This is a genomic window from Propylenella binzhouense, from assembly GCF_009866965.1.
Taxonomy (GTDB): Bacteria; Pseudomonadota; Alphaproteobacteria; order Rhizobiales; family Afifellaceae; genus Propylenella; species Propylenella binzhouense.
Map to the genome: position 1 here is coordinate 1 of NZ_SPKJ01000029.1, position 42,181 is coordinate 42,181.

Annotated in this window: 47 protein-coding genes and 1 other RNA gene; 27 read left to right on the plus strand and 21 right to left on the minus strand. The window is 69.3% G+C overall.

What is annotated here, in order from left to right:
• Positions 1-23: 23 nt before the first annotated feature.
• The 5 genes from E4O86_RS10310 to tkt form a co-directional block, all read right to left on the minus strand.
• Entirely contained in the window at positions 24-674 is a 651-nt protein-coding gene (locus E4O86_RS10310; protein ID WP_161140454.1) for a thiamine phosphate synthase, read from the minus strand.
• 90 nt (positions 675-764) lie between these two features.
• Entirely contained in the window at positions 765-1,796 is a 1,032-nt protein-coding gene (locus E4O86_RS10315; RefSeq protein ID WP_161140455.1) for a class I fructose-bisphosphate aldolase, read from the minus strand.
• 102 nt (positions 1,797-1,898) lie between these two features.
• On the minus strand, positions 1,899-3,104 hold the full coding sequence (locus E4O86_RS10320) for a phosphoglycerate kinase (protein ID WP_161140456.1): 1,206 nt from the start codon (positions 3,102-3,104) through the stop codon (positions 1,899-1,901).
• Between the two features lie 10 nt (positions 3,105-3,114).
• Positions 3,115-4,122 (minus strand): type I glyceraldehyde-3-phosphate dehydrogenase, encoded by a 1,008-nt coding sequence (gene gap / locus E4O86_RS10325; RefSeq protein WP_161140457.1) that lies wholly within the window; start codon positions 4,120-4,122, stop codon positions 3,115-3,117.
• 10 nt (positions 4,123-4,132) lie between these two features.
• On the minus strand, positions 4,133-6,133 hold the full coding sequence (tkt, locus tag E4O86_RS10330; RefSeq protein WP_161140458.1) for a transketolase: 2,001 nt from the start codon (positions 6,131-6,133) through the stop codon (positions 4,133-4,135).
• Between the two features lie 278 nt (positions 6,134-6,411).
• Between tkt and E4O86_RS10335 the strand changes: the two genes are divergently transcribed.
• From E4O86_RS10335 to E4O86_RS10345, 3 genes are read left to right on the plus strand one after another with little or no spacing between them, the layout of a single operon-like run.
• Positions 6,412-6,693 carry a DUF4164 family protein gene (locus E4O86_RS10335; protein ID WP_161140459.1) on the plus strand — a complete coding sequence of 94 codons (282 nt, stop codon included), beginning with the start codon at positions 6,412-6,414 and terminating at the stop codon, positions 6,691-6,693.
• Between the two features lie 5 nt (positions 6,694-6,698).
• Positions 6,699-7,079 (plus strand): cell division protein ZapA, encoded by a 381-nt coding sequence (locus E4O86_RS10340; protein ID WP_161140460.1) that lies wholly within the window; start codon positions 6,699-6,701, stop codon positions 7,077-7,079.
• Positions 7,080-7,089: 10 nt separating this feature from the next.
• Positions 7,090-7,848, plus strand: coding sequence for a sulfite exporter TauE/SafE family protein (locus tag E4O86_RS10345; RefSeq protein WP_161140461.1), 759 nt, complete (start codon positions 7,090-7,092; stop codon positions 7,846-7,848).
• 92 nt (positions 7,849-7,940) lie between these two features.
• On the opposite strand, the gene E4O86_RS10350 is transcribed toward E4O86_RS10345, so the two are convergent.
• A complete protein-coding gene (locus tag E4O86_RS10350) occupies positions 7,941-8,117 on the minus strand; it encodes a YdcH family protein (protein WP_161140462.1) in 177 nt (58 codons plus the stop codon).
• A 213-nt stretch (positions 8,118-8,330) separates the two neighbouring features.
• Here E4O86_RS10350 and E4O86_RS10355 point away from each other — a divergent pair, with 213 nt between their 5' ends.
• The 6 genes from E4O86_RS10355 (at position 8,331) to E4O86_RS10380 (ending at position 13,323) form a co-directional block, all read left to right on the plus strand.
• Entirely contained in the window at positions 8,331-8,555 is a 225-nt protein-coding gene (locus E4O86_RS10355) for a YdcH family protein (protein ID WP_161140463.1), read from the plus strand.
• Between the two features lie 108 nt (positions 8,556-8,663).
• The gene (gene purE / locus E4O86_RS10360) at positions 8,664-9,131 is read left to right on the plus strand and encodes a 5-(carboxyamino)imidazole ribonucleotide mutase (protein WP_161140499.1); all 468 of its coding nucleotides are present in this window, start codon (positions 8,664-8,666) and stop codon (positions 9,129-9,131) included.
• Positions 9,118-10,233 (plus strand): 5-(carboxyamino)imidazole ribonucleotide synthase, encoded by a 1,116-nt coding sequence (locus E4O86_RS10365; protein WP_161140464.1) that lies wholly within the window; start codon positions 9,118-9,120, stop codon positions 10,231-10,233. Before purE ends, E4O86_RS10365 begins: the two co-directional genes overlap by 14 nt.
• Positions 10,234-10,376: 143 nt before the next feature.
• Positions 10,377-11,162, plus strand: a complete 786-nt coding sequence (locus E4O86_RS10370) for an inositol monophosphatase family protein (RefSeq protein ID WP_161140465.1) — start codon at positions 10,377-10,379, stop codon at positions 11,160-11,162.
• 40 nt (positions 11,163-11,202) lie between these two features.
• Positions 11,203-12,288, plus strand: coding sequence for a MotA/TolQ/ExbB proton channel family protein (locus E4O86_RS10375; protein ID WP_425500120.1), 1,086 nt, complete (start codon positions 11,203-11,205; stop codon positions 12,286-12,288).
• Between the two features lie 3 nt (positions 12,289-12,291).
• Positions 12,292-13,323, plus strand: a complete 1,032-nt coding sequence (locus E4O86_RS10380) for a peptidoglycan -binding protein (RefSeq protein WP_161140467.1) — start codon at positions 12,292-12,294, stop codon at positions 13,321-13,323.
• On the opposite strand, the gene E4O86_RS10385 is transcribed toward E4O86_RS10380, so the two are convergent.
• Entirely contained in the window at positions 13,310-15,133 is a 1,824-nt protein-coding gene (locus E4O86_RS10385) for an ABC transporter transmembrane domain-containing protein (RefSeq protein ID WP_161140468.1), read from the minus strand. The two genes, E4O86_RS10380 and E4O86_RS10385, sit on opposite strands and share 14 nt — an antisense overlap.
• Positions 15,134-15,315: 182 nt before the next feature.
• On the opposite strand from E4O86_RS10385, the gene rpmE reads away from it, so the two are divergent.
• Positions 15,316-15,540, plus strand: coding sequence for a 50S ribosomal protein L31 (rpmE, locus tag E4O86_RS10390; protein ID WP_161140469.1), 225 nt, complete (start codon positions 15,316-15,318; stop codon positions 15,538-15,540).
• Between the two features lie 71 nt (positions 15,541-15,611).
• Here rpmE and rcdA read toward each other — a convergent pair whose 3' ends face one another.
• Positions 15,612-16,121, minus strand: coding sequence for a protease adaptor protein RcdA (rcdA, locus tag E4O86_RS10395; RefSeq protein WP_161140470.1), 510 nt, complete (start codon positions 16,119-16,121; stop codon positions 15,612-15,614).
• Positions 16,122-16,376: 255 nt separating this feature from the next.
• Entirely contained in the window at positions 16,377-16,583 is a 207-nt protein-coding gene (locus tag E4O86_RS10400; RefSeq protein ID WP_161140471.1) for a DUF1192 domain-containing protein, read from the minus strand.
• Between the two features lie 102 nt (positions 16,584-16,685).
• On the opposite strand from E4O86_RS10400, the gene E4O86_RS10405 reads away from it, so the two are divergent.
• Both E4O86_RS10405 and ybgC read left to right on the plus strand, forming a co-directional pair.
• The gene (locus E4O86_RS10405; protein WP_246206333.1) at positions 16,686-17,693 is read left to right on the plus strand and encodes an NAD(P)H-quinone oxidoreductase; all 1,008 of its coding nucleotides are present in this window, start codon (positions 16,686-16,688) and stop codon (positions 17,691-17,693) included.
• Between the two features lie 14 nt (positions 17,694-17,707).
• A complete protein-coding gene (gene ybgC, locus E4O86_RS10410) occupies positions 17,708-18,196 on the plus strand; it encodes a tol-pal system-associated acyl-CoA thioesterase (protein WP_161140472.1) in 489 nt (162 codons plus the stop codon).
• On the opposite strand, the gene E4O86_RS10415 is transcribed toward ybgC, so the two are convergent.
• The gene (locus E4O86_RS10415) at positions 18,174-18,314 is read right to left on the minus strand and encodes a hypothetical protein (RefSeq protein ID WP_161140473.1); all 141 of its coding nucleotides are present in this window, start codon (positions 18,312-18,314) and stop codon (positions 18,174-18,176) included. The two genes, ybgC and E4O86_RS10415, sit on opposite strands and share 23 nt — an antisense overlap.
• Positions 18,315-18,544: 230 nt before the next feature.
• Here E4O86_RS10415 and tolQ point away from each other — a divergent pair, with 230 nt between their 5' ends.
• The 4 genes from tolQ to tolB are packed head-to-tail and all read left to right on the plus strand — an operon-like array spanning position 18,545 to position 22,152.
• A complete protein-coding gene (gene tolQ / locus E4O86_RS10420) occupies positions 18,545-19,261 on the plus strand; it encodes a protein TolQ (RefSeq protein WP_161140474.1) in 717 nt (238 codons plus the stop codon).
• Positions 19,261-19,710, plus strand: a complete 450-nt coding sequence (gene tolR, locus E4O86_RS10425; protein ID WP_161140475.1) for a protein TolR — start codon at positions 19,261-19,263, stop codon at positions 19,708-19,710. The genes tolQ and tolR overlap by 1 nt, the downstream gene beginning before the upstream one ends.
• A gap of 3 nt (positions 19,711-19,713) precedes the next feature.
• Positions 19,714-20,805 carry a TonB C-terminal domain-containing protein gene (locus tag E4O86_RS10430; protein ID WP_161140476.1) on the plus strand — a complete coding sequence of 364 codons (1,092 nt, stop codon included), beginning with the start codon at positions 19,714-19,716 and terminating at the stop codon, positions 20,803-20,805.
• 18 nt (positions 20,806-20,823) lie between these two features.
• On the plus strand, positions 20,824-22,152 hold the full coding sequence (tolB, locus tag E4O86_RS10435; protein WP_161140477.1) for a Tol-Pal system beta propeller repeat protein TolB: 1,329 nt from the start codon (positions 20,824-20,826) through the stop codon (positions 22,150-22,152).
• Between the two features lie 88 nt (positions 22,153-22,240).
• On the opposite strand, the gene E4O86_RS10440 is transcribed toward tolB, so the two are convergent.
• From E4O86_RS10440 to E4O86_RS10475, 8 genes are all read right to left on the minus strand, one after another.
• Positions 22,241-22,936 carry a DUF1013 domain-containing protein gene (locus E4O86_RS10440; RefSeq protein ID WP_161140478.1) on the minus strand — a complete coding sequence of 232 codons (696 nt, stop codon included), beginning with the start codon at positions 22,934-22,936 and terminating at the stop codon, positions 22,241-22,243.
• A gap of 202 nt (positions 22,937-23,138) precedes the next feature.
• Positions 23,139-24,185 (minus strand): Holliday junction branch migration DNA helicase RuvB, encoded by a 1,047-nt coding sequence (ruvB, locus tag E4O86_RS10445; protein WP_161140479.1) that lies wholly within the window; start codon positions 24,183-24,185, stop codon positions 23,139-23,141.
• On the minus strand, positions 24,182-24,796 hold the full coding sequence (gene ruvA, locus E4O86_RS10450; RefSeq protein WP_161140480.1) for a Holliday junction branch migration protein RuvA: 615 nt from the start codon (positions 24,794-24,796) through the stop codon (positions 24,182-24,184). Before ruvA ends, ruvB begins: the two co-directional genes overlap by 4 nt.
• Positions 24,793-25,203, minus strand: coding sequence for a type II toxin-antitoxin system VapC family toxin (locus E4O86_RS10455; protein WP_161140481.1), 411 nt, complete (start codon positions 25,201-25,203; stop codon positions 24,793-24,795). The genes ruvA and E4O86_RS10455 overlap by 4 nt, the downstream gene beginning before the upstream one ends.
• Positions 25,187-25,456, minus strand: a complete 270-nt coding sequence (locus E4O86_RS10460) for an AbrB/MazE/SpoVT family DNA-binding domain-containing protein (protein ID WP_161140482.1) — start codon at positions 25,454-25,456, stop codon at positions 25,187-25,189. Before E4O86_RS10460 ends, E4O86_RS10455 begins: the two co-directional genes overlap by 17 nt.
• Positions 25,457-25,510: 54 nt before the next feature.
• Positions 25,511-26,014: a crossover junction endodeoxyribonuclease RuvC gene (gene ruvC, locus E4O86_RS10465; RefSeq protein ID WP_161140483.1), complete on the minus strand. Its 504-nt coding sequence runs from the start codon at positions 26,012-26,014 to the stop codon at positions 25,511-25,513.
• A 45-nt stretch (positions 26,015-26,059) separates the two neighbouring features.
• Positions 26,060-26,848, minus strand: coding sequence for an SDR family NAD(P)-dependent oxidoreductase (locus E4O86_RS10470; protein WP_161140484.1), 789 nt, complete (start codon positions 26,846-26,848; stop codon positions 26,060-26,062).
• Between the two features lie 54 nt (positions 26,849-26,902).
• Complete coding sequence (locus E4O86_RS10475; protein WP_161140485.1) at positions 26,903-28,816, minus strand: propionyl-CoA synthetase; 1,914 nt, start codon at positions 28,814-28,816, stop codon at positions 26,903-26,905.
• A 130-nt stretch (positions 28,817-28,946) separates the two neighbouring features.
• On the opposite strand from E4O86_RS10475, the gene ssrS reads away from it, so the two are divergent.
• The 11 genes from ssrS (at position 28,947) to E4O86_RS10530 (ending at position 38,934) form a co-directional block, all read left to right on the plus strand.
• A non-coding RNA gene (gene ssrS, locus E4O86_RS10480) (6S RNA) lies at positions 28,947-29,102 on the plus strand.
• A 34-nt stretch (positions 29,103-29,136) separates the two neighbouring features.
• Complete coding sequence (locus tag E4O86_RS10485; RefSeq protein ID WP_161140486.1) at positions 29,137-29,712, plus strand: 5-formyltetrahydrofolate cyclo-ligase; 576 nt, start codon at positions 29,137-29,139, stop codon at positions 29,710-29,712.
• Complete coding sequence (locus E4O86_RS10490) at positions 29,709-30,536, plus strand: TIGR00282 family metallophosphoesterase (protein WP_161140487.1); 828 nt, start codon at positions 29,709-29,711, stop codon at positions 30,534-30,536. The genes E4O86_RS10485 and E4O86_RS10490 overlap by 4 nt, the downstream gene beginning before the upstream one ends.
• Entirely contained in the window at positions 30,533-30,943 is a 411-nt protein-coding gene (locus tag E4O86_RS10495; RefSeq protein ID WP_161140488.1) for a GFA family protein, read from the plus strand. The genes E4O86_RS10490 and E4O86_RS10495 overlap by 4 nt, the downstream gene beginning before the upstream one ends.
• 80 nt (positions 30,944-31,023) lie before the next feature.
• The gene (locus E4O86_RS10500) at positions 31,024-31,773 is read left to right on the plus strand and encodes a YebC/PmpR family DNA-binding transcriptional regulator (RefSeq protein WP_161140489.1); all 750 of its coding nucleotides are present in this window, start codon (positions 31,024-31,026) and stop codon (positions 31,771-31,773) included.
• Between the two features lie 161 nt (positions 31,774-31,934).
• A complete protein-coding gene (gene pal / locus E4O86_RS10505; RefSeq protein WP_161140490.1) occupies positions 31,935-32,447 on the plus strand; it encodes a peptidoglycan-associated lipoprotein Pal in 513 nt (170 codons plus the stop codon).
• A 101-nt stretch (positions 32,448-32,548) separates the two neighbouring features.
• Positions 32,549-33,496 (plus strand): tol-pal system protein YbgF, encoded by a 948-nt coding sequence (gene ybgF, locus E4O86_RS10510; protein ID WP_161140491.1) that lies wholly within the window; start codon positions 32,549-32,551, stop codon positions 33,494-33,496.
• Positions 33,468-34,766 (plus strand): tRNA lysidine(34) synthetase TilS, encoded by a 1,299-nt coding sequence (tilS, locus tag E4O86_RS10515; RefSeq protein ID WP_161140492.1) that lies wholly within the window; start codon positions 33,468-33,470, stop codon positions 34,764-34,766. The genes ybgF and tilS overlap by 29 nt, the downstream gene beginning before the upstream one ends.
• Before the next feature lie 167 nt (positions 34,767-34,933).
• Positions 34,934-36,856, plus strand: coding sequence for an ATP-dependent zinc metalloprotease FtsH (gene ftsH, locus E4O86_RS10520; protein ID WP_161140493.1), 1,923 nt, complete (start codon positions 34,934-34,936; stop codon positions 36,854-36,856).
• Between the two features lie 160 nt (positions 36,857-37,016).
• Positions 37,017-38,357, plus strand: coding sequence for a phosphoglucosamine mutase (gene glmM / locus E4O86_RS10525; protein WP_161140494.1), 1,341 nt, complete (start codon positions 37,017-37,019; stop codon positions 38,355-38,357).
• Between the two features lie 46 nt (positions 38,358-38,403).
• Complete coding sequence (locus E4O86_RS10530) at positions 38,404-38,934, plus strand: flavin reductase family protein (RefSeq protein WP_161140495.1); 531 nt, start codon at positions 38,404-38,406, stop codon at positions 38,932-38,934.
• A 93-nt stretch (positions 38,935-39,027) separates the two neighbouring features.
• Here the strand turns inward: E4O86_RS10530 and E4O86_RS10535 are convergent, their stop codons facing one another.
• The 3 genes from E4O86_RS10535 to E4O86_RS10545 form a co-directional block, all read right to left on the minus strand.
• The gene (locus E4O86_RS10535) at positions 39,028-41,349 is read right to left on the minus strand and encodes a molybdopterin guanine dinucleotide-containing S/N-oxide reductase (protein ID WP_161140496.1); all 2,322 of its coding nucleotides are present in this window, start codon (positions 41,347-41,349) and stop codon (positions 39,028-39,030) included.
• Positions 41,336-41,548, minus strand: coding sequence for a tautomerase family protein (locus E4O86_RS10540; protein ID WP_161140497.1), 213 nt, complete (start codon positions 41,546-41,548; stop codon positions 41,336-41,338). Before E4O86_RS10540 ends, E4O86_RS10535 begins: the two co-directional genes overlap by 14 nt.
• 13 nt (positions 41,549-41,561) lie before the next feature.
• Positions 41,562-42,181 (minus strand): SDR family NAD(P)-dependent oxidoreductase (locus E4O86_RS10545; protein ID WP_161140498.1); only part of this gene is annotated, 620 nt, incomplete at its 5' end.

The following is a 42,181-nucleotide window of genomic DNA, read 5'->3' on the forward strand; positions in this document are numbered from 1 at the left end:
GAGCCCGGCCGCGGCGGCGCGCCTCACGCGGCCGGCTCCGGGGCGCCCGAGAGGAGGGCATGCGCGATCCGGACCGCTTCCGCGGGCCCGGCCGGATGCTCCCAGACGGCGCGGTTGACGGCGACGAAGCCGGCGCCCGTCTCCGCGGCGGCGCGCACGCTGGCGAGCACGCTTCCCGCCATCATGACGGCGGGGATCTCCATCAGGTCCGACCACCATTCCGCGAGGTCGAGCGCCTTCGGGTGCGGCTCGGGCCGGATGTCGCCGTGCGGCTGGCCGAAGAACAGGTAGTCCGCGCCGGCTTCGCCGGCCTCCATGGCGGCGTGGCGCGTCTTCAGGTTCCCGGCCCCGACGATCCGGCGCGGGCGGAAGCGCTCGACGGCAGCGCCGAGGTCCGCCAAACCCGTGGAGACGTGCACGCCGTCTGCGTGGACCCGGCCGGCGACCCTCGTGTGCTCCGCGACGAGGCCGGCGGCCCCGTAGCGCTGCACCATGGGCAGCACGAGCTGCGCCTCCGCCTCCGCCGCCTCCTCGCCGAGGCCGATGCCCACCAGCACGGCGGCGATGGGTGCCGCCGCGAGCGCGGCCTCGAGCGCCGCCGGGAAGGCCGTGCGGTCGAAGCCGGAAGGCGTCACGAGATAGAGGAGCGGAGCGGATTCGTCCGGTTCGGTCATCGGTTTTGCGCGGTCTCCGAATGGAAAGAGGGAGGCGCGGAGCCTCCCTCTGTGCACGCGCCCAATCGGGCGATTTTCAGGCGCCGCGGCTCACGCCGCCTCGCGCTCCATCTCCGGCTTCCAGGAGCCGAGCGCCGCCAGGCTGTTCATGCGGGCGCGGTGCGCGAAGGCGCTCTGGCCGGCCTTCTCGTTCTCGACCTTGCCGCCCCAGGCCTTCAGCGCCGCGGCCTGCAGCGCGCGGCCGTACGAGAAGGTGAGCTTCCAGGGCAGGTCGAACATCGCGTTCATGGCCGCGAGATGGGCCGTCGCCTCCTCGTCGGACTGCCCGCCGGAAAGGAAGGCGATGCCCGGCACGGCGGGGGGAACGGTCGATTTCAGCACGCGCACGGTCTTCGCCGCGACCTCCTCCACGCTCGCGCTCGTGCCCGACTTCTGGCCCGGCACCACCATGTTCGGCTTCAGGATCATGCCTTCGAGCGCGACATTGGCGTCATAGAGCTGGTCGAACACGGTGTTCAGCGTCCACTCCGTCACCTCGTAGCAGCGGTCGATGTCGTGCACGGAATCCGGCCCGTCCATCAGCACCTCCGGCTCGACGATCGGCACGATGCCGTTCTCCTGGCAGAGCGCGGCGTAGCGGGCGAGCGCCTGGGCGTTGGCCTGGATGCAGTTCCAGCTCGGGCGGTCGCCGCCGATCGCGATCACCGCGCGCCATTTCGCGAAGCGCGCGCCGAGGCCGTAATAGTTCTTCAGGCGCTCGCGCAGGCCGTCGAGCCCCTCGGTGATCTGCTCGCCCGGGGCGAGCGCGAGCGGCTTGGCGCCGGCATCGACCTTGATCCCCGGAACCGCGCCCGCCGCCGCGATCAGCTCGGCGAGCGGTGTGCCGTCGCGCGCCGACTGCCGCAGCGTCTCGTCATAGAGGATGACGCCGGAAATGTAGTTCCGCATCGCGTCGTCGGCGCGGAACAGCATCTCGCGGTAGTTCCTGCGGCTCTCCTCGGTCGATTCCACGCCGATCGAATCGAAGCGCTTCTTGATCGTGCCGGAGCTCTCGTCGGCGGCAAGGATGCCCTTGCCCTCCACGACCATGCGGTTGGCGATGTCCTCAAGGCTTTCGCTCATGTGAATCCTCCGTGCGATCCCCTGCCAGATAGTCTTCCACGCAATCCGCGCATCCGCCAGCGCCGCCCGGACATTCGCCGGGGCGCGGCGGCCGTCGGGCCCTCAGGCCGCCTTCGTCCGGAGCGCCTCCACCCCCGGCAGCGCCTTGCCCTCCATCCATTCCAGGAAGGCGCCGCCTGCCGTCGAGACGTAGGTGAAGTCGTCCGCCACGCCGGCATGATTGAGCGCCGCGACGGTGTCGCCGCCCCCCGCCACCGAAAGCAGGCGGCCGGCGCGGGTGCGCTCGGCGGCGTGCCGCGCCGCGGCGATTGTCGCGCGGTCGAACGGCGCGATCTCGAAGGCGCCGAGCGGGCCGTTCCAGACGAGCGTCTTCGCCCGGTCGATCCAGGCGTTGACGGCGGCGATCGAGTCCGGCCCGACGTCGAGGATCATGCGGTCCGCCGGCACCGCCGAAACCGGCACCGTCTCGCAGGGCGCCCCCGCCTGGAACGCCGTCGCCGCCACCACGTCGGTCGGCAGCACGATCTCCGTGCCGGTCTTCTCCGCCTCGGCCATGATCCGGCGGGCGGTGTCGAGCAGGTCGGGCTCGTAGAGCGACTTGCCGATCTCCACGCCGTTCGCGGCAAGGAACGTGTTCGCCATGCCGCCGCCGATCACCAGCCCCTCGACCTTCCGCAGGAGGTTGCCGAGGAGCTCGAGCTTGGTGGAGACCTTGGCGCCGCCGACAATGGCGAGCACCGGCCGCTCCGGCGCGCCGAGCGCGCTCTCCAGCGCCTCCAGCTCCTCCTGCATCGCGCGTCCCGCATAGGCGGGCAGCAGGTGAGCGAGCCCCTCCGTCGAGGCATGGGCGCGGTGGGCGGCGGAAAAGGCGTCGTTCACGTAGATGTCGCCGATGCCGGCGAGCGCCTTCGCGAAGTCCGGGTCGTTCTTCTCCTCGCCGGGGTGGAAGCGCGTGTTCTCGAGAAGGACGATGCCGCCATTGCCGAGCGTGGCGATTGTGCGTTCCGCCTCCGGGCCGATGCAGTCGTCGGCGAAGCCGACGGGCAGGCCGACGATTTCCGCGACAGCCGGCGCGACGGGGGCGAGCGACATTTCCGGCACGCGCTTGCCCTTCGGCCGTTCGAAATGCGCGAGCAGAACCACCTTGGCGCCGCGCCGGGAGAGCTCCCCGATCGTGCCGGCGACGCGCTCGATCCGCGTCTTGTCGGTGACGACGCCGTCCTTCACCGGCACGTTGAGGTCAACGCGCAGCAGGACGCGCTTGCCGGAGAGGTCGCCGGCATCGTCGAGAGTACGGAATGCCCCCATCGCCGCGTCCTCAGAGCAGCTTGCCCATCGCCACGGCCGTGTCGCACATGCGGTTCGAGAAGCCCCACTCGTTGTCGTACCAGGAGAGCACCGAGACGAAGTTGCCTCCGATCACCTTGGTCTGGGGGAGCGCCACGGTCGAGGAATGCGGATCGTGGTTGAAGTCGACCGAGACGTTCGGGGCCGTCGTGACGTTGAGGATGCCCTTCAGTTCGCCCGCGGCGGCGGCCTTGAAGGCCTCGTTGACCTCCTCGGCCGTGGTGTCGCGCTTGGCGATGAACTTGAAGTCGACGAGCGAGACGTTGGGCGTCGGCACACGGATCGAGATGCCGTCGAGCTTGCCCTTGAGCTCGGGGATGACGAGACCGATGGCCTTGGCCGCGCCGGTCGAGGTCGGGATCTGGCTGAGCGCCGCGGCGCGGGCGCGGTAAAGGTCCTTGTGCAGCGTGTCGAGCGTCGGCTGATCGCCGGTATAGGAATGGATCGTCGTCATGTTGCCCTTCTCGATGCCGAGCTTGTTGTGCAGCACGTGGACGAGCGGGGCGAGGCAGTTGGTGGTGCAGGAGGCGTTGGAGACGACGACGTGGTCGCGCGTCAGCGCTGAATCGTTGACGCCGTAGACGACGGTGAGGTCGGCGCCGTCGGCAGGCGCCGAGACGATGACCTTCTTGGCGCCTGCCTGGAGGTGGGCGGAGGCCTTCTCCTTCGAGGTGAAGAACCCGGTGCACTCCATGACGATGTCGACGCCGAGGTCCCTGTGCGGGAGCTTCGCCGGGTCGCGCTCGGCCGTCACCTTGATCGGGCCGCGCCCGGCGTCGATCGTGTCGCCGTCGACCTTCACCTCGCCGGGGAAGCGGCCGTGGACGGAATCGTAGCGCAGCAGATGAGCGTTCGTCTCGACCGGGCCGAGATCGTTCACGGTGACCACTTCGATGTCGTCGCGGCCGGATTCCACGACGGCCCGCAGGATGTTCCTTCCGATCCGACCGAAACCGTTGATGGCAACACGTACAGCCATGAATCGTCTCCTAGCTAGACGGCTGCGGCGCAAGACGCGCGAGAGCCAGTTCCACGACCCGCTCCGGCGTGATGCCGAAATGGGAATAAAGCGCTTCATAGGGCGCACTCGCGCCGAAATCGTGCATCCCGACGAAGATGCCGTCGGTCCCGATGATGGCGTCCCAGCCCTGGCGGACGGCAGCCTCGATCCCGACCCGGACCGGCGCCGTGCCCAGGATCTCGCGCCGGTAGCTGCCGTTCTGGGCGGCGAAGCGCTCGAAGGACGGCACGGAGATCACCCGTGCCGGATGGCCGAGTTCGTCGAGCCGCTGCTTGGCGGCGAGGGCGATCGCCACTTCCGATCCGGTCGCGAAGAGGCTGACCGCCGCTTCGCCGCTGCTCGGCTCGACCACGTAGGCGCCGCGCGCGCAGCGGTTCTCGTCGCTCAGTTCGAGCGGAAGGGCGGGGAGGTCCTGCCGGGTGAGGGCGAGGAGGCTCGGCCGGTCCCGGTCGTGCAGCGCGAGCTGCCAGCATTCCGCCGTCTCGACGGCGTCCGCGGGGCGGTAGACCACGAGGTTCGGCATCGCGCGGAGTGCCGCGAGTTGCTCCACTGGCTGGTGCGTCGGCCCGTCCTCGCCGAGGCCGATCGAATCGTGCGTCATGACGTAGACGACGCGCTGCTTCATCAGGGCCGAGAGCCTGATCGCGGGGCGGCAATAGTCGGAGAAGGTCAGGAAGGTGCCGGAATAGGGGATCAGGCCGCCATGGAGCGCCATGCCGTTCATGGCCGCGGCCATGCCGTGCTCCCGGATGCCGTAATGGACGAACCGTCCGTCGTAATCGCCCGGCGCGACGGCGCGAAGGCCGCTGGTGCGGGTGTTGTTGGAGCCGGTCAGGTCGGCGGATCCCCCGATCGTGTCCGGGATGGCGGCATTCACGCGCTCGAGCGCGAGTTCCGAGGCCTTGCGCGTCGCGACCTTGGGACGGCTCCCGGCGAGTTCCTCCTTGAGGGCCCGGATCGCCTTGTCGAGCGCGACCGGGACCTCGCCGGTCAGGCGCCGCTCGAACTCGCCGCGGCGCTGCGCGTCGAGCTTGTCGAAGCGCGCCGACCATTCCTTGCGGGCGGCGCGGGAACGCAGGCCCGCGATCCGCCACGCGTCGAGGATGTCGGGCGGGATGTGGAAGGCTTCGTACGGCCAGTTGAGGCCGATCCGGGCGGCGGCGATCTCCTCGGCTCCGAGCGGAGAGCCGTGGCAGGCGGCCTTCCCGCATTTGTTGGGGGCGCCGTAGCCGATGATCGTGCGTGCCGCGATCAGCGTCGGCCGGTCGTTCCGGCGGGCGTCCGCCAGCGCTGCGTCGATCTGGTCCGGCGCGTGGCCGTCGATCCTGACCGCGTCCCAGCCCGAAGCCTCGAACCGCGCCACCTGATCGGTCGAATCCGAGAGCGCGATGTCGCCGTCGATCGTGATCCTGTTGTCGTCGAAGATGACGATCAGGCGGTTCAGCCGGAGGTGCCCCGCGAGCGCGATCGCCTCCTGGCTGATGCCCTCCATCAGGTCCCCGTCGGAGGCGAGCACATAGGTGTAGTGGTCGACGACGTCGTCGCCGAAACGGGCGTTGAGGACCCGCTCCGCGAGCGCCATCCCGACCGCCGTGGCGAGGCCCTGTCCGAGCGGGCCGGTGGTGGTCTCGATCCCGGCCGCGTAGCCGTATTCGGGATGGCCCGCCGTCCGCGAGCCGAGCTGCCGGAACTGCTTCAGCTGCTCGATGGTCATGTCCTCGTAGCCGAGGAGATAGAGCAGGGAATAGAGAAGCATCGAGCCGTGGCCGGCGGACAGCACGAAACGGTCGCGGTCCGGCCAGTACGGATCCTTGGGGTCGAACCTGAGATGCTTGGTGAACAGCACGGTCGCGAGATCGGCTGCCCCCATGGGCAGCCCTGGATGTCCCGATTTCGCCGTCTGCACGGCATCCATGGCCAGCGCACGGATCGCATTGGCCATCAACGCGTGCTTCTCTGCGTCAGTCATTACCTGCTCTTCTTGAATACCAACGTGGCGACGACGGGATCGGCATCTCGCCTGCCTGGGGCGCCCTCTCTTCGGCGCGCGGAGACATATCAGCTTGCCCCATCATGTCAAAGATCATCGCCGCGGCGGCCGGGCGGCCCGGAAGACGGCTCCCGGCGCCAGCTCAACCAGCATAGGAGCTGCGCGGTGACAAGCTCTTGAATGAGAACGTCCGTCTACCGCATAAGGGAGGCGAACGTGCGTTGCGGCGGCCGCGAACAGGCGGACAGACACGGGACATGTCAAATTCGGGTGAACGCGCCATCGCGAGGCTGGATCGCGCGCTCCAAGAGGTCGAGCTCCTGATCGGACGCAGGGATGCCGAGCGGGCGCAAGCCGAAAGGATGGCATCGGAGGTGCAGTCCCTCGGGGTCGACCGGGCGCGTCTCGCCGAGAGCCTCGACCGTGCGACCGGGAAGATCGAACGGCTCGAACACGTGAACCGGGAGGTGTCCCGCCGCCTGGTGACGGCCATGGAGACGATCCGGCGGGTTCTTCAGGCGAGGGACGAAGGACTGTGACGGCGATGGCGCAAGTGATGGTCACGGTCAACGGCCGGACCTACCGGATGGCCTGCGAGGAGGGGCAGGAGGACCACCTGCTCCGGCTCGGCGAACGCTTCGACCAGACGATCTCGGAGCTGAAGGATGCGCTCGGCGAGGTCGGCGACCAGCGCCTCATGGTGATGGCCGGCATCCTGATGACCGACCGCCTGCAGGAGACGGAGGAGCGCCTCGAGGCGGCGGAGGCGGAACTGCGGCGGCTTCGCTCGGAGCGGCAGGACATCGCGACGCATTACGAGGACGTCGAGGCCGGTCTCATCGACAGCCTCGAATCGGCTGCCGCGCGGATCGAGGAGCTGGCGCGTCGGTTGCGGGCGGAGCGCGGCTCGGACGAGCCGGCCTGAGCCCGCCGGCATGATCGACGATCCCTGGTTCTATCTCTTTGCCGTGCCCGCCGTCGCGATCGTCGGCTTTGGGAAGGGCAGTTTCGGCGGCGCGTCCGCGATCTTCGGCGTGCCGCTGATGTCGTTCGCCGTGTCGCCGGTGCAGGCCGCCGCGATCATGCTGCCGGTCCTGATCGCGATGGATCTGGTCGGCCTCTGGGCCTGGCGGGGCAGCTTCGACACGCGCACGCTTACGATCATGTTCCCGGGGGCCGCGGTCGGAGTCGCGGCCGGCTGGCTTCTGGCGGAGACCGCCGACGAGAACGTCGTGCGCCTGGCCGTCGGCACGGTGGCGCTCCTCTTCGCGCTCAATCACTGGTTCGGCCCGGTCGGCAAGCTCGGCGCGCGCCGGCACAACCCGGTCTTCGGGGCCGTCTGCGGCGCGCTCACCGGCTTCACGAGCTTCGTGAGCCATGCGGGCGGGCCGACCTACCAGCTCTATACGGTGCCGCTCCGGATGGAGCCCGGCCTCTATGTCGGCACCTCCATCGTCTTCTTCGCCGTGCTCAACCTCGTGAAGGTGCCGCCTTACGTCATGCTCGGGCAGTTCTCCCGCGAGAACCTCCTGACCGCCGGCGCCTTGCTGCCGGCTGCCCTGCTGGCGACGCTTGCCGGCGTGAAGGCGGCACGCTGGATGAGCGCCGAGCTCTTCTACCGGTTCCTCTACGTCCTCGTCTTCCTGGTCTCCCTGAAGCTCCTCTGGGACGGCATCACCGGCGTCTTCGGCTGAGCCGTGCGTGGGCGCCCGCGCGGGCAACGGACCGTAAACCGAAAACGAAAAGGGCGCCGCTCGGGCGCCCCGATCAGGCCGGTGGGCCCGCTTCAGTGCATGGATTGCGACTTCAAACGCGCGATCTCATCCTTCAGGCGCAGCTTACGTCGCTTCATCGTCACGATCTCCACCTCGTCGGCCCCGGGATGGGCTTGCGCCTCCGCAATGGCCTGCTTCAGCGACTGGTGACGCCGTTCGAGCTCTGCAAGATGCGATTCGAGGGACATTCGCGCCTCCTTGGTCAGTGCCAACGTCATGAGCATGACATAAACGGCCCCCGCTCGGAAGATCGCTCCCTGGGAGGCCGGCCGGCCGGACCCGCATCGGGCATCCGCCCGGCGGGAGCGATGATGCGGGCGGACTTTGGTCGAAACGGGGCGGGCTCTGTTCCGGTGCATCGTGGCCCGTGATAGGATTTCTGCCGTGAGCAGGGTTCCGTCATGAGCGACCAGGACGGCGTGATCCGCACCGCGGATTTCGCGATTCGCGCTGAGCTGGCGCAGTTGAGGCAGGAGCATCGCGACCTCGATGCGGCAATCGAGGCGCTCCATGATCAGTCGCGTCCGGACACCCTGCAGCTCCAGCGCCTGAAGAAGCGGAAGCTTCTGCTCAAGGACAAGATCGCGAGCCTGGAAGACAAGCTTCTCCCGGACATCATCGCATGACTGCTTGTCCGGTTGCCGCGGCGGCGGGCCTCCGCTAAGGAGCGGCTTCCGCCGGAGGATGTCAGCGTGAAAGATCGGCCTTCGGCCGCCGCACCGGTCGCCATCGTGATGGGCAGCCAGTCCGATTGGCCGACCATGCGCCATGCCGCGGAGCGCCTCGACGAGCTCGGGGTCGCCTACGAGGCGCGGATCGTGTCGGCCCACCGGACGCCGGAGCGCCTCTACGCCTTCGCCAAGGGCGCGCGCGCCGCCGGGCACAAGGTGGTGATCGCCGGGGCGGGGGGCGCTGCGCATCTGCCCGGGATGATCGCCGCCATGACGACGCTTCCCGTGCTCGGCGTTCCGGTCGAATCGAAGGCGCTCAAGGGCCAGGACAGCCTTCTCTCGATCGTGCAGATGCCGGCCGGCGTCCCGGTCGGCACGCTGGCGATCGGTCGGGCGGGAGCCGCCAATGCGGCGCTCCTCGCGGCCTCGATCCTGGCGCTCTCGGACGAGGCCCTCGCCGGCCGCCTGGAAGCCTGGCGCGCGGCGCGGACGGCCGAAGTGGCGGAGCACCCGGTCGATGCCGCGGAGTAGACGGGGCGGAGCCGCGCTGCCGCCCGGTTCCGTGATCGGCATTCTGGGCGGCGGGCAGCTCGGGCGCATGCTCGCGCTCGCCGCGGCCCGGCTCGGCTTCCGGTGCCGCGTCTTCTGCCCGGATGCGGAAAGTCCCGCCTTCGACGTCGCCGCCGGCCAGGTGATCGCCGCCTACGAGGACGTCGGCGCCCTCGACGCCTTCGCGGAGAATGTCGACGTCGTCACCTACGAGTTCGAGAACGTGCCGGTGGCGGCGGCGTCGCGGCTGGCGAAGCGGGTTCCGGTCCGGCCCGGCGTCCGGGCGCTCGCGGTCGCGCAGGACCGGCTCGCCGAAAAGGAGTTCCTGTCCGGTCTCGGCATACCCGTCGCCCCCTTCGCCGCCGTCGACGACGAGGCCGGCCTCGGGAAGGCGCTCGCCGCGATCGGCGCGCCCGCGATCCTGAAGACGCGCCGCCTCGGCTATGACGGCAAGGGCCAGGCCACCATCCCGGCCGACGACCAGGCCGGGTACCAGGCTGTCGCCGCCTTCGATGCGATCGGCCGCGCCCCGGCCGTCCTCGAGCGCTTCGTCCCGTTCGCGCGGGAGGTCTCGGTGATCGCCGCGCGCGGGCTCGACGGGCGGGTCGCGGCCTACGATCCGGTCGAGAATGTCCATCGAAATCATATCCTTCACACTTCGAGTGTTCCGGCGCGCGTGTCGCCGGAGACGGCCGGCGAGGCGGCTTCCATCGCCGGCCGCATCCTCGCCGCGCTCGATTATGTCGGGGTGATCGGGATCGAGTTCTTCGTCGTCGAGGAGGCCGGCCGCGAACGGCTCGTCGTCAACGAGATCGCCCCGCGCGTCCACAATTCCGGGCACTGGACCGAGGATGCCTGCGAGGTCTCGCAGTTCGAGAACCACGTCCGCGCCGTTGCGGGCTGGCCGCTCGGTCCGGCGGGGCGGCACAGCGACGTCGTGATGACGAACCTCATCGGTGCGGACGCGGCCGAATGGCTGGCCCTTGCGGCCGAGCCCGGGGCGCGCCTGCATCTCTACGGCAAGCGCGAGATCCGCCCCGGGCGGAAGATGGGCCACGTGAACAGGCTGGTCGCCCGCGTCTAGACCCGCCTTGCCACGCCGGACGAAGTGTGGTGCAAGGCCCCGGCCCGCGCGGCTTCGGTCCGAGGCGGACGAAGATTCATCACCAGAAGCCCCACCAGAGGCGTGCCGCACCGGCAGGCCCGCCGTCGGGCGCAGGTTCAGGCATGGCCCGCTCGGCACTCCTCAACGTCATGGTTCGCGCCGCCACCAAGGCCGGCCGGGTTCTCGCACGCGATTTCGGCGAGGTCGAGCAGCTGCAGGTATCGCGCAAGGGGCCGGCGGATTTCGTGACCGCGGCCGACCGGCGCGCGGAGGAGATCATCCACACGGAGCTCGAGCGGGCCCGCCCCGGCTACACCTTCCTGATGGAGGAGAGCGGGGAGAGCGTCGGCACCGATCCGCAGCATCGCTGGATGGTCGATCCGCTCGACGGCACGACGAACTTCCTCCACGGCATTCCGCTCTTCGCGATCTCGATCGGGCTCGAGCGGCAGGGAAGGCTCCACGCCGCGCTCGTCTACAATCCGGTGACGGACGAGCTCTTCACGGCGGAACGCGGCGCCGGTGCGTTCATGAACGACAGGCGGCTGCGGGTCGCCGCCCGCACCCAGCTGACCGAGGCGGTGATCTGCACCGGCATCCCCCATTTCGGCCGCGGCGATCACCAGCGCTTCCTCCAGGAGCTCGCGAAGCTGATGCCGACGGTCGCGGGCGTGCGCAGGACCGGTGCCGCGGCGCTCGATCTCGCCTGGGTCGCGGCCGGGCGGTTCGACGGCTTCTGGGAACGCGCCCTGTCGCCCTGGGACATGGCCGCAGGCGTGCTGCTGATCCGGGAGGCCGGCGGCTTCGTCAGCGATCTCTCCGGCGGCGACGCGATGCTCGAGAAGGGCGACATCGTTGCGGGCAACGAGCTGATCCACCGACAGCTTCTGGCGGCGCTCCGGAACTGACCTGTTTCGCCTTTCGCCGGTGCGGTAAAACACTTACATGTTGTCTACCCGCAGGGAGGCTAGACAGCGCAGAATGTCCCGCGACTTCGACCCGTACAAGCTCTCCAGCCCGCGCGTGTTCCTGGTCCGGATGATCATCTTCCTGGTCATCGCCGCCTTCGTGCCGCTGGTGCTCTACCGGCAGCTCGCGACCGGCTTCATGGCCAATCCCGGATTGAACGGGCTGATCCTCGGGGTTCTCTTCATCGGTATCGCGCTCGCGTTCCGGAACGTCGTGCTGCTCATGCCGGAGGTGCGCTGGGTCAACTCCTTCCGCCGTCGCGACATGGATCCGACGCTGCAGACGCCGAGGCTGCTTGCGCCGATGGCGACCCTTTTGCGGGACAGGGCGGATTCGATGGCGCTCTCCACCTCGACCTGGCGGTCGATCCTCGATTCGATCGCCACGCGCCTCGACGAGAACCGCGAGATCCTGCGCTACATGACCGGCTTGCTGGTCTTCCTCGGCCTGCTCGGGACGTTCTGGGGTCTCATCACCACGATCGGCGCTGTCTCGAGCACGATCCAGGCGCTTGACGTCACCGCCGGCAGTACGGCGACGATCTTCGAGAGCCTGAAGAGCGGCTTGCAGGCGCCGCTTGCCGGCATGGGCATCGCCTTTTCCTCCTCCCTCTTCGGCCTCGCATCCTCGCTGGTGCTCGGCTTCCTCGATCTTCAGGCCGGCCAGGCGCAGAACCGGTTCTATACAGAGCTCGAGGACTGGCTCTCCACCATCACGGATCTCGAGGGGCTCGATCTGGAGGAGGCGGAGACCGGGAACGCCGTCCAGGAGATCAAGCTCTCCGTCGAGCGCCTGTCGCGCTCGGTCCAGGAGGGTGGCGGGCGGGCTGCGACCACCGCGATGGCAAATCTCGCGGAGGGAATCCAGGCGCTCGTCCAGCACATGCGCGGCGAGCAGCAGATGGTCCGCGACTGGGTGGAAGCGCAGGCCGAGCAGCAGCGGGCACTGCAACGGGCGCTGAACCGGCTCGCGGAGGTGTCGGACCGGGCGAGCGCCCGGCGGCCGGTCGAGCCGGACGAGGACCGTCCCGCCAAGGTCGTCGCGGAATACCGCCGGGAGGGCTGATCGATGGCGATCGCGCGGGCGCGCCGCGGCCCGAGCCGCGCCGACTACTGGCCGGGCTTCGTCGACGCCATGTCGACGCTGCTCCTGGTGTTCATCTTCCTTTCCTCGCTTTTCATGCTCGCCCAGTTCTTCCTGAGCCAGGAGATCACGGGCAAGGACACGGTCCTCAACCGCCTGAACTCGCAGATCAACGAGCTGACCGAGATGCTCGCGCTCGAGCGCGCGAAGGGGAACGACCTCTCCGAGACCCTCGCCTCGCTGCGGGCCAACCTGTCGAGCGCGGAGGAGGAGCGCGACCGGCTGCGTGATCTGCTCGACAAGGGGAGCGGAGCGGAGAGCGCGGCGCAGGGACGGATTACCGGCCTCGAAGGCGATCTCGCCGACGAGAAGCGGATCAGCCAGAGCGCGATGGCGCAGGTGGAGCTTCTGAACCAGCAGATCGCTGCACTTCGCCGCCAGATCGGCGCGCTCGAATCCGCGCTCGAGGCATCGGAATCGCGCGACCGCGAGAGCCAGACCAAGATTGCCGATCTCGGCAGGCGATTGAACGTCGCGCTGGCCCAGCGCGTGCAGGAGCTGTCTCGCTACCGCTCGGACTTCTTCGGACGGCTCCGCGAGATTCTCGCCGGCCGCTCCGACGTCGAGGTCGTCGGGGACCGCTTCGTGCTGCCGGCCGCGGTGCTGTTCCCGTCGGGCACCGACGACATCAACGACTCCGCGCGCGGCGAACTCGACAAGCTGGCGGCCGCGATCAAGGAGCTCGAGGCGCAGATCCCGCCGGAGATCAACTGGGTGATCCGCGTCGACGGCCACACCGACGTCCGGCCGCTCAGCGGCTTCACGCGGTTCCGCAGCAATTGGGAGCTCTCGGCCGCCCGCGCCATCGCCGTCGTCCGCTATCTGATCGGACAGGGCGTCTCGCCCAACCGCCTCGTCGCGGCCGGCTTCGGCGAGTACCAGCCGCTCGACCCCGGCACCACCGAGGAGGCCTATGCCCGCAACCGCCGGATCGAGCTGAAGCTCACAGAGCGCTGAGGCGCTCGCCGGCGCGGAGCGGCGCCGCGCTCGGCCCGGTCTGGAACTGCAGTTCCGCAAGACGGGCGTAGAGGCCGCCGCGGCTGACCAGCGTCGCGTGGCTGCCCTCTTCGACGATCCGGCCCTCGTCCATGACGACGATCCGGTCCACGCTCTTGATCGTCGCGAGGCGGTGGGCGATGACGAGCGTCGTGCGGCTGCGCATCAGGGAATCGAGCGCCGCCTGGACCGCGACCTCGCTCTCGGCGTCGAGCGCGCTCGTAGCCTCGTCGAGCAGCAGGATCGGGGCGTCCTTGAGGATCGCGCGCGCGATCGCCACCCGCTGCCGCTGGCCCCCGGAAAGCGTCACGCCGCGCTCGCCGAGAACGGTGTCGTAGCCTTGCGGCAGCGCGGAGAGAAACGCGTCCGCATGGGCCGCACGCGCCGCGGCGCGCACCGCCTCCTCGCCCGCGGCCGGATCCGCGAAGCGGATGTTGTCCATCGCCGAGGCGGCGAAGATGGTTGCGTCCTGCGGCACCAGCGCGATCCGGCGGCGCAGGTCCCGTGGGTCGACGGTGCGCACGTCGATGCCGTCCACGAGAAGCCGGCCGCTCTCCGGGTCGTAATAGCGCATCAGGAGCGCGAACACCGTCGACTTCCCCGAGCCGGAGGGGCCGACGATCGCGACGCGCTCGCCCGGCTGCACGGCGAGGTCGAAGTCGCGCAGGACTGGCGATCCTTCGATGCCGTAGCCGAAGGAGACCCGCTCGAACCGGATCTCTCCCGACGCCGGAACCGGAAGCCGCGCCGGCTCGGCCGGCGCGACGATCTGCGGCTTCGTGTTGAGGAGCTCCGCGATCCGTTCGGCTGCGCCCGATGCCTGCGAGACCTCGCCCCAGACCTGGGAGAGCTCCCCCAGCGCGCCTGCGGCGAAGACGGAATAGAGCACGAACTGGCCGAGCGTGCCGGCCGACATCTGGCCGGCGAGGACGGACCGGGCGCCCCACCAGAGCACGCCGACAATGCTCGCGAAGACGAGGAAGATCGCGAAGGCCGTCAGATAGGCCCGCGCGGTCGTCGCGGTCCGCGCCGCCTCGTAGGAGGCGTCGACCCGGCCCGCGAAGCGGGACTCCGCCGCCTTCTCCTGCGTGAAGGCCTGGACGATGCGGACGGCGCCGATCGCCTCGGCGGCGTAGGCGGTCGCCTCCGCGAGCGTATCCTGCGCGTACCGGGAGCGCCGGCGCACACTTCGCCCGAAGCCGACGATCGGAAGCACGATGATCGGGATGGCCATCAGGACCAGTCCGGAGAGGTGCGGGCTGGTGACGACCATCATCGCGGCCGCCCCGATCAGGAGCACGAGGTTCCGCAATGCGATGGAGGCGCTCGCGCCGGCGGCGGACTTCATCTGCGTCGTGTCGGCGGTGAGCCGCGAGATCAGCTCGCCCGACCGCGCCGTGTCGAAGAAGCCCGGCGAGAGCGACATGAGGTGCGCGAAGACGTCGCGCCTGATGTCGGTGACGATCCGGTCCCCGAGCGTGGTGACGAGATAGAAGCGGAGCGCGCTCGCCAGCGACAGGCAGGCCGCCAGACCGAAGAGCAGGAGGAAGCTGCGGTTGACCGAGAGCCCGCTATCGGCGGAATGGAACCCGCTGTCGATCATGTGGCGGACGGCGAGCGGCACCGCGAGGGTGACGAGAGCGGCGGCGACGAGCGCGGCGAGGGCGGCTGCGACGCGCAGGCGGTAGCGCCTGAGATATGGCATAAGCATCGACAGCGGCTTCAGCGCCTGCCGCCCATGCTTCGCTTCTGTACCGCTCGGACTTGTCATCCGGGGAGCAGGAGCAAAATTAGTCCCGCCATGCAAGTCGCGCCCCGAGCGCCTTGATGACGCGGCCCGCCTTCGCTATAGACCACGCAACGGACGTGAGAGCGGCCGACGGATCGTTGCGTCCAAGCGGGGCCGGCGAACCTGGCGCACGGCCAACCCAGCGCAGGCGAAGAGACACGATCATGAAGAGCGGCATTCATCCCGACTATCACAAGATCAAGGTTGTGATGACCGACGGCACCGAGTTCTGGACGCGCTCCACGCTCGGCAAGGAGGGCGACACCCTCAACCTCGACATCGACCCGAAGACGCATCCGGCCTGGACCGGCGGCAGCCAGCAGCTCCTCGACCGCGGCGGCCGGCTGTCCCGGTTCAAGAACAAGTACAATACGTTCCTCGGCTCCTGAGGGCCGATCCGTTCCGATCACGAAAGGGCCGGCGCTTCGCCGGCCCTTTTTCGTTCCGGGGAAACGGAGGGTCAGCCGCCGCCGAGCGCGCTCGCCAGCACCCGCAGCTGGTCCTGAACCGGATTGCGGGTCCGGTCGGCCCCTCCCGGCAGCAGCGCGGCGTCGATGCTCTCCACGCGCTTGTGGAGCGAAAGGGAACGGGCCACGAGGTCGCAGAACTCGCTTGGAAGCTCCTCCCATACCGGCCCGCTCATCTCGCTTCCGAACGGCTCGATGCGGATCTTCTGCTTCTCTTCCTTCGCCTGGGCGGGCGACATCTCGCCTTCGACGACGGAGCGATGAAGGAGGAGCCACGACGCGAGCTGCATGAGCCTCGTGGTGAGCCGCATGGATTCCGCGGCGTAGAGGACCGAGGCGGGCCGGCCGAGCCTGCGGGCGGCCGCGCGTCCCTCGCCGTCCAGATAGGTCGCGGTCGCCTCGACCAGCTTCATCCCATCCTGGAAGAGCTGCCGGAACGTCTCCGAATGCGTGTAGGCGCGACCGAACGAAATCGGCTCCTTCGGGTCGGTTCGGCGACGCATCAATGCAGGCACCCCAATGCAAGGGGGAGCTCGCAGGAGCTCCGATCTTCGCTGGACCGGCATTCTGGTCCAGAAGGGGGCCCCGCATCAATCGCATCGTTACAGATCGGTTAAGAAAAAAGAGCCGCGGCGAGGCGGCTCTGGAGAGTCACAGGGAGGCGTCAAACAGAGTGGGCAGGTGCCACTCGCGTCCAGATCGCTGGACACCTTCATTAGGAACCATAAAGGTTAACGCGAGACTAACGCCGTCGACGCTCAGGACGTTTTCCCCGAGACATTGAAGACGGAATGCGCGGCGTCGCGGCTCTTCTTCTTTGCCGCGACGGCCTGCTGCAAGCGCTCGATCTCGTGGCGGAACAGCTGAATCCGCGCTTCGATCTCGTCGATCGACAGGAGCGAAAGGTCTTCGCCCACCGATGGTGCCGCTCGTCGAGGTGGACTGTCCTCGTCAAAGATGCCCATGGGTTCCTCCCGGTTTTCTGCAATTGTAATATCCCTTCACGGGATTGTCAGGTCGTCCGCCTGTGCTAGGTGGGGCGACCGATCTGGCCTGGAGACGACGCGATGAGCCCGGATTCCGCCGAGACGATGACGGCAGTCGCCATCCGCGAGCCGGGCGGGCCCGAGGTCCTTGTCCCCGAGGCGCGGCCGGTACCCGAACTCGGGCCCGGCGAGATCCTGGTGCGTGTGAAGGCCGCCGGCGTGAACCGTCCCGACGCGACCCAGCGGACGGGCAATTACGCGCCGCCGCCCGGCGTTACCGACATTCCCGGCCTGGAGATCGCGGGCGAGGTCGCGAAGGTCGGCCGCTCGGTGTCGCGCTGGCAGGAAGGCGACGCCGTCGTCGCACTCGTGCCCGGCGGCGGGTACGCGGAATTCTGCGTCGTGCACGAGAGCAACGCACTGCCGCTGCCTGCGCCGCTCAGCTGGATCGAGGGTGCGGGCATCCCGGAGACCACGTTCACGGTCTGGCACAACGTGTTCCAGCGCGGCGGGCTGCGGCGCGGCGACTCGCTTCTCATCCACGGGGGGACGAGCGGGATCGGAACCACCGCCATCCAGCTCGGCAAGGCGTTCGGCGCGTTCGTCGCCACCACCGTCGGCTCGGACGACAAGCGGCGGATCGCGCGCGACCTCGGCGCCGACGCCGCCATCAACTACGTGAAGGAGGATTTCGTCGCGGCGGTGCGCAACGCCACCGGCGGGCACGGCGCGGACGTGATCCTCGACATGGTGGGCGGCTCCTACATCGACCGGAACTACGAGGCAGCCGCGGAAGACGGCCGGATCATCCAGATCGCGTTCCTCGAAGGCGCCATCGCCGAGGCCGACTTCCGCAAGCTGATGCTGAAGCGGCTGGTCCACACTGGCTCGACGCTGAGGCCGCGGACCGTCGCGTTCAAGGCGGAGGTGGCGAGATCGCTCGAGGAGTCGGTCTGGCCGGTGATCGCGAACGGCAAATTCAGGCCGGTGGTCGATTCCGTGTTTCCGCTCAGGGAGGCGGCAGAGGCGCATCGGAGGCTCGACGCGGCCGACCACGTGGGCAAGATCGTCCTCACGGTCGGCTCCTGAGGCGGGGCGAAGCCTTGGAAGAGGATCCCGGAGATGCCCTGGCGGGACGCCTGACCGCCGGGGGGCACGAGCTTCGCCAGCGCGTCTATTTCGAGGATACCGACTTCACCGGCCTCGTCTACCACGCCCGCTACCTGCACTTCATGGAACGCGGCCGGTCGGACTATCTCCGTCTTCTCGGCATCAGGCATCTGGACCTCGCCGCGGACGGCATCGCCTTCGTGGTGCGGCGGATGGAGATCGATTTCATGCGGCCCGCGCGGATCGACGACGTCCTGACGATCCGCACAGGACCGCGCGGCTGCAGCGGGGCGCGGCTCGAACTGGCGCAGTCGGTGCTCGGGGAGGGCAACCGCGTGCTCGTCTCCGCGCGCCTCGTCCTCGCCCTCATCGGCGCTGCGGGGCGGCCGGTACGCCTGCCCCCGGCGCTGCGCGCCGCCTTCACAGCCGCGCCTTCGCCGGACCGGGCGGATGCCGGATCTACTGCGGAAAGATCTGCATGACGACGGCTTGATCGACGTTCTCAGGCTCGGCCGTATTCACGGCCGCGAAGGCCGTCGAGACGACCGCTGCCGTGGCCGCGACGAGGGCAAGTGCCGTCAGGCGCTCGATGATGTTCATCTCCGGGCTCGCTTCCCGATTTCGTTGGAACCCAAAACGCCACGTAGATTCAAAGAGTTCCGCGGAATTTACGCTAGCCGGCTCAAGGTCCGCTAACGGCATGTTAACCATGTGGTGTTGAAGTCACACCGTGTCGCATGCTGCACGGCGTCGGGCGCATGGTTCCCCGGGTCGCGCTTTCGACACATTCGCTGGCGACAAGCCGACAGACCGAATTCGGGCAGTTCTTCATGAATCCTGACGTTGTCCAGACCGCCCTGGCCGCGCCGCCGGGCAGCTTTTCCTTGCTGGCTCTGTTCTGGCAGGCGCACATCGTCGTCAAGATCGTGATGATCGGCCTCGTGATCGCTTCCGTCTGGTGCTGGGCCATCATCATCGACAAGACGCTGCTCTTCGCGCGCTTCGCGCGGCAGCTCGACTCCTTCGAGAACGTGTTCTGGTCCGGGCAGTCGCTCGAGCAGCTCTACCAGCAGGTCTCGGCGCGCGAAGCCCACGGCATGGCCGCGCTCTTCGTCGCCGCGATGCGCGAGTGGAAGCGGACCTACGAATCCGGCGTCAAGACGCTTCAGGGGCTCGGCGCCCGCATCGACAGGGTGATGGACGTGACGCTGGCGCGCGAGGTCGACCGCCTCGAGCGCCGCCTCCTCGTGCTCGCCACGGTCGGATCCGCCGCTCCGTTCATCGGCCTCTTCGGAACCGTGTGGGGCATCATGAGCGCCTTCCAGGCGATCGCCGCCTCCAAGAACACCAATCTCGCGGTGGTCGCTCCCGGCATCGCCGAAGCGCTCTTTGCCACCGCGCTCGGCCTGCTCGCCGCCATTCCGGCCGTCATGTTCTACAACAAGTTCGCCTCGCAGGTGACCCGGCTCACGATCCGGATGGAGGGCTTCTCCGACGAGTTCGCCGCGATCCTTTCGCGCCAGATCGACGAGCGGAGCGCCGCCTGATGGACGCCGGGCTCGCCGCTCAGTCCTCCTCGGGCGGCCGGCGGCGCGTCCGCCGGCGGCACGTGCCGGTGGCGCAGATCAACGTGACGCCCATGGTCGACGTCATGCTGGTGCTGCTCATCATCTTCATGGTGGCCGCCCCGCTCCTGACGGTCGGGGTGCCGATCGACCTGCCCAAGACCGCCGCCAAGCCGCTCGAGAGCCAGACCGAGCCGATCACCGTCTCGATCGAGGCGAACGGCAAGATCTTCCTGCAGGAAAACGAGGTGACGCCGGACCGGCTGGTGGCGACGCTGCAGGCCATCGCCAGGAACGGCACGGAACAGCGCATCTTCGTGCGCGGCGACAGGGCGGCGGATTACGGCACGATCATGCGCGTGATGGGCCAGCTCAACGCGGCTGGATACAACCAGATCGGCCTCGTCACCGTCGAGGACACGGACGGGTGAGCCATGCGTGTCGGGCTCGGGGTTTCCATAGCCGGCCATCTGGCAATCCTGGCGATCGGGTTCGTGGCGTTTCCCGAAGCGCGGCCGTTCACGGTCGACCCGATCGAGGCGCTGCCCGTCGAACTCGTGACGGTCTCCGACAAGACCGATCTCCTGCAGGGCGACAAGAAGGCGGAGAAGGCCCCGGACGAGAAGCCGCAGCCTAAGGCGACCGTCAAGGCGCCGCAGCCGGCTCCGAAGGCGGCCGAGAAGCCCGCCGAGAAGATCGTGGAAGCGGCGCGCGAGCCGGCTCCGCCGCCACCGCCGGAACCGGCGCCCAAGGTCGCAGAGAAGCCGCCCGCGCCCCCGCCGCCGGCGGAGCCCGAGCCGAAGCCGGTCCGCGACGTGATGAAGGAGGCGAGGCCCGAGCCGCCGAAACCGAAGCAGCTCGCCGCGCTGCCGAAGCCTCCCGAGGAGCCTGCCCCGAAGGCGGCCGAGCCAAAGCCGGCCGAAGCCAAGCCTGAACCGGAGCCTGCCGCCGCGGCGGAAGCTCCGCAGCCCCCCGCGGCGCCGCCGCGCAGCCGCCCGGCGCCGCCGAAGCAAATGGCCGAGGCGAAGCCGCAGCCGGCGAAGCCCGCAACGCCCGAGAAGCCGAAGGTCGTGGCGGAGGCGAAGCCGGACAAGCCGAAGTTCGACACGAACGACATCGCCGCGCTCCTCAACAAGCAGGAGGCGCAGGGCGGCGGCGATCCGAATCCGCGTCCCGAGCCGCAGACGCTCGGCTCGATCGACGGCCGGGCCGAGGCCGCCATGACCCAGAGCGAGATCGAGGCGCTGAAGGCCATGCTCTACCGCTGCTGGAATCCGCCGCGCGGCGTCCGGGAGGCGGGTTCGCTGAGCGTGACGGTCGCGATCAGCCTTCTCCCGGACGGCAGCCTCGCCTCCGCACCCCGCGTCGTGAGCGGCGTTTTCGACAGCCTGTCGCAGATCGCGGCCGAGAGTGCGCTCCGCGCGGTCCAGGTCTGCGCGCCCTACACCATCCTTCCTTCCAACAAGTACGAGGCATGGCGGCAGATCGAGTTCACCTTCGATCCCCGCGAGATGCTCGGCGGATAATCAGGAGCCCGGCACCCAATGGCGCTTGCTGTGCGTTTCACAGTCTTTCTGCGTTCGATTCTCGTCGTGCTCGCCGCGGCGGCGGCGCTGGCGGCCACGCCCGCGGCCGCGCAGCTCAAGGTCGACATCACGCGCGGCAACGTCCAGCCGATGCCGATCGCGATTCCGCCCTTCGTCGGCGCCGCGGGCTCGGTCGACGAGCTTAGCCGGAACGTCTCGGGCGTGATCACGGCCGACCTGAAGCGCTCGGGCCTGTTCGCGCCGCTCGACCCGGCGGGCTTCGTCGATCCGGTGGTGCCGCCGAGCGCGATGCCGAACTTCGTGAACTGGCGGCCGCTCAACGCGCAGGCGCTCGTCTCCGGCGCCGTGACCGCGATGCCGGACGGACGGCTCATGGCCGAATACCGGCTCTGGGACATCTTCTCCGGCCAGCAGCTCACCGGCCAGCAATTCTACGCGAGCCCGAACAGCTGGCGCCGGATCGCCCACATCATCGCCGATTCGATCTACGAGCGCCTGACCGGCGAGAAGGGCTATTTCGACACCCGCATCGCCTTCGTCGACGAGACCGGCAGCAAGTCGCAGCGCGTGAAGCGGCTCGCGATCATGGACCAGGACGGCGCCAATGTCCGCTTCCTGACGGACGGGCGCGACCTCGTCCTCACGCCGCGCTTCGCGCCGGCGCGCCAGGAGATCACCTACGCCTCGCTCAACGGCCAGCAATGGCACGTCTACCTGCTCAACATCGAATCGGGCCAGCGCGAACTGATCGGCAACTTCCCGAACATGGCCTTCAGTCCGCGCTTCTCGCCGGACGGCCAGCAGATCGTGTTCTCGCTGCAGCAGGGCGGCAACGCCAACCTCTACAGGATGGACCTGAGGACGCGGCAGCTCACGCGGCTCACCGATTCGCCTTCGATCGACACGGCGCCCTGCTATTCGCCGGACGGCAGCCAGATCGCGTTCGAATCGGATCGCGGCGGCCAGCAGCAGCTCTACGTGATGAGCGCCGCTGGCGGGCCGGCGCAGCGCATCAGCTTCGGGCCGGGCCGCTACGGCACGCCGGTCTGGTCGCCGCGCGGCGACGTCATCGCCTTCACCAAGCAGGACGGCGGGCAGTTCAAGATCGGCGTGATCCGGCCGGACGGCTCCGGGGAGCGGATCCTCACCGAGGGCTTCCACAATGAGGGGCCGACCTGGGCGCCGAACGGACGCGTGCTCATGTTCTTCCGCGACCAGGGCGGCGGGCCGCAGCTCTGGTCGGTCGACCTCACCGGCTACAACGAGCAGCGCGTGCCGACGCCGAACTTCGCCTCCGACCCGGCCTGGTCGCCGCTGCTGAACTGACGGGATCGCGCGCGCAGTGAGCAGAAAGAAGGGGCGCCGGCCCGGCCGACGCCCCTTTTGATTGGCCTCGTCCGCCCGTGTGTGCGGCTCAGAGGTCCTCGCTCTTCAGCGACTTCAGCTTCGCAAACACGGATTCCGGATCGATGTCCGGCTCCCGCCGCGGCTCTTCGCGGTCGAAATCGAGGAAGCCTTCGCCCTTCCGGCCCTGGGTCTCCTCCGCCGGCAGCAGGCGCGCGCCCTCCGGCTCGGCCGGAAGCGGCTGCGCGCGCGCGGCCTTGCGGACCTCCATGTCCAGCTCGAGCTGGGAGCAGAGGCCGAGCGTCACCGGATCGATCGGCGTGAGCTGATTGGAATTCCAGTGGGTCCGGTCGCGGATCGACTGGATGGTCGGCTTGGTGGTGCCGACGAGCCGCATCACCTGCGCGTCTTTCAGCTCCGGATGGTTCCGGACCAGCCACAGGATGGCGTTCGGGCGGTCCTGGCGCTTGGAGACGGGCGTGTAGCGCGGGCCGCGCCGCTTCTGCTCGGGCACGCGCACCTTCGATTCCTGCAGCTTCATGCGGTAGTCGGGATCGGCTTCCGCCTTGGCGATCTCCTCGCGCGTGAGCTGGCCCGTCAGCACCGGGTCCATGCCCTTGATACCCTGCGCCGAATCGCCGTCCGCGATCGCCTTCACCTCGAGCGGGTGCAGGCGGCAGAACGAGGCGATCTGGTCGAAGGTCAACGACGTGTTGTCGACAAGCCAGACGGCGGTCGCCTTCGGCATGAGCGGCATGGTCGTCATGTAAAACCCTCCTAACCGCTTCCCCGGCGGGCGGAGAAGCTGAAATCACGTCCAGTTTGACGGGAATTGCCCTTGTTATAGGCGCGGGCAAGGCCTGCCGCAAGGAAGAGGGCCGGGGTCGCCACGCAGCAGGGATCGCCCCGCGCCAATTTCGCCGGAGGCGGACCGCGGCACAGCCGGCGTGTCTCGTCGAACCGGCGTGCTACCCGTCGTCGCCGCCATCGGCGAAAAGGCCGAACTGCGAGGCGGACCGAAGCTGCGGCGCGGCCAGTCCGAGATGATCGAACGCCTTCGGCGTCAGCAGCCGCCCGCGGGGCGTGCGCTGCATGAAGCCCTGCTGGATGAGATAGGGCTCGACAATGTCCTCGATCGCGTCGCGCGGCTCCGAGAGGGCGGCGGAGATGGTTTCGATGCCCACGGGGCCGCCCCCGAAATGGCCGGCGATCAGTTCGAGATACCTGCGGTCAAGCGAATCCAGACCTTGCCGGTCCACCTCGAGCGCGGTGAGCGCCCTGTCGGCGATCGCGCTCGTGATCTCGCTCGCCTTCTCGACGGCCGCGAAGTCGCGCACGCGGCGGAGGAGGCGGTTGGCGATGCGCGGCGTTCCGCGCGCGCGGCGCGCGATCTCGGCCGCACCCTCCTCGGTGATCGGGGCGCCGAGGAGCCGGGCGCCGCGCCGCACGATCTGCTCCAGCTCGGAATGCTCGTAGAATTCGAGCCGGACGGGAATGCCGAAGCGGTCCCTGAGCGGCGTGGTGAGGAGGCCCAGGCGCGTGGTGGCTCCGACCAGGGTGAACCTCGCGAGATCGATCCTCACCGAGCGGGCCGCCGGTCCCTCGCCGATGATGAGATCGAGCTGGAAATCCTCCATGGCCGGATAGAGGATCTCCTCGACCGCCGGGCTCAGGCGGTGGATCTCGTCGATGAAGAGCACGTCGCGCTCCTCGAGATTGGTGAGGAGCGCCGCGAGGTCTCCGGCCTTGGCGATCACCGGGCCGGAGGTTGCGCGGAAGTTCACGCCGAGCTCGCGCGAGACGATCTGGGCGAGCGTGGTCTTGCCGAGGCCCGGCGGTCCGACGAAGAGGACGTGATCGAGCGCCTCCTTCCGCGTCCGCGCCGCCTCGATGAAGACCTGGAGGTTGGCGCGGGCGCGCGCCTGGCCCACGAAGTCGGCGAGCCGCTGCGGCCTGAGCGTCGGGTCGTGGTCATCCTCGCGCTCGGCACCCGAGACCAGTCGGGCGGGGCTCACCGGGCAAGCTCCTTGAGGCCGAGGCGGATGAGCTGGGCAGTGTCGGCATGGTCGCCCGCCGCTTGGATCGCGGCCGCGACGGCCGCCGAAGCCTGCGCCTGCTGGTAGCCGAGGTTCACGAGCGCGGACACCGCGTCGCTCGCGGGAAGCGGCAGCGCTTCCGCGCCGGCCTGGGGCAGGCGGGCGAGACCGAGGCCGGCTTCGGAGAAGGCCGGCGCGCGGTCCTTGAGCTCCGCGCAGATCCGCGCCGCCACCTTCGGCCCGACGCCCGGCGCGCGTGCGATCATCGCCTTGTCCTGATGGGCGATCGCGGAGGCGAACTCGGCCGCCGAGAGCGTGCCGAGCACGGCAAGCGCCACCTTGCTGCCGACGCCCTGGACCGTCACCAGGAGCCGATACCAGTCGCGTTCGGCTTCCGACATGAAGCCGATCAGCCGGATCTGGTCCTCCCGGAAGACCGTCTCGACGAAAAGGGTCGCCGCCGCTCCGGCCTGAGGCAGGTCCCGCAGAGTCCGCGCCGAGCACTGCACCTGATAGCCGACGCCGTGCACGTCCAGGATCACCCAGTCAGAACCCGAGGAATCGACGATGCCCTTCAGCTTGCCGATCATGGATGCGTGTCCGGCGCTATGATGTCGAGGTCCGGGAAATAGGCGCGGTAGCGCCGCGCATCGCGCGTCAGGAGCCGGTGACCCTTCACCGCCGCATGGGCGCCGATGAGGAAATCCGGCAGCGTGCGCTCGCGCATCCCGCCGCTGCGGCGGTAGCGGGCATGCGCCTGACCCGCGCGGAACGCAGCTTCCCAGGGAGTCTGCTCCCTCGTCAGCCTCGCGAATGCGGCCGCTTCGTAGGCATCCTCGTCCAGGAAGTGCATGGAGGTCTCGGCCAGCACGATCGGATTGATGATGATCTCCCCGAGATCCGCCGCTTCAGCCAAGCGTGCCGCGGACCATTCGCTCCAGACCTCGGCCATTTCGATGACGTCGATGAGGACGTTCGAGTCAACGAGGGTCGACATCGTCGAACGGTCCGCGCGTCAGGTCCATGATCTCGTCCGCGGAGAGGCCCGACTTCCGATACTTCTGCCCGGCCTCGCGCAGCAGCCGGACGAGGCGCTGCCCCTTCGTCTCGCCTTCCAGCGCCGGCTCGACCTTCACGAGCCGCACGCCATCGTCCCCGAGCACGAAATCCACTTCCGAGCCGGGCCCGATCCCGAGCTTCTCCCGGACCCGCTTCGGTACCGTCACCTGGCTCTTCTCGGTCAGTCGCATGGGTAATACCTCGCGCGTATTACTTCGCACGGCGACAAGAACAGGTCAAGAACATCAGGCGAGCAGCTTCAGCCTGTCGCCGGCGCCGCGATGATGGGCGTGACAGATGGCGATGGCGAGCGCGTCGGCCGCATCGTCGCTGTCGTAGCGCGCCTTCGGCAGCAGCACCGAGACCATCATCTTCACCTGGGCCTTGGCACCGTGGCCGGCCCCGACGACGGCCTTCTTCACCATGTTGGGGGCGTATTCGGCGACGGCGAGGCCGGCGCGTGCAGGCACCAGCATGGCGATGCCGCGCGCCTGGCCAAGCTTCAGCGTCGCTCCCGCGTCGCGGTTCACGAAGGTCGCCTCGACTGCGGCCTCGTCCGGACGGAATTCGGCGATCATCCGCTCGAGCCCGTCATGAAGCTGGCGGAGCCGCTCCGCGAGAGGGGCGTCGCCGTCGCTCGTCACGGTACCGGCAGCGACGAAGGCGAGCCGGGAGCCTGAGCTTTCCACGATTCCCCAGCCGGTGCGGCGCAGGCCCGGGTCGATCCCGACGATCCGAATCACATGCATGCGCCACGATAGGCGAGGGCGCAGCCCGGTGCGAGCCGGCCGGCCCTATGCGTCCTGGACGGGGACGACGTAGTTGAGCGGCAGCCGTCCACCGTCGGCATAGACGGTCTGCCCGGTCACGTAGCTTGCATCGTCGGAGGCGAGGAAGGCGGCGACCCCGGCGATCTCGGCCGGCTCGCCGAGCCGTCCGAGCGGCGTGCGCGACAGCACCCGGCGGCGTGCATCCTTGTCCTGCATGGTCGCCGCCAGCATCTCGGTATTGATGGAGCCGGGGCCGATCGCATTGACCCGGATGCCGTAGGGCGCGAGCGCCAGTGCCATCACCTTGGTGAGCTGGCTGACGCCGCCCTTCGAGACGGAGTAGGGCACCTGGTTGGGGATCGCGAAGACCGCGTTCACCGAACTCATGTTGATGATGCAGCCCGGCTCGCCGCCGTCCTCGATCTGCCGCACCATGCGCTTCGCGACGGCCTGCCCGGTCAGGAACGCTCCCTTCACGTTCACCCGCAGCACGCGGTCGAAATCCTCCTCGGCGAGTTCGAGGAAATCGGCGCCGCAGAGGATGCCGGCATTGTTGACGAGCACGTCGATCGTCCCGAAGGCATCGACCGTCGCCGCCACGAGGTTGCGCACGCTCAGCCGATCGCCGACATCGCAGCTCACGAACCGGACGGCGCCGCGCTCGCCGAGCTGGGCCGCGGCATCCGAACCGGCATCTTCGTCGATGTCGGCGACGACGACCCTGGCACCGTCGTCGGCGAAGCGCCGCGCGATCGCGAATCCGATCCCGCGTGCGCCGCCGGTTACGATCGCGACCTTGTTCTCGAGCGCCATTATGAGCCCCCTCGTGACCTCGCGGCGGCACAGTGCCCAGCGCGGGCGGTCGGGTCAATCGTCGGGAGGGGACGGAGGCCGGCCATGCCGGCCCATCGTCTCGCGGATCTCGTCGAGGATCGCCGGGTCATCGATCGTCGGCGGTACCCGCACCTTTTCGCCGTCCGCGATCTGGCGCATGGTGGCGCGCAGGATCTTGCCCGAGCGCGTCTTCGGCAGCCGGTCCACGACGAACACGGTCTTGAGTGCCGCGACCGGCCCGATCTCCGCGCGGACGCGACCCACGCATTCCCGCTCGATCTCCGCAGGATTCCGCGCCTTGCCGGATTTCAGCACCACGAATCCGCATGGGAGCTGGCCCTTCAGTTCATCGGCGATCCCGATCACCGCGCATTCCGCGACGTCGGGGTGCGAGGCGAGCACCTCCTCGATGGCACCCGTCGACAGCCGGTGCCCGGCGACATTGATGATGTCGTCCGTCCGCGCCATGACGAAGAGATAGCCGTCCTCGTCCCGGAACCCGGCATCCGCCGTCTTGTAGAATCCCGGAAATTCGGAAAGGTAGCCGTCGCTGAAGCGTTGGTCGGCGTTCCAAAGCGTCGGCAGGCAGCCGGGCGGCAGCGGCAGCCTGACGGCGATGTTGCCGAGCGTGCCGGGCGCCACCGGCTCGCCGGCATCGCTCAGGACTTCCACGTCGTAGCCGGGCATCGCCACCGTGGGCGATCCGTATCTAACCGGCAGCATGCCGAGACCGACAGGGTTCGCCGCAATCGCCCAGGCCGTCTCCGTCTGCCACCAGTGATCGACCACGGGCACGCCGAGGATTCTCTCCGCCCACTGGATGGTGTCGGGATCGGCGCGCTCGCCGGCGAGGAACAGCGTCCGGAACCCCGACAGATCGTGGTTCCGGACATGAGTACCGCCGGGGTCCTCCTTCTTGATCGCGCGGAAGGCCGTCGGCGCCGTGAAGAGGGCGGCCACGCGGTGCTCGGCGATCACGCGCCAGAATGCCCCGGCGTCCGGCGTGCCGACCGGCTTTCCCTCGTAGAGCACGGTGGTGCAGCCGTGGAGGAGGGGCGCATAGACGATGTAGGAATGGCCCACGACCCAGCCGACATCGGAGGCCGCCCAGAACACCTCCCCGGGATCGACGGCGTAGATCGCCGCCATCGACCATTTCAGCGCCACCATGTGGCCGCCATTGTCGCGGACCACGCCCTTCGGCTGGCCGGTCGTGCCCGAGGTATAGAGGATGTAGAGCGGGTCGGTCGCCTTCAGCGCCGCGCAGGGGACCGCGCGCCCCCGCGCCAGCGCGACCGCCTGCGCATAGTCGAGGTCGCGTCCGGGCAGGAGCTCGCAGCCATGTTCGGGCCGCTGCAGGATGAGGCAGCGTTCCGGCTTGTGGGCGGCGCGCGCGATCGCGCCGTCGAGGAGCGGCTTGTAGGGCACGATCCGGCCCGGCTCGATGCCGCAGGAGGCCGATACGATCAGCTTCGGGCGGCAATCGTCGATGCGCGTCGCGAGCTCGTGCGCGGCAAACCCGCCGAACACCACGGAATGGATCGCGCCGATGCGGGCGCAGGCGAGCATCGCCACGATCGCCTCGGGCACCATCGGCATGTAGAGGATTACCCGATCGCCCTTGCCGATCCCGTTGTCGAGGAGCACGGCGGCGAGGGCGCTCACTTCGCCGAGGAGGTCGCCATAGGTGATGGTCCGCACCGTGCCGGTAACGGGGCTGTCGTAGATGATCGCGGCCTCGTCGGGCCGCCGGGCGGCATGCCGGTCGACGCAATTGTGACAGGTGTTGCATTCCGCCCCGGCAAACCAGCGCCCGTAGATCCCGAGATCCGGATCGAAGACCCTGTCCCACGGCCTGAACCAGTCGATCTCCCGCGCCGCCTCGACCCAGAAGGCTTCGGGATCGGCACGCCAGGCGGCATAGACCTCGTGATAACGGCTCGTCATGGCGTTCCTCCCGCCTCGGAGGAGCTAAGCGCCCCGATATTCCGAGTCCATCGGCAATTCGGCGCATCGGACGGGTGCGTATCCTCCGAAGCGAATTGTCGAGAGGGCGAGGACGGCCTATATCTTGGCGGCGCGGCTGCGCGGTGCGTCAGGAGACGTATCCCCGGGGCCTTATCGATCCTGAAGGGAGCTGTCCCCGTCCTTGCCTGCGGGCTCGGACACACGGCGCCCACCTACGTTGTAGGTTTCCCGGGATCGAAACTCCAACGGCCGTGGCGGCTGCGCACTTCCCTCCGCCCGTCCTGCGACGACGAGACTGCATGCACGGCGGAGCCGCCCTGAAGTCGGAGCTGCGACGAGGCGCCCTGGCGCGGCGCGCGGCGATCACGCCGGACGAGCACCAGCGCTGGTCCTGGGCGGCCGTCGACCACATCCGGCCGCTCGTCGGCGAGGGCGAGGCGGTTGCGCTCTTCGCGCCGATGCGCGGCGAGATCGATCCGCTCGGGCTGATCGCGACGATCCGGGCACGGCGCGGGGAGGTGCTGATGCCGGCCGTGGTGGCGGGGACCCTGATCTTCCGCCGGTTCGACGGCGAGACGCTCGAGGCGGGACCGCTCGGCACGCGCCATCCCCCGGTCGCCGAGCCGGAACTCGTCCCGGGCCTGATCGTCGTTCCGCTCGCCGCGTTCGACCGGCGCGGCGGGCGGATCGGCTATGGCGGCGGCTATTACGACCGTGCGATCGAGCGGCTGAACGCCGGGGCGGCGCTGGTGCGCACGGTCGGCATCGGCTTTGCTTGCCAGGAAGTCGACAGCGTGCCGCTCGAGCCGCACGATGCGGTGCTCGATGCGGTGGCAACGGAGAAGGAACTGATCAGAGTGAAGGACCACGCGTGAGGCTTCTCTTTCTGGGCGATGTCGTCGGCCGGACCGGCCGGACAGTCGTGCGCGACTATCTTCCCGGCCTGATCGAGCGGCACCGCTTCGATTTCGTGGTCGTCAACGGCGAGAATTCCGCGGGCGGGTTCGGGATCACGGAGGAGATCTTCCAGTCGCTGATCGATGCCGGGGCCGACTGCGTCACCACCGGCAACCACGTCTGGGACCAGCGCGAGGCGCTCGTCTTCGCCGACCGGCACGAACGCTTCCTCCGCCCGATCAACTATCCGGCCGGCACGCCGGGGCGCGGCTCCAACCTCTATATCGCCCGCAACGGCGCGCGCGTGCTGGTCATCAACGTGATGGGCTCGGTCTTCATGCAGGACCTCGACGATCCGTTCGCGGCGGTGACGGCGGAGATCGGCGCCTGCTCCCTCGGGCACGGCTGCGACGCGGTGATCGTCGACATCCATGCCGAGGCGACCAGCGAGAAGCAGACCATGGGCCATTATCTCGACGGCAAGGCCTCGCTGGTGATCGGAACGCATACCCACGTGCCGACGGCGGACTATCGCGTGCTGCGGAACGGCACGGCCTTCATGACGGATGTCGGCATGTGCGGCGACTACGATTCGATCATCGGGATGGAGAAGGACGAGCCGATCCGGCGGGCGACGACCAAGATCCCGCAGGCCCGCTTCGCGCCGGCGCTCGGCCCGGCGACGCTTTCCGGCCTCGCGGTCGACGTCGACGACGACACCGGCCTGGCGCGGCGGGTCTGGGCGGTGCGCATCGGGCCCCATCTGGAGCCGGCCGAGCCGGATTTCGAGGCGAGCCCGTGAAGCTGCCGCTCCACGGCCGCTGCTTCTGCGGCGCCGTCCTCGTCGAGGCGAAGGCGGAACCGTTCCAGGTGTCCTGGTGCCATTGCCGGGACTGCCGGCGCCAGACCGGAGCGCCCGCCGTGGTCTGGGCCGGCTTCCGCAGCGAGGACGTCCATGTCGCCGGGGCGCCGCGGCGGCGGCGCTCCTCGGAGCATATCGTGCGCGGCTTCTGCCCCGATTGCGGCACGCCCTTCAGCTACGAGGACGACCGCCTGGCCGGCGAGATCTACATCCATACCGGCGTCTTCGACGAGGCCGACCAGCTCGTCCCGGACCGGCACGCCTACGTGACCTCGAAGCTCTTCTGGCTGCATCTCGAGGACGGGCTGGCGAAGTTCGAGACCACGACGCGCCGACGCCCGGGCTGAGCGCCGCCGCTGGACGGACGGCTGGCGCCCGCCTATAAGCCGCGCAATCTCCGCAAGACAAGAACCGACTGGGGCTGTCCATGGCCGGACATTCGCAATTCAAGAACATCATGCACCGCAAGGGGAAGCAGGACGCCATCAAGTCCAAGCTCTTCTCCAAGCTGGCGCGCGAGATCACCGTCGCGGCGAAGGAGGGCGGACCGAGCGCGGACGGCAATCCGCGCCTCAGGCTCGCCATCCAGAACGCGCGCTCCGAAGGCATGCCGAAGGACAATATCGAGCGTGCGATCAACAAGGCCGCGGGCGGCGACGCCGAGGACTATTCGGAGATCCGCTACGAGGGCTACGGCCCGGGCGGGGTCGCCGTCATCGTGGAAGCCCTGACGGACAACCGAAACCGGACGGCCGGCGCCGTCCGCTCCTACTTCACCAAGAATGGCGGCGCGCTCGGGGAGACCGGGTCGGTGTCCTTCATGTTCGACCGGGTCGGCGAGATCGTCTATCCGGCTTCCGCCGGCGATCCCGAGGCGGTTCTGGAGGCGGCGGTCGAGGCCGGCGCGGAGGACGTCGCCAGCGACGAGAACGGCCATGTCGTCACGACTGCCTTCGAGGACCTCGGGACCGTGGCAAAGGCGCTCGAGGAGGCGCTCGGCCCTGCCGATTCGGTGCGCACGGTCTGGAAGCCGCAGACGCTGACGCCGGTCGACGGAGAGAAGGCTGCGACGCTGATGAAGCTTCTCGCGACCCTCGACGACGACGACGATGTTCAGAACGTCTATGCCAACTACGACATCGATGCCGAAACGCTGGAACAGCTGAGCGCCGCATGATTGCCGCGGTTTGGCCCGAATCGGAGCCCAACGCGGAATGCTGCGCGTGCGGGCATTTCCCTCACACTCGCGGATGCCAACGATCGGCCAGGGCAGTTGACGACCGCTTAACCATCGCAGGGTTAAGCGAATCCAAATTCCAGCGTAAGGAGTGTGCGGCGATGCGTGTCGGCGTGTCCGTGCGGAAGGGTGTGGCGGCGGCGGCTCTGGCCGTGGCGGTATTGGGCGCAGGTTGCGCGAACCAGCAGAAGCTGCTCGGCCAGGATCTGGCCGGGATGGGTGCCGGCGGCGTCGGGGTGGCGCGTCCCGGCAGCGCGCAGGATTTCCAGGTGAACGTGGGCGACCGGGTGTTCTTCGACACCGACTCCTCCTCGTTGAACGGCCAGGCCCAGATGGTGCTTGCGAAGCAGGCGCAGTGGCTCAACCAGTACCGCCAGTATTCCTTCATCATCGAAGGCCATGCGGACGAGCGCGGCACCCGCGAATACAATCTCGCGCTCGGCGCGCGGCGCGCCGAGGCGGCCCGCGACTTCCTGACCTCGCGGGGTATCGATCCGCGGCGGATGCGCACGGTCTCCTACGGCAAGGAGCGCCCGGTGGCGGTCTGCAGCGACCCGTCCTGCTGGTCGCAGAACAGGCGCGCGGTCACGGTCCTTCAGGGCGCCGGAAGCTGATCGCGGCGCCGGATCGGACCGGCCGTCCGCGCCGGCGGTCGTAGTTTGGCCGAATTGATGGTGCGGTGCTAAGAGAAACGGAGCACCGGAGACCGATGATCATGCCCATGCGTCTGATCGCCGTTCCGCTCGTCCTGCTGGCGACCACCGCGCCGGCCTGGTCGCAGTCGGCTCAGGAGATCGGCCAGATGAAGCTCTACATCCAGCAGCTGGAGGACCGCGTCCGCCAGCTGACCGGTGACGTGGAGCGGCTGACCTACGAGCTGAACCAGGCCCGCGCGCAGGTGCCGCAGGAGCAGGGCGCGTCGCCGACGGCGCAGGGATGGCAGACCGGCGGCTACGGCCAGCCGGCCGGCCAGTTCGGCAACCCGCCGTCCGCCGGCCAGTTCGACAAGCCGCCGTCCGGCGGCGGGGCCTTGACCACCGGTTCGCTGCCGGTGCAGCCGGGAGCCGGCCCCGGGACCAATCCCGAGGCGAATTCGATCGCCCAGGACGACCCGCGGATCGCCGCGGACGGCGACGGCCTCGGCGGCACGGCGCCGCTCGACCTGTCGGCGCTCGCGAGCGGTGCGGCATCGGTGCCGCTGCCGCAATCGGACCGCTTGCTCGGCAGCCTGAGGCCTTCGGGCCAGGCGGCTCCCGCCCAGCTCGCCGCGCTCGGCAGCGGCACGCCGCGCGAGGAGTATGACGCGGCCTACGGCTACGTCCTCACGGGCGATTACGGGACCGCCGAAGCGAGGCTCTCCGCCTGGCTGGAGGCCTTCCCGAACGAGGCGCAGGCCCCGGACGCGCGGTTCTGGCTCGGCGAAAGCGAGTACCAGCAGGGCAAGTTCCGCGAGGCCGCGGGCGAGTTCCTGAACGTCTACAAGTCCTGGCCGCAGAGCCGGAAGGCGCCCGATTCGCTCGTGAAGCTCGGCATGTCGCTCGGCCAGCTCGGGGAGAAGGACGCCGCCTGCGCGACCCTCTCCGAAGTCGGCCGGCGCTATCCCGACGCGTCCTCGATCCTGAAGACGCGCGTCGATGAGCAGACCCGGGACCTCGGCTGCTGAGCCCCGCGGGGGGCTTCCCGCGCCGAGCCTTCTCTTCTCGGAACTTCGCGGCACAAGCGGCCTCGTGCTCGCCGTCTCCGGCGGGCCGGATTCGACCGCACTGATGCTGCTCGTGTCCCGGTGGAACGAGCGGCCGCCCGTCCTGGTGGCGACCGTCGACCACGGACTGCGCCCGGAATCCGCCGCCGAGGCCGGGACCGTGGCGGCGAATGCCGCGCGGCTCGGGCTCTCCTGCCGCGTCCTCAGGCTCGGCCGGCTGCCGGCAGGCAACCGCCAGGCGGCGGCCCGGAGCGCCCGGTACCGGGCGCTCGCCGATCTCGCCCGCGAGGTCGATGCCGAAGCCATCGTCACGGCCCATCACAGGGAGGACCAGGCCGAGACCTTCCTGATGCGGATCGCGCGCGGCTCGGGCGTCTACGGTCTCGGCGCCATGCGGCCGATGGTGCGGACCGGCGACATTGCGATCGCCCGGCCGCTTCTCGGCGTGTCGCGATCGGCGCTTCATCGGCTGGCGTCGGCGAGCGGACTGCCGCTCGCGGGCGATCCGTCCAACGAGGACGAGCGCTACGAGCGGGTGCGGATGCGGCGCCTGCAGCCGGCGCTCGACCGGCACGGCCTCGATGCGGAGCGGCTCGCAGGCACGGCTGATCGCCTGGCGCGCGCAGCCGACGCGCTCGACGCCTGCTGCGAACGGCTAGTCTTCGACGCCTGCTCGATCTCGGAATGGGGGAGCGTCACCGGCCCCCTCGAGGCGCTGACGGAGGCGCACGAGGAGATCGCCGAACGGTCGCTTGCGCGCATGCTCGCCGCGGTGGCAGGCGCGGACTACACGCCGGAGCACGCGTCGATCGGATCCCTGCTCGGCGCGCTTGCGGCGGGTCCCGCCGGCGAGCGGGTCCGGCGGACGCTCCACGGGGCGGTGGTCACGGCGTCCGGCGGCCTGTTCGAGATCCGCCGCGAATGGGGACGCGCAGGCCTGCCGACCATGCCGGCGCGGCCCGCCGAGACAATCGTCTGGGACGGGCGGTTCCGCATCTCCGTCCCGAACGCGGACGCGGTGCTCGAGATCGCGCCGATCGGCCTCGCCGCTCCGCTCCTTGCCTTCGAAGGCATGACAAGGGGCGCGGCGCGGACGCTGCCGGCCATCCTTCGCGACGGCCGTCTCGCCGCGTTGCCGGCCGGTCTGCGGCCGGTGCGGCCGGCGATCCCGGTCGCGTCCTTCGAGGCGGCGTGCCTGGTGCGGGAACGGCTTCATCGCAGCACGGTATGAGGGAGGCCCCTCGGCCCTGCGGGACAACCGCACCGGCCGCGTCTCTTCGCCGGATTCGAGCGCGCTGACCAGAACTCGCCTTGGCATAAACCCGCCAACAACCTATCTAGTCGAGAATGCGGTGGGAGCGAGTGAGAGCGCTGCCTGGCTGCCCGGGGTCGAACTGAATGAACCAGAACTTCCGCAATTTCGCTCTGTGGATCGTGATCCTGCTTCTGCTGGTAGCGCTCTTCAACCTCTTCCAGAATCCGTCGAGCCAAACCTCGGCCAACGAGATCAGCTACTCGCAATTCCGCAACGACGCAGCGGACGGGCGCATCAAGTCCGTCACGATCGCCGGCGAGGAGATCAGCGGGACATACGCGGACAATTCGCGTTTCCGCACCTACGCGCCGCCCGGAACGGACTACGTTCCGATGCTCGAGGAGCATAACGTCTCGATCCGCGCGCGGCCCCAGGACGAGAAGATGTCGTTCATCTCGGTCCTGATCTCCTGGTTCCCGATGTTCCTGCTGATCGCCGTGTGGATCTTCTTCATGCGGCAGATGCAGGGTGCCGGAGGCCGGGCGATGGGCTTCGGCAAGTCGAAGGCGAAGCTCCTGACGGAGGCCCACGGCCGCGTCACCTTCGAGGACGTCGCCGGCGTCGACGAGGCGAAGGAGGACCTGGAGGAGATCGTCGAATTCCTGCGCGATCCGCAGAAGTTCCAGCGCCTCGGCGGGCGGATCCCGCGCGGCGTGCTCCTGGTCGGCCCGCCGGGCACCGGCAAGACGCTGCTCGCCCGCGCCATCGCCGGCGAGGCGAACGTGCCCTTCTTCACCATATCGGGTTCCGACTTCGTCGAGATGTTCGTGGGCGTCGGCGCCTCCCGCGTGCGCGACATGTTCGAGCAGGCGAAGAAGAACGCGCCCTGCATCATCTTCATCGACGAGATCGACGCCGTCGGCCGCCATCGCGGCGCCGGGCTCGGCGGCGGCAATGACGAGCGCGAGCAGACGCTCAACCAGCTCCTCGTCGAGATGGACGGCTTCGAGGCGAACGAGGGCATTATCCTCATCGCGGCGACGAACCGTCCGGACGTCCTCGATCCCGCGCTGCTGCGGCCGGGCCGCTTCGACCGGCAGATCGTGGTGCCGAACCCGGATGTCGTCGGCCGCGAGAAGATCCTGAAGGTGCATGTGCGCAAGGTGCCGCTCGCGCCCGGCGTGAACCTCAAGACGATCGCCCGCGGCACGCCCGGCTTTTCCGGCGCGGACCTGATGAACCTCGTCAACGAGGCCGCGCTCCTGGCGGCGCGGCGCGGCAAGAGGCTCGTCACCGGGCAGGAGTTCGAGGACGCCAAGGACAAGGTGATGATGGGCGCCGAGCGGCGCACCCTCGTCATGACCGAGGACGAGAAGCGCCTCACCGCCTATCACGAGGGCGGCCATGCCATCGTGGCGCTGCACGTGCCCTCGACCGATCCCGTGCACAAGGCGACCATCATCCCGCGCGGCCGCGCCCTCGGCATGGTCATGCAGCTGCCGGAGCGCGACCAGCTCTCGATGACCTTCGAGCAGATGACCTCGCGGCTCGCGATCCTCATGGGCGGCCGCGTGGCCGAGGAGCTCGTGTTCGGCGACCGGAAGGTCACGTCGGGCGCGGCCTCCGACATCGAGCAGGCCACGAAGCTCGCGCGCGCCATGGTGACGCGCTGGGGCTTCTCCGACCAGGTCGGCCGGGTGGCGCTCGGCGAGAACCAGGAGGAGGTCTTCCTCGGCCATTCGGTGGCGCGCCAGCAGAACATCTCCGAGGAGACCGCGCGCAAGATCGACCACGAGGTGCGCCGCCTGGTGGACGAAGGCTATGCCGAGGCGCGGCGCATCCTCACGGAGTCCAAGGACGAGCTCGAGCGGCTCGCCCAGGGCCTGCTGGAGTTCGAGACGCTTTCCGGCGAGGAGATCAAGGACCTGCTCAACGGCAAGCGCCCGGTCCGGGAGGATCCGAGCAACGACGAGACGCCGCCGCGCGGCTCGGCGGTGCCTTCCACCGGCCCGCGCACGCGGCCCGACAAGGGAAGCGACAAGGGCCTGGAGCCCCAGCCGACCTGATCCCTGTCACGCTTTGATACAGATTGTGAGGCCCGGACCCTGGTCCGGGCCTCTATACGTTTGAGCAGTTGAGGGATTCGGAAGGATTCCCGCGTAAGAGGACCTTGGGGCGAGGTCGGTCTCCAGGGAGACTGTGTTCGAAGCGTAACGGCGGTTAGACATGACGAGGCGATATTTCGGCACCGACGGCATCCGCGGGACGGCCAATCTCTTCCCGATGACGCCCGACATCGCGATGCGCGTCGGAATGGCTGTGGGACTGCATTACCGCAACGGCCACCGCCAGCGGGTCGTCATCGGCAAGGACACGCGGCTTTCGGGCTACATGATCGAGAACGCGATGGTGGCGGGCTTCACGGCCGTCGGCGTCGACGTGTTCCTGCTCGGCCCGATCCCGACGCCAGCCGTCGCGATGCTGACGCGCTCGATGCGGGCGGATTACGGCGTCATGATCTCCGCCTCGCACAACCCCTACGCCGATAACGGCATCAAACTGTTCGGGCCGGACGGGTTCAAGCTCTCCGATCTCGTCGAGAGCGAGATCGAGGCGCTCGTCGAATCGGATCTCACCACGCGCCTTTCCCCGGCTTCGGAGCTCGGGCGCGCGAAGCGCGTCGACGGCGTGCTCGACCGCTATATTGAGTTCGCGAAGCGCACGCTGCCGCGCCAGCTCTCCTTCGACGGCCTGCGCGTCGTCGTCGACTGCGCGAACGGCGCCGCCTACAAGGCCGCCCCGCTCGCGCTCTGGGAGCTCGGCGCCGAGGTCGTCTCGATCGGGGTTGAGCCGGACGGCTTCAACATCAACCGCGATTGCGGCTCGACCGCGCCGGACGCGCTCGCGCGGAAGGTGCACGAGGTGCGCGCCGATATCGGGATCGCGCTCGACGGCGACGCGGACCGCGTGGTGATGGTCGACGAGAAGGGCAACGTCATCGACGGCGACCAGCTGATGGCGCTCGTCGCCAATTACTGGAACGAGGAGCACCGGCTGGCGGGGGCCGGCATCGTCGCCACCGTGATGTCCAATCTCGGGCTGGAGCGCTTCCTGGCGGCGCAGGGCCTGTCGATGGTCCGCACGCCGGTCGGCGACCGGTACGTCGTCGAGCACATGCGCCAGCACGGCTTCAATGTCGGCGGCGAGCAATCCGGCCACATCATCCTCTCCGACTTCGCGACGACGGGGGACGGGCTCATTGCCGCGCTCCAGGTTCTCGCCGTGGTCTGTCGCGAGGGCCGGCCGGTGAGCGAGGTCTGCCACCGCTTCGACCCGGTTCCGCAGGTGAAGAAGAACGTGCGCTATCGCGGCGGGCAGCCGCTCGAGAACGAAACGGTGCAGCGCGTCATCGCGGACGCGGAGGCGAGGCTCGGCAAGGAGGGCAGGCTGGTGATCCGGCCGTCCGGCACCGAGCCGGTGATCCGGATCATGGGCGAGGGCGACAATGCCGATCTCGTCCGCGCGGTGGTGAACGACATCGCCGACGTGGTGCAGCGCGCCGCCTGAGCGGCCGGGCCGGGCGGCACGCACCGCCCTGTCGGGGGACGGGGCCATGGACGACTATCCGCTCGCACGGGTCTACCAGCTGCTCGAGCCGGGTCCGGTCGTGCTGCTCACGACGGCGCAGGCGGGCCGCGCGAACGTGATGACCATGTCCTGGCACATGATGGTCGAGTTCACGCCGCCGCTCGTCGCCTGCGTCGTCAGCGGCGCCGATTTCAGCCACAGGGCGCTGAAGGAGACGGGCGAGTGCGTGATCGCCGTCCCGGCCGTGCACCTCGCCCCGAAGGTGGTGGCGATCGGCAATTCTTCCGGGCGCGACACGGAGAAGTTCTCGGCATTCGGCCTGACCCCGCTTCCGGCGGCCGAGGTGGCCGCGCCGCTCGTCGCGGAATGCTTCGCCAATCTCGAGTGCCGGGTACGGGACGACCGGCTCGTCCCCGACTACGATCTCTTCGTGCTCGAGGTGGTGAAGGCCTGGAGCGATTCCGGCCAGCCGGAGCCGAAGACCATCCATCACCGCGGCTACGGCACCTTTGCCGTGGACGGCGAGACGGTCACGATCCCGTCGAAAATGCCGTAGGGCCCGCCCGCTTCCGCCGCCGCTGCGGGACGGGAGGCGGAACGGCCCATGGGCGGGGCGGGCGTTCCGGGCGCCCGGCCGGCCGCCCGAAAGTCATGCCGGCACGGCCCTTTTCAGTGCGACCGGAGCGAAGGCCTTCACCTCCGGGGCGTCCTGGAGCGGCTCGATCTCCACCAGCGCCGTCATCGCGCTGCAGCCCTGCGCGAGGCGCGACGTGCCCTTGTCGAGGGTCAGCACGTTCGGGTTGCCATGGCGCTCCAGGCCGCCCGCCTGGCCGGGCTCGGAGGGATCGAACCACGCCCCCGTCTGCAGCACGACCACGCCGGGCCGGACCTCCGCAGTGACCCGGGCGGCCGCGACGCAGGCACCGCGGTCGTTGAAGAGGCGGACGGGCGATCCGGTCCGGATGCCGCGCCGCTCCGCGTCTGCCGGATGGATGAGGACCGGCTCGCGCCCGCCGACCTTCCGCGCCCGGCTGAGCGCGGACGGGTCGGACTGGCTGTGAAGCTTGGTGCCCGGCTGGCTCGAGATCAGGTGAAGCGGAAACCGTCCGGCCTTCGGGCTGCCCAGCCACTCGGCCGGCTCCAGCCATGCGGGATGGGGCGGGCAGTCCGCATAGCCGAAGCTCGCGATGCGCTCGGAATAGAGTTCGATCCGCCCGGAAGGTGTCGCGAGCGGCGCGGCGAGCGGATCGGCGCGGAAGTCCGCGTGAAGGATTTCCTCCGTCTCGGGCGGGGGCGCCTCCCAGTACCCCGCATGCCAGAACGCGTCGAAATCGGGCATGGCGACGCCCTTGGCGGATGCCGCCTCCGTCACCGCGGCATAGAGCCGGCGGACCCAGTCCATCTCCCGGAGCCCCTCGGTGAAGGAGGCCTCGTAGCCGAGGCGGGCGGCGAGATCGCAGAAGATCGCGAAGTCGGAGCGCGCGGCGCCGACCGGCGCGATCGCCTGCGGCATGGCGAAGAGGAAGCGGTCGCGCGAGGACCCGCCGAGATCGTTGCGCTCGAGCGTTGTCGTGGCGGGCAGAACGACATCGGCGAAGCGGGCGACGGGCGTCCACCAGGTGTCGTGCACGACGATTGTCTCGGGCCGGCGCCAGGCGCGGAGAAGGCGATTGAGGTCCTGATGGTGGTGGAACGGGTTGCCGCCGGCCCAATAGACCATGCGGATATCGGGATAGATCAGGGTGCGGCCGTCGAATTCGCAGGTCTCGCCGGGCCCGAGAAGCATGTCCGCGACCCGCGCGACCGGGATTGCGAGGCCGGCCGGGTTGCGGCCGGTCGGAAACTGGGGCGCCGGCAGCGCCCTGCTCGGATTTCCGACGCCGTTGAGCGAGCCGTAGCCGAACCCGTAGCCGCCGCCAGGCAGTCCGATCTGCCCGAGCAGCGCGGCGAGGGCGACGATCATCCAGTACGGCTGCTCGCCGTGATCGGCCCGCTGCAGCGACCAGCTGCCGGCGATGAAGGTCCGGCCGGACGCCATGCGCCGCGCGAGCGACCGGATCGCCCCGGCTTCGACGCCGCTGATCTCCGCCGCCCAGTCCGGCGTGGTCGCGACGCCGTTCTCCTCGCCGAGGACATAGGCCCTCAGCCTGTCGTAGCCGGTCGTGTAGCGGTCGAGAAACGCCGCATCGACCAGATGCTCGGTGATGAGGACGTGGGCGATGCCGAGCATCAGCGCCGTGTCGGTGTTCGGCCGGGGCGGAATCCATTCCGCCCCGAGCCAATCGGGGATGTCGCTTCTCACCGGCGATACGACGACGAATTCGACGCCGCTCTCCCGCGCCCGGCGCGTCCAGTGCGGCATCATGTGCTCGCCCGGGCCGCCGGCGGTCACGTTCCAGTTCTTCGGGTTCAGGCCGCCGAAGGCGACGAAGAGATCGGTGTGGCGCGCGATCGAATCCCAGGAGGTGTTCCGCCCGCTCACCGGCTGGTGGGTTCCGACCACATGCGGAAGGAGCACCTGCGCCGCGCCCCAGCTGTAGTTCGTCACCTGGTCGACGCAGCCGCCGCCCGCGAACAGGAAGCGTCTGAGCTGCGAGCGCGCATGATGGAAGCGCCCGGCGCTCGACCATCCGTAGGACCCGCCGAAGATCCCGCCGGGTCCGTGCTCGCCGCGGATCCGCCGCAGCTCCGCGGCGACGAAGTCGAGCGCCTGGTCCCAGCCCACGGAGACGAAGGGATCGCTGCCGCGGCGCTCGGTGGCGGCCCCCGGTCCCGACCGCAGCACGCTCTCGCGGATCGCCGGCTCCGCGACCCGGAGCGGCGAATAGACCATCTCGACCGTGTTCTCGATGATGGGGGAGGGCGCAGGATCGCGCGGAAACGGCCTGACGCCCACGAGCCGCCCGTCCTCGGTGTCGGCGAGGAACGCGCCCCAGTGCGAGAGGCTGATCGAAGTGCTAGGTCCCGGCATCGCCGCGCTTCCGCCGTCTCTCTGCGACCGTTTCTCCCGCGATCAGCCAGTCGCTCGCGGCGACGTCCCGGAAGACGACGTAGCAATCCTCGGCGCGCGCGCCGGCATGCTCCACGAGGCTTGCCGTGATGTCGGCCGCGATCGCCTTCTTCGCCTCCGCCGAACGGCCTTCTACGATTTGGACTAGGACGTAGGGCACGTTTCACGCTCCGTCATGCAAGGGTCAATCCGCCATCGACGTGGATCATCTGTCCGGTGATGAGCCCGGCGTCGCGCGACAGGAGGAAGGCTATCGCGGCGGCGATGTCGTCGGGGCTCGCGATCCGCCCCATCGGGGTGCGCTCCGCCGCCTTCTTCCAGGACGCCTCGGAGAGCGCGGAATGGCCGGACGCGTCCTTCCGCGTATAGCCGGGGACGACGCAGTTCACCGTGGCGCCCGTCGGCGCGATCTGGGCGGCGAGGCTCTTCGCGAGCGCCTCGACGGCAGCCTTCGCGGCGGCCGTGACCGGAAACAGGGAATCCGGCGCGAAGACATGCGCCACGAACGAGCTGACCGCGACGATCCGCCCCTGGTCCGATCGGGTCACGTGCGGCAGCGCTGCCTCGGCGAGCGCGAAGAACGCCTCCGGCATCAGCCTCAGCGCGCGGGCGAGGGCGGCGTGGTCGACCTCGCCGATCAGGCGCCGGTCCGCGATGCCGGCATTGCTGACGACCTGGTCGAGCCGCCCGAACGCCTCGGCCGCCCGCGCGACGAGCCCGGCCGCGGTCCCCGCTTCGGCGAGGTCGCCGAGGCAGACTTCGGTCCGGGCGCCGGCGGCCTCCGCCGCCGCGG

Bases quoted from the DNA above. Each gene is read 5' to 3' on its own strand.
- E4O86_RS10370 (WP_161140465.1), top strand. From the start codon at position 10,377: ATGGCCCGCTCGGCACTCCTCAACGTCATGGTTCGCGCCGCCACCAAG.
- E4O86_RS10430 (WP_161140476.1), top strand. From the start codon at position 19,714: ATGCGTGTCGGGCTCGGGGTTTCCATAGCCGGCCATCTGGCAATCCTG.
- E4O86_RS10355 (WP_161140463.1), top strand. From the start codon at position 8,331: ATGAGCGACCAGGACGGCGTGATCCGCACCGCGGATTTCGCGATTCGC.
- E4O86_RS10350 (WP_161140462.1), bottom strand. From the start codon at position 8,117: ATGTCCCTCGAATCGCATCTTGCAGAGCTCGAACGGCGTCACCAGTCG.
- tkt (WP_161140458.1), bottom strand. From the start codon at position 6,133: ATGACTGACGCAGAGAAGCACGCGTTGATGGCCAATGCGATCCGTGCG.
- rcdA (WP_161140470.1), bottom strand. From the start codon at position 16,121: ATGCGTCGCCGAACCGACCCGAAGGAGCCGATTTCGTTCGGTCGCGCC.
- E4O86_RS10485 (WP_161140486.1), top strand. From the start codon at position 29,137: ATGCACGGCGGAGCCGCCCTGAAGTCGGAGCTGCGACGAGGCGCCCTG.
- E4O86_RS10440 (WP_161140478.1), bottom strand. From the start codon at position 22,936: ATGACGACCATGCCGCTCATGCCGAAGGCGACCGCCGTCTGGCTTGTC.
- E4O86_RS10365 (WP_161140464.1), top strand. From the start codon at position 9,118: ATGCCGCGGAGTAGACGGGGCGGAGCCGCGCTGCCGCCCGGTTCCGTG.
- E4O86_RS10405 (WP_246206333.1), top strand. From the start codon at position 16,686: ATGAGCCCGGATTCCGCCGAGACGATGACGGCAGTCGCCATCCGCGAG.
- E4O86_RS10455 (WP_161140481.1), bottom strand. From the start codon at position 25,203: ATGTCGACCCTCGTTGACTCGAACGTCCTCATCGACGTCATCGAAATG.
- tolQ (WP_161140474.1), top strand. From the start codon at position 18,545: ATGAATCCTGACGTTGTCCAGACCGCCCTGGCCGCGCCGCCGGGCAGC.
- tolR (WP_161140475.1), top strand. From the start codon at position 19,261: ATGGACGCCGGGCTCGCCGCTCAGTCCTCCTCGGGCGGCCGGCGGCGC.
- E4O86_RS10470 (WP_161140484.1), bottom strand. From the start codon at position 26,848: ATGGCGCTCGAGAACAAGGTCGCGATCGTAACCGGCGGCGCACGCGGG.
- glmM (WP_161140494.1), top strand. From the start codon at position 37,017: ATGACGAGGCGATATTTCGGCACCGACGGCATCCGCGGGACGGCCAAT.
- ybgF (WP_161140491.1), top strand. From the start codon at position 32,549: ATGCCCATGCGTCTGATCGCCGTTCCGCTCGTCCTGCTGGCGACCACC.
- E4O86_RS10400 (WP_161140471.1), bottom strand. From the start codon at position 16,583: ATGGGCATCTTTGACGAGGACAGTCCACCTCGACGAGCGGCACCATCG.
- E4O86_RS10380 (WP_161140467.1), top strand. From the start codon at position 12,292: ATGGCGATCGCGCGGGCGCGCCGCGGCCCGAGCCGCGCCGACTACTGG.
- E4O86_RS10460 (WP_161140482.1), bottom strand. From the start codon at position 25,456: ATGCGACTGACCGAGAAGAGCCAGGTGACGGTACCGAAGCGGGTCCGG.
- rpmE (WP_161140469.1), top strand. From the start codon at position 15,316: ATGAAGAGCGGCATTCATCCCGACTATCACAAGATCAAGGTTGTGATG.
- E4O86_RS10345 (WP_161140461.1), top strand. From the start codon at position 7,090: ATGATCGACGATCCCTGGTTCTATCTCTTTGCCGTGCCCGCCGTCGCG.
- E4O86_RS10320 (WP_161140456.1), bottom strand. From the start codon at position 3,104: ATGGGGGCATTCCGTACTCTCGACGATGCCGGCGACCTCTCCGGCAAG.
- purE (WP_161140499.1), top strand. From the start codon at position 8,664: ATGGGCAGCCAGTCCGATTGGCCGACCATGCGCCATGCCGCGGAGCGC.
- ruvA (WP_161140480.1), bottom strand. From the start codon at position 24,796: ATGATCGGCAAGCTGAAGGGCATCGTCGATTCCTCGGGTTCTGACTGG.
- gap (WP_161140457.1), bottom strand. From the start codon at position 4,122: ATGGCTGTACGTGTTGCCATCAACGGTTTCGGTCGGATCGGAAGGAAC.
- ruvC (WP_161140483.1), bottom strand. From the start codon at position 26,014: ATGCATGTGATTCGGATCGTCGGGATCGACCCGGGCCTGCGCCGCACC.
- ftsH (WP_161140493.1), top strand. From the start codon at position 34,934: ATGAACCAGAACTTCCGCAATTTCGCTCTGTGGATCGTGATCCTGCTT.
- E4O86_RS10385 (WP_161140468.1), bottom strand. From the start codon at position 15,133: ATGACAAGTCCGAGCGGTACAGAAGCGAAGCATGGGCGGCAGGCGCTG.
- tolB (WP_161140477.1), top strand. From the start codon at position 20,824: ATGGCGCTTGCTGTGCGTTTCACAGTCTTTCTGCGTTCGATTCTCGTC.
- E4O86_RS10535 (WP_161140496.1), bottom strand. From the start codon at position 41,349: ATGCCGGGACCTAGCACTTCGATCAGCCTCTCGCACTGGGGCGCGTTC.
- pal (WP_161140490.1), top strand. From the start codon at position 31,935: ATGCGTGTCGGCGTGTCCGTGCGGAAGGGTGTGGCGGCGGCGGCTCTG.
- E4O86_RS10415 (WP_161140473.1), bottom strand. From the start codon at position 18,314: ATGAACATCATCGAGCGCCTGACGGCACTTGCCCTCGTCGCGGCCACG.
- E4O86_RS10310 (WP_161140454.1), bottom strand. From the start codon at position 674: ATGACCGAACCGGACGAATCCGCTCCGCTCCTCTATCTCGTGACGCCT.
- E4O86_RS10335 (WP_161140459.1), top strand. From the start codon at position 6,412: ATGTCAAATTCGGGTGAACGCGCCATCGCGAGGCTGGATCGCGCGCTC.
- E4O86_RS10475 (WP_161140485.1), bottom strand. From the start codon at position 28,816: ATGACGAGCCGTTATCACGAGGTCTATGCCGCCTGGCGTGCCGATCCC.
- E4O86_RS10340 (WP_161140460.1), top strand. From the start codon at position 6,699: ATGGCGCAAGTGATGGTCACGGTCAACGGCCGGACCTACCGGATGGCC.
- tilS (WP_161140492.1), top strand. From the start codon at position 33,468: ATGAGCAGACCCGGGACCTCGGCTGCTGAGCCCCGCGGGGGGCTTCCC.
- E4O86_RS10500 (WP_161140489.1), top strand. From the start codon at position 31,024: ATGGCCGGACATTCGCAATTCAAGAACATCATGCACCGCAAGGGGAAG.
- E4O86_RS10530 (WP_161140495.1), top strand. From the start codon at position 38,404: ATGGACGACTATCCGCTCGCACGGGTCTACCAGCTGCTCGAGCCGGGT.
- E4O86_RS10315 (WP_161140455.1), bottom strand. From the start codon at position 1,796: ATGAGCGAAAGCCTTGAGGACATCGCCAACCGCATGGTCGTGGAGGGC.